34 protein-coding genes (1 of these 34 only partly in view) are annotated in these 40702 nt (G+C 69.3%); 21 read left to right on the top strand and 13 right to left on the bottom strand.

The features are described from left to right. Window positions 1-194: 194 nt before the first annotated feature. The 3 genes from FHS74_RS20890 to FHS74_RS20880 all read right to left on the bottom strand — a co-directional run bounded on the left by FHS74_RS20890 (window position 195) and on the right by FHS74_RS20880 (window position 2487). Window positions 195-791: a YcbK family protein gene (locus FHS74_RS20890; RefSeq protein WP_184804494.1), complete on the bottom strand. Its 597-nt coding sequence runs from the start codon at window positions 789-791 to the stop codon at window positions 195-197. 2 nt (window positions 792-793) lie between these two features. Beyond that, window positions 794-1444, bottom strand: coding sequence for a response regulator transcription factor (locus FHS74_RS20885; RefSeq protein WP_246463261.1), 651 nt, complete (start codon window positions 1442-1444; stop codon window positions 794-796). A 158-nt stretch (window positions 1445-1602) separates the two neighbouring features. Next, window positions 1603-2487 carry a hypothetical protein gene (locus FHS74_RS20880; protein WP_184804488.1) on the bottom strand — a complete coding sequence of 295 codons (885 nt, stop codon included), beginning with the start codon at window positions 2485-2487 and terminating at the stop codon, window positions 1603-1605. Window positions 2488-3006: 519 nt separating this feature from the next. On the opposite strand from FHS74_RS20880, the gene ribA reads away from it, so the two are divergent. The 9 genes from ribA to FHS74_RS20835 all read left to right on the top strand — a co-directional run bounded on the left by ribA (window position 3007) and on the right by FHS74_RS20835 (window position 12503). Then, a complete protein-coding gene (gene ribA / locus FHS74_RS20875; protein ID WP_184804485.1) occupies window positions 3007-4173 on the top strand; it encodes a GTP cyclohydrolase II in 1167 nt (388 codons plus the stop codon). A 163-nt stretch (window positions 4174-4336) separates the two neighbouring features. After that, window positions 4337-6049, top strand: a complete 1713-nt coding sequence (locus FHS74_RS20870) for a hypothetical protein (RefSeq protein WP_184804483.1) — start codon at window positions 4337-4339, stop codon at window positions 6047-6049. 61 nt (window positions 6050-6110) lie between these two features. Beyond that, window positions 6111-6671: a L,D-transpeptidase family protein gene (locus tag FHS74_RS20865; protein WP_184804480.1), complete on the top strand. Its 561-nt coding sequence runs from the start codon at window positions 6111-6113 to the stop codon at window positions 6669-6671. 10 nt (window positions 6672-6681) lie between these two features. Beyond that, on the top strand, window positions 6682-7446 hold the full coding sequence (gene ugpQ, locus FHS74_RS20860; protein WP_184804477.1) for a glycerophosphodiester phosphodiesterase: 765 nt from the start codon (window positions 6682-6684) through the stop codon (window positions 7444-7446). A 213-nt stretch (window positions 7447-7659) separates the two neighbouring features. Next, window positions 7660-9057, top strand: a complete 1398-nt coding sequence (locus FHS74_RS20855; protein WP_246463260.1) for an NAD(P)H-dependent flavin oxidoreductase — start codon at window positions 7660-7662, stop codon at window positions 9055-9057. A 249-nt stretch (window positions 9058-9306) separates the two neighbouring features. Further along, window positions 9307-9753, top strand: coding sequence for an iron response transcriptional regulator IrrA (gene irrA, locus FHS74_RS20850; RefSeq protein WP_184804474.1), 447 nt, complete (start codon window positions 9307-9309; stop codon window positions 9751-9753). Window positions 9754-9947: 194 nt separating this feature from the next. After that, window positions 9948-10367, top strand: coding sequence for a rubrerythrin family protein (locus FHS74_RS20845; RefSeq protein WP_184804471.1), 420 nt, complete (start codon window positions 9948-9950; stop codon window positions 10365-10367). Between the two features lie 111 nt (window positions 10368-10478). Beyond that, window positions 10479-11855 (top strand): heterodisulfide reductase-related iron-sulfur binding cluster, encoded by a 1377-nt coding sequence (locus FHS74_RS20840; RefSeq protein WP_184804468.1) that lies wholly within the window; start codon window positions 10479-10481, stop codon window positions 11853-11855. Between the two features lie 15 nt (window positions 11856-11870). Next, window positions 11871-12503: a DUF3501 family protein gene (locus FHS74_RS20835; RefSeq protein ID WP_184804465.1), complete on the top strand. Its 633-nt coding sequence runs from the start codon at window positions 11871-11873 to the stop codon at window positions 12501-12503. Between the two features lie 46 nt (window positions 12504-12549). On the opposite strand, the gene FHS74_RS20830 is transcribed toward FHS74_RS20835, so the two are convergent. Together FHS74_RS20830 and FHS74_RS20825 are read right to left on the bottom strand one after the other, a co-directional pair. Further along, window positions 12550-13077 carry a hypothetical protein gene (locus FHS74_RS20830; RefSeq protein WP_184804462.1) on the bottom strand — a complete coding sequence of 176 codons (528 nt, stop codon included), beginning with the start codon at window positions 13075-13077 and terminating at the stop codon, window positions 12550-12552. Between the two features lie 180 nt (window positions 13078-13257). Beyond that, the gene (locus tag FHS74_RS20825) at window positions 13258-13722 is read right to left on the bottom strand and encodes a hypothetical protein (protein WP_184804459.1); all 465 of its coding nucleotides are present in this window, start codon (window positions 13720-13722) and stop codon (window positions 13258-13260) included. Between the two features lie 301 nt (window positions 13723-14023). On the opposite strand from FHS74_RS20825, the gene FHS74_RS20820 reads away from it, so the two are divergent. Further along, window positions 14024-14701: an NAD(P)H-binding protein gene (locus tag FHS74_RS20820; protein WP_184804456.1), complete on the top strand. Its 678-nt coding sequence runs from the start codon at window positions 14024-14026 to the stop codon at window positions 14699-14701. Between the two features lie 4 nt (window positions 14702-14705). Here the strand turns inward: FHS74_RS20820 and FHS74_RS20815 are convergent, their stop codons facing one another. Continuing rightward, window positions 14706-15239, bottom strand: a complete 534-nt coding sequence (locus tag FHS74_RS20815; RefSeq protein WP_184804453.1) for a pyridoxamine 5'-phosphate oxidase family protein — start codon at window positions 15237-15239, stop codon at window positions 14706-14708. 206 nt (window positions 15240-15445) lie between these two features. Here FHS74_RS20815 and FHS74_RS20810 point away from each other — a divergent pair, with 206 nt between their 5' ends. The 6 genes from FHS74_RS20810 to FHS74_RS20785 all read left to right on the top strand — a co-directional run bounded on the left by FHS74_RS20810 (window position 15446) and on the right by FHS74_RS20785 (window position 22679). Then, window positions 15446-16150: a response regulator transcription factor gene (locus tag FHS74_RS20810; protein ID WP_040842565.1), complete on the top strand. Its 705-nt coding sequence runs from the start codon at window positions 15446-15448 to the stop codon at window positions 16148-16150. Between the two features lie 135 nt (window positions 16151-16285). Next, window positions 16286-18091 (top strand): stimulus-sensing domain-containing protein, encoded by a 1806-nt coding sequence (locus tag FHS74_RS20805; protein ID WP_246463259.1) that lies wholly within the window; start codon window positions 16286-16288, stop codon window positions 18089-18091. A gap of 185 nt (window positions 18092-18276) precedes the next feature. Next, a complete protein-coding gene (trpB, locus tag FHS74_RS20800; protein ID WP_184804450.1) occupies window positions 18277-19485 on the top strand; it encodes a tryptophan synthase subunit beta in 1209 nt (402 codons plus the stop codon). Continuing rightward, window positions 19482-20330, top strand: coding sequence for a tryptophan synthase subunit alpha (gene trpA / locus FHS74_RS20795; protein WP_184804447.1), 849 nt, complete (start codon window positions 19482-19484; stop codon window positions 20328-20330). Before trpB ends, trpA begins: the two co-directional genes overlap by 4 nt. Window positions 20331-20441: 111 nt before the next feature. Further along, window positions 20442-21356: an acetyl-CoA carboxylase, carboxyltransferase subunit beta gene (gene accD, locus FHS74_RS20790; RefSeq protein ID WP_184804444.1), complete on the top strand. Its 915-nt coding sequence runs from the start codon at window positions 20442-20444 to the stop codon at window positions 21354-21356. 36 nt (window positions 21357-21392) lie between these two features. After that, entirely contained in the window at window positions 21393-22679 is a 1287-nt protein-coding gene (locus FHS74_RS20785) for a Mur ligase family protein (protein WP_184804441.1), read from the top strand. Between the two features lie 49 nt (window positions 22680-22728). Here the strand turns inward: FHS74_RS20785 and FHS74_RS20780 are convergent, their stop codons facing one another. Together FHS74_RS20780 and trxA are read right to left on the bottom strand one after the other, a co-directional pair. Continuing rightward, entirely contained in the window at window positions 22729-25065 is a 2337-nt protein-coding gene (locus tag FHS74_RS20780) for a TonB-dependent receptor (protein WP_211106436.1), read from the bottom strand. Window positions 25066-25307: 242 nt separating this feature from the next. Next, the gene (trxA, locus tag FHS74_RS20775; RefSeq protein ID WP_184804437.1) at window positions 25308-25634 is read right to left on the bottom strand and encodes a thioredoxin TrxA; all 327 of its coding nucleotides are present in this window, start codon (window positions 25632-25634) and stop codon (window positions 25308-25310) included. 416 nt (window positions 25635-26050) lie between these two features. Here trxA and FHS74_RS20770 point away from each other — a divergent pair, with 416 nt between their 5' ends. Next, entirely contained in the window at window positions 26051-27163 is a 1113-nt protein-coding gene (locus FHS74_RS20770; RefSeq protein WP_184804434.1) for a hypothetical protein, read from the top strand. Beyond that, on the top strand, window positions 27160-28542 hold the full coding sequence (locus tag FHS74_RS20765; protein ID WP_184804430.1) for a hypothetical protein: 1383 nt from the start codon (window positions 27160-27162) through the stop codon (window positions 28540-28542). Before FHS74_RS20770 ends, FHS74_RS20765 begins: the two co-directional genes overlap by 4 nt. A gap of 22 nt (window positions 28543-28564) precedes the next feature. On the opposite strand, the gene addA is transcribed toward FHS74_RS20765, so the two are convergent. The 5 genes from addA to tsaE are packed head-to-tail and all read right to left on the bottom strand — an operon-like array spanning window position 28565 to window position 37456. Beyond that, on the bottom strand, window positions 28565-32095 hold the full coding sequence (gene addA / locus FHS74_RS20760; protein ID WP_184804427.1) for a double-strand break repair helicase AddA: 3531 nt from the start codon (window positions 32093-32095) through the stop codon (window positions 28565-28567). After that, window positions 32092-35124: a double-strand break repair protein AddB gene (addB, locus tag FHS74_RS20755; protein ID WP_184804424.1), complete on the bottom strand. Its 3033-nt coding sequence runs from the start codon at window positions 35122-35124 to the stop codon at window positions 32092-32094. Before addB ends, addA begins: the two co-directional genes overlap by 4 nt. A gap of 4 nt (window positions 35125-35128) precedes the next feature. Further along, window positions 35129-35923, bottom strand: coding sequence for a nucleotidyltransferase family protein (locus tag FHS74_RS20750; protein WP_211106435.1), 795 nt, complete (start codon window positions 35921-35923; stop codon window positions 35129-35131). A gap of 4 nt (window positions 35924-35927) precedes the next feature. Continuing rightward, window positions 35928-36983 carry an aminoglycoside phosphotransferase family protein gene (locus tag FHS74_RS31005; protein WP_184804421.1) on the bottom strand — a complete coding sequence of 352 codons (1056 nt, stop codon included), beginning with the start codon at window positions 36981-36983 and terminating at the stop codon, window positions 35928-35930. Next, window positions 36980-37456 carry a tRNA (adenosine(37)-N6)-threonylcarbamoyltransferase complex ATPase subunit type 1 TsaE gene (tsaE, locus tag FHS74_RS20740; protein ID WP_184804418.1) on the bottom strand — a complete coding sequence of 159 codons (477 nt, stop codon included), beginning with the start codon at window positions 37454-37456 and terminating at the stop codon, window positions 36980-36982. The genes FHS74_RS31005 and tsaE overlap by 4 nt, the downstream gene beginning before the upstream one ends. Window positions 37457-37682: 226 nt before the next feature. Between tsaE and FHS74_RS20735 the strand changes: the two genes are divergently transcribed. From FHS74_RS20735 to katG, 3 genes are all read left to right on the top strand, one after another. After that, entirely contained in the window at window positions 37683-38726 is a 1044-nt protein-coding gene (locus FHS74_RS20735) for an NAD(P)/FAD-dependent oxidoreductase (RefSeq protein WP_184804404.1), read from the top strand. A gap of 112 nt (window positions 38727-38838) precedes the next feature. Next, the gene (locus FHS74_RS20730) at window positions 38839-39726 is read left to right on the top strand and encodes a hydrogen peroxide-inducible genes activator (RefSeq protein WP_184804401.1); all 888 of its coding nucleotides are present in this window, start codon (window positions 38839-38841) and stop codon (window positions 39724-39726) included. 222 nt (window positions 39727-39948) lie between these two features. After that, on the top strand, window positions 39949-40702 hold the start of the coding sequence (gene katG, locus FHS74_RS20725; RefSeq protein WP_184804397.1) for a catalase/peroxidase HPI. 1457 nt of this gene lie beyond the right edge of the window; only the first 754 of its 2211 coding nucleotides appear in the window; the start codon lies at window positions 39949-39951; its stop codon lies off the right edge, out of view.

Genomic DNA, 40702 nt, shown 5'->3' with positions numbered 1-40702 from the left:
AAACTGTCCCAGCCGTCACATTCTCACCCAAAGCCGCCTGACCAACGGCCACCTCAAACGCGCGCCGCTTTTACACCAGCTTGACGGACGCTATCGAGGGCGGAATCGCCTTTGGGCGTGAAGCTGCTCGCGCAGAGACACAGCTATCGTTTCCAGGATGGGCCCGGGGGTGATCTCCCGGGCCCACTCTTCATCTAACGCGTCGAGTATGTCGCCCAAGTGCGTACGGGCCCCGTATCCACATGGGTATGACCGCTGCCGTCGTAGAAGGCGGCGCCGCCGCGCTGCATGGTCTTGGCGATCTCGGTGATGGCGTCGCCCTTCAGGGCCGGGATGCGGATGTCCGCGGCACGGCCCTGCATGTGGAAGCTCTCGCGGGCCGCGTTGCGGTTGACCTTGACCAGGGCGGCGTTGGTCTCCGGTGAGCGGTAGCCTGAGAGGATGTCCACCTGGGTGCTGGCGGGCAGGCTGGCGCGCAGGATGACACCGCTGATGAAGTCCATCAGCGCCGGGTCGATCTCATGGATCTCGCCCGTACGGCGATCGCGCATGATGCGGGCGACCTCGGCCATGGCGTGGGCGTCATAGGCGCCGTCATGCCAGTACGTGACGTCCACCTTCTCCTTGCTGGGCGGATGCACCAGCACGACGCGGCGGATGGCGGCGGTGTTGGCCGGGGGCAGGTCAGCCTCCGACGGGGCGGTGGGAAAGGGCTTGGGCGTACCACCGCAGGCGGCCAGCGCCAGCAGCAGGCAGGCGAAGGCCGCCCGCGCCAGCCGAACAGGGATCATTTTCATAAGACCAGCCGATATCCGCCGGGTTCGGTCACCAGCAGGACGGCGTTGGCCGGGTCCCGCTCCATCTTCTGCCGCAGGCGGTAGATGTGGGTTTCCAGGGTATGGCTGGCGACACCCTCATTGTAATTCCATACCTGGTCCAGCAGCCGTTCCCGGCTGACGACGGTGCCCTCGGCGCGATGGAGATAGGCCAGGATCTGGGCTTCCTTGTCGGTCAGCCGCGTCTCCACCCCATCGTCGGTGGATCGCAGGGTGCGGGTGAGGGCGCGGAACTCATAGGGTCCAATGCGCAGGATGGTGGCGTCGTCCCCGCCGGTTGGCCGCGCATGCTGGCGCAGCTTGGCGAGCAGGGCGCCGATGCGGAAGGGCTTGACCAGACGGTCGCTGCACCCGGCCACGTCCGCTTCCCCCTCGGCCGCCATCAGCAGGATGGGGCAGTCGGTTCCCGCCTCGCGCAAGGCGGCGCAGACGGCGCTTCCTTCCATGTCCGGCAGGCGGCTGGCCAGCAGGATGGCGTCGAACCAGTGCGACCGCGCGGCGGCCAGGGCCGCGGCGCCGTCGCCGGCGAGGTGCACGTCGAACTCTTCCAGGGCCGTCAGCTGCTCAGCCAGAAGGTGGCGCAGCGTTTCGTCATCCTCAATCAGCAAGAGCTTTTTGGCGCCTGGGGTCGTCATCGGCCTGGACTAAACGGGGGGAGGCGGAAGGGGCTTTCAGCCGCCTTCTTACCATGGGGGCGGATTGTTCGCACGGCTGTCGGTGCCCGGCCGGTCGGTATACGGCTGTCGGACGGCGTCGTCGAAGGGCCTCACCGCCGCGCCAGGATGTCGGCATGACCGACGGTCAGCTCCGCCCTGGTGACGGCGTCCCGGCGCCGTTCCCGCCAGGCGGCGATGTGGTCGCTCATGGCGGGATCGTGGGCTTCAGCCTGGGACGCCAGAAGGTCCACCAGGTCCAGGTGGGCCTGGCGCGACCGTACCCCTGACAACCGCCAGTCCGACCGGGCGCCATCCAGGCGATAGCCCGCGGCTTCCAGCTTGGCCACCAGCGCGGTGGCGGCCTGATCGCCCAGTGGGGGGCCGAAGCCGAAGTCGCGCCGGGCGGCCGCAGCGGCCAGTTCCAGCACCATGCCGTCGTCCGGATCCTCGGGACGCCACAGCATGCGCCCGTCCTGCACACAGGTGGCCAGCACTGGTGGCAGGCCGCTGGCCGTCAGTTCGATAACGAAATGATCAAGCCATTCCGCCGAGATGCGGTCGAAAAACGCGTTGCCCGCCACACCGTCATGGCGCTGGATGCCCAGATCGTGCAGGTCGGTCGACATGTCCTGCTGAACCAAGGTCAGGCGGCTGCGCATGTCGTCGCCGAACAGGACCAGTTCCCCCACCGTGCCATCCGCCGTGGTGCGGCTCATGCCCCAACCCAGTTCATGGGCCCAACGCTGCATGCGCTCCGCCACGCCGCCCAGGATGGCGGCGTCGGTGTCCATCAGCGTCCAATCCTGGATCATGCGCCCCAGGCGGGGCAGCAGATGGCGGACATTGGCGCCCAGCCCGGCGCCCAGGTCCAGGATGTGGGGCCGGGATGGCACCATGCGGGCGAATTCCCAGGCCAGTTCGATGGCCCGCGCCCGGTCGTCCAGCGGTTCGCGCAGGGCGTGCCAGTCACGGCTCATGACCTGCGGCTGGATCATGCGCGCCCCTCCCCGGCAACGCCGCACAGGGGCGGCGGACTGGCGGGCCGGGACGGGGTGACGGGGCGGGCCGGGGTTGGGGCACGGAACATCCGTGTTGGGTCCTGAAGTAACGGGGCCAGCGCGCCGGCCGGAAACGGATGAAAAGAGCGAATGGAGCAGTATTTCGTCCGGTGGTTGCCTGGTGCCGACCGCTGCGGCCCGGTCACCCATCGTCAAGAAATACAACTGGTACTGTGGTATCTTTGGTCGGCAAAAGCCATGGTGCTATGGGTCATATCCCCGGTGTGATTTGCGCGGGACGGGACGATCCCCTCCCTCCCGGGCCACCCCCGGTGGTCTAGGTCCCATGCAACGCTTGCGCTTTCCCCTCCACCCCGGGGACCGATACCGTGGCCGCCACGCGGGACGGGCCTTCAGGGCCGGCTTGCGCCGAGCGGGGGAAATGACCATCTGCTGCCCTACGCCCTTTTTTCCGCATTGCTCTCTTTCTTTTCGCGCCGCCTTGGATGTCCCCGCATGTCGCTCGCCGCTGAACCGATTTCGCCCTTGCTGCGGACCGCCAGCCGGTCCGTCCAGCGCGCGCTGTCCGAACTGCGGCGCGGCGATCTGGTGCTGCTGCGCGGGTCGGATGGGCGCGCCCTGTTGCTGCGCGCCGCCGAAATGGCGGACGCCCCCTCCCTTGCCCTGGTGCGCCAGGCCGCGGCCCAGGCGGGCGGCGCCGAACCCGCCCTGGTGGTGACGGACAAGCGCGCGCTGGCCGCCGGTGTGCTGGCCGCCGCCGTCGACCCCGCCCAGGCCGATCCCATGGGCGCCGTCGCGGTGGTCATCGCCCCGGCCCAGGGGCTGACGCCCGATCTGGTGCGCCTGCTGGCCGATCCCACCCGGCCCGGCCCGGCGGCGCTGGCGCCGGCGGCCACGGTACGGCCCTGGCCGTCGGCGGAGGGCGAGGCCTTGCAGCTGGTCAAATTGGCGCGTCTGCTGCCCGCGATCGTCGCGGCGGAGGTGCCGGCTGCCCGCGCCGCCGAGGTGGCGGAACGCCATGACGTGCTGACCGTGAAGGGCGCCGACGTCCAGGCCTACCAGGCGGCGGGCGAGGCCAGCCTGCGCCAAGTGGTGGAGGCGGCGGTGCCGCTGCTGGATGCGGAGGATACGCGGCTCATCGCCTTCCGCGCCCCCGATGGCGGGGTTGAGCATCTGGCCATCCTGATCGGCAACCCGGACCCGGCGCGGCCGGTGCTGGCCCGCCTGCATTCCGAATGCTTCACCGGCGACCTGCTGGGATCGTTGCGGTGCGATTGCGGCGCCCAACTGCGTGGCGCCATCCGGGAGATCGCCGCGCAGGGCAGCGGCGTGGTGCTGTACCTGGCCCAGGAAGGCCGCAACATCGGCCTTATGAACAAGCTGCGCGCCTACCGCCTGCAGGATGCCGGCGCCGACACGGTCGATGCCAACCTGATGGTGGGCTTCGAGGCGGACGAGCGTACCTACCTGCCGGCCGCCACCATGCTGAAGGCCCTGGGCTTCACCAGCGTCCGCCTGATGACCAACAACCCGGACAAGCTGGCGCAGCTGGCCCGGTGGGGTGTGCAGGTGGTGGACCGCGTTCCCCACATCTTCCCCGCCAACGGCCATAACATCGCCTATTTGCGCACCAAGGCGGAAAAGGCCGGTCATCTGCTGTGAGGGCAGGGGCGTGCCGCCCCCGCGAAATCCGGCAGATGCCGCCCGGTTGAATCTGCCGATGGGATGGGGGCGTTGGGTGGGGGGCACTCTAACCCTATGGAATATATAGGACCTTAGACTGGCATATCGCTTGCTTTAGGGGGTGGGTGCAGGAGAAAGCCCCATGACCCCCAGCGTCCAGTCTGCCCTGTCGTCGCCCTACCCCGATCCCGCCCTCACGGCGGGCAACGCCACGGCCGCGTCCGCCGGCCAGGGGACGGCGTCGGGCGACTTCCAGGACCAGTTGGGCCAACAGGTCGCCCAGCAGGCGACGGCGCAGGCCGGCACGCTGCCGGGGCAGGCCGGGGCGGCGTTGACCGCCGCCAAGGCGACCAAGGACAACCACATGTCCTTCTGGGACGTCGTGGATATCATCAACCCCCTGCAGCACATCCCCGTCGTCAGCACCCTCTACCGGGAGATCACGGGCGACACCATCAAGGCGCCGGCCAAGATCCTGGGCGGGCTGCTCTATGGCGGCCCCATCGGCATGGCGCTCGCCACCGGCGACGCCATCGTCGAGGAGGAGACGGGCGAGGATGTCGGCGGCCATGTCATGGACGCCCTGGGCCTGGGCCATCATCACAAGGTCGGCCAGGTCACGGCCGAGCCGGAGGACGATGACGGCGGCAAGGGCCGGTCCGGTGGCCGGCCGCAGCCGGAACCCGACAAGGCCCCCACGGCCGACCGTGCCCCGGTGCCGACCGTCGAATCCATGGTTCTGGAACCGCAGGTGCCCGGGGCCGCGCCGGTCCTGGCCGCCACCTCGGCGCCCAACCCAGGCCAATCCGCGACCGGCCAGCCAGCACCCGGGCAGATGGTGCGGACCGGTTCCGTCCCCGCCGGCTCGGTGCCGGGCTTGGCCACGCCGGCCGGCGCGCTGAGGGCCCAGGGTCAGGCCTTCCCCAACCTGGCGGCCGTCCCGGCCATGGCGGTGAACGCCCCATCGCCGGGCAACCCCACCCAGGCGCTGGCCCAGCAGGCCAGCCAGGTGACCAATGCCGCCCAGGCGATGGCGCAGGCCGCCAATGCCGCCGCCAACATCGGCGTGGGCACCCAATCCATGCCCACCGGCGCCGCGCCGCAGTTGATGCCGGCGCAGGCCGCCGCCATGGCGGCGGCGGCCAACCCCGCCTCCAGCAACTCCAACGGCGCCGGGACGCATCTGGGCCAGAAGCAGGCGGCCCACGGCCTGACGCTGTCCAACTATCGCGCCATGGCGGGGGCCGGTGCCGGCGCACCCACCAGCCGCACGCTGGTCGCGCCCAGTTATATCCAGAACATCAAGTCCACCGCTGGTGCCTCGCCGGCCCAGGCGGCCGTTCCGACCCAGTCTGTCGCGACGGCGGCCCGTCCCGTCGCATCCGCCCAGCCGTTCCAGGCCGTGGTGCCGCCGGCGACCGCCGCCACCTCCCACCCGGCCATGATCCAGCTGATGGACGGCGGCGGCGTGGCGGCCGACCAGCGCACGACCACGGTGCCCCAGGCCATCCAGGCCTACAACAACGCCATGGGCCAGGACACCGCCACCCTGCTGGCCCAGGCCACCGCCGCCTCGGCCAGCATCAACGGTTCCCCGGCCCCCATGGGGGCCAGTGCCCAGCCGCCGTCACCGCAGTGGAGCCCGTCCCAGCCCGCCGCCGGCGGCACCCTGTCGGCCAGCGCCGTGCCGCCCGCCGGCTCGCCCGGGGCCACCACCCCGCAGAACGGTGCCACCGTCATCAGCAACGCCAGTGGCGGCCCGCCGCCGTTGCCCAAGCAGTTCATCGCCGACATCATGATGGCCAACCTCGCCAAGTATCAGGCGATGAAGGACGCCCAGGCGGCGGCCCACTGATTGATCGGGGGCCTCTCGAACAGGGATCCCAGCGGGGTGCCGTCCGGGCTATAGAAGGGGGATGGACATCCATCTGATCCCCGATCCCGCTTTCCCAAGGCCCGTCCCGCCCGGTTCCGGCGTCGGCCACCGCCTGCGCTGGCGGGATGGGGACGGCCGGGTTCACGAGGCGCCCTGCGTCATCGGCCGCGGTGGCGTCATCCAGGACAAGCGGGAAGGGGACGGGGGCACGCCCGTGGGCCGCTTCGCCCTGCGCCGGGTGCTCTACCGTCCCGACCGCGAGCCGCCCCCGGCGACCGCCTTGCCGGTGGCCGTCCTCACGCCTGGGGACGGTTGGTGCGACGATCCCGCCCATGGCGACTACAATCGGCCGGTGGCCCTGCCTTTCCCCGCCGGCCATGAGGTGATGTGGCGGGACGATACCGTCTACGACATCGTCGTGGTGCTGGGACACAACGACGATCCGCCGGTGCCGGGCTGGGGCAGCGCCATCTTCATGCACCTGGTGCGCCCCGACCGCGCCGCCACCGCCGGCTGCGTCGCCCTGGACCGGGGCGATCTGCGGCTGCTGCTGTCCCACTGCCAGCCGGGGGACCGGCTGTGCGTGCCCGTTTCCGACTAAGGACCGACCCATGAGCGATTTCACGGCGGACATCCTTCCCCTGGGGCCCTTGCCCCGCCTCATCGGCCACCGGGGTGCCGCCCGTCACGCGCCGGAGAACACGTTGGCCGGCATCCGCATGGCCGCGGCGCAGGGCGCCAAATGGGTGGAGGTGGATGTCAAGCTGACGGCCGATCTGGTGCCGGTGCTGCTGCATGACGACACGCTGGACCGCACCACCGACGGCAAGGGCCCGGCCAAGGACCTGGAGCTAGGGGCGATGCGCCGCCTGGACGCCGGTTCCTGGTTCTCCCCCGCCTTCCGGGGGGAAAGGGTGCCGACGCTGGTGGAGGTCATCCAGCTGGTACTGGCCCTTGACCTCGGCATCAACCTGGAGATCAAGCCCTGCCCGGGGCGGGAGGAGGAAACGGCCGGCGTGGCGTTGACGCTGGCTTATTCCCTTTGGCCGGATGACCGGCCACCGCCCCTGGTCTCTTCCTTCGCCGACGCGTCGCTGGACATGGCGCGCCAGGTGGTGCCGCGCTGGCCGCTGGGCTATCTCATCGATCGCCGCCCGGCCAACTGGCGCCAGCGGGTGGAGCAACTGAATGTGTCCACCATCAACGTCAACGCCCGCCGGGAGGACGCCGCCAGCATTCGGGAGTATAAGACCACTGGGCGGCCCGTTCTGGCCTATACGGTCAACACGGTGCCCGTGGCGCGGGAGGTGCTGGGCTGGGGGGTGTCGTCGGTATTCACCGACACGCCCAGCGGGCTGGCGGAAATCGCGGGCTGAGCGACAGGAAAAACATCAGGTGCAGCCCGCGTTACGCGGATGAGGGCTCTTTCGCCCGGCCCGGTTTTCCTATATCCAGCCTGCGGCATGTTAGCGGCCGCCCGCCGCGACCCTATATGTATTGGGGGCCCGACCATCTCGATTGAACCCCCTCCCCGTTCGGAGGCTGGGGGTTCAGCTGTTGGCGAAGGCCCGGTTTGCAGGAGAAGCGAGTTGAAGGCGCTGCGGCCCTTGGTGATGTCCGGTAAGGAAGTGTTGCCCGTCGTCGAGGGCGGCAAAGGCATTTCCGTATCCAACGGCGAAAGCTCCGGCGCGTGGGCGTCGGCCGGCGGCGTGGGCACCTTCTCCGGCGTCAACGCCGATGCCTATGACGAGAATGGCCAGCTGATTCCCCAGCTCTATCACGGCAGGACCCGCCGCGAGCGGCATGAGGAGCTGATCGCCCATTCCATCCGGGGCGGCATCTACCAGGCCCGCGTCGCGCATGAGACGGCCGGCGGCGAAGGCCGCATCCACATGAACGTGCTGTGGGAAATGGCGGCGGCCGAGCAGATCCTGCACGGTGTGCTGGAAGGGTCCAAGGGCCTGATCCACGGCATCACCTGCGGCGCCGGCATGCCCTACCGCGTCGCCGAGATCGCGGTGAAGCACGGCGTCTATTACTACCCCATCGTCTCGTCCGCCCGCGCCTTCCGTGCCCTGTGGCTGCGCGCCTACAACAAGTTCCGGGATTTCCTGGGCGGCGTGGTCTACGAGGACCCGTGGCTGGCCGGCGGCCACAACGGCCTGTCCAACAGCGAGGACCCCTTGAAGCCGGAGGATCCCTATCCCCGCGTCAAGGCCCTGCGCGAGATGATGAACAGCTTCGGCCTGCACGACACCCCCATCCTCATGGCGGGCGGCGTGTGGTGGCTGTCGGAATGGGAGCACTGGCTGGACAACCCCGAGATCGGGCCCATCGGCTTCCAGTTCGGCACCCGCCCGCTGCTGACCCGGGAGAGCCCCATCTCGGACGCGTGGAAGCAGCGCCTGCTGACGCTGAAGCCGGGTGACGTCTACCTCAACCACTTCTCCCCCACCGGCTTCTATTCCTCGGCCGTCAGCAATCCCTTCCTGGAAGAGCTGAAGGGCCGGGCGGAACGCCAGGTGGCCTATTCGGTGGAGCCGGTGGGCGACCTGACGGCGGAATTCCAGGTGGGGCCGCGCGGCCGCCCGGTCTACCTGACCGAGCATGACCGCGAGCGCGCCCAAGGCTGGGTGGCCGCCGGCCACACCAACGCGCTGAAGACCCCCGACACCACCCTGATCTTCGTCGACCAGGCCACGTCCGACGTCATCCGCAAGGATCAGGTCGATTGCATGGGCTGCCTGTCGGCCTGCAACTTCTCCAACTGGGCGCAGAACGAGGAAGGCACGACCGGCCGCAAGGCCGACCCGCGCTCCTTCTGCATTCAGAAGACCCTGCAGAACATCAGCCATTCCGAGGATGTCGAGCATCAACTGATGTTCGCCGGCCACAACGCCTACCGCTTCGGCCAGGACCCCTGGTACCAGAACGGCTTCGTGCCGACGGTGAAGCAGTTGGTGGAGCGGATCGCCACCGGATACTGAGCGCGAAGCGCGGCCGGGGTACGGCCCGGAACGGGATGGGAAAGGGGGCCGGCGTCGGCCCCCTTTTCATGTGTGCGCAGGTCCGCCCATCGGCTGGAACGTGAACGATGCCGCGTTCCAACCTTTTCCCCAGGCGCAGTCCAGGCCAGCGCCTTTAAATCTGGATTCATTCCAACTTTCATGGCTCAATAGCGGAAATCCTGGAGGTTCGGGTCTTCCGATCCCCTGTTTCTTGCCCATATGCAGATCATGACCGTGCACCCGACCACCGCCCCCATCCCCGTTGAGGACTCCGGCGTCCAGGCGACCGATCGTCTGGCCCGCGCGGGTCTGCGCCCCACCCGTCAGCGCGTGGCCCTGGCCAAGCTGCTGTTCGACGGGCAGGACCGCCACGTGACGGCGGAACAGCTGCATGGCGAGGCGTCGACCGCCGACATGCGGGTGTCGCTGGCCACCGTCTACAACACCCTGCACCAGTTCACCGAGGCCGGTCTGCTGCGCGAGGTGGTGGTGGAGGCCGGGCGCTCCTATTTCGACACCAACATGTCGGACCATCACCACTTCTTCTTCGAAGGCAACGGCCATCTGATCGACATCCCGGGCGATTCCCTGGCCGTCAGCGGCCTGCCCGATGCGCCGCTCGGTACCCGCGTGGCCCGGGTGGATGTCATCATCCGCCTCAGCAGCGGCGCTTGATCAGACGCCTTGCGGGACACCGGGCGTCACCGTCCGGCGCTTGGGCGGGTCCCCCCCTTTCGCGCCGCAACAGTTTAGAATTTCTCTAGGCGATTTGCCCTGACGCGCCCGCCGTGGCATGATCAGGCGGGTGACAAGGCCGCCCCAGACGGCCGCCGCCGGCCGCGCACACCCTGTCATGGAGGACTTTTCCCATGTCGCTCAAGGGCACCAAGACCGAAAGCAATCTCAAGGAAGCGTTTTCGGGCGAAAGCCAGGCCAATCGCCGCTATCTCTACTTCGCCCAGAAGGCCGACGTCGAAGGGTACAATGATGTCGCCGCCGTGTTCCGCTCCACCGCCGAAGGCGAAACCGGCCATGCCCACGGCCATCTGGAATTCCTGGAAGAGGTGGGCGACCCCGCCACGGGCGAACCGATCGGGTCCACCGACCTGAACCTGAAGGCCGCCATCGCCGGTGAGACGCACGAGTACACCGACATGTACCCCGGCATGGCCCGCACCGCCCGGGAAGAGGGTTTCGACGAAATCGCCGACTGGTTCGAGACGCTGGCCAAGGCGGAGAAAAGCCACGCCGGCCGCTTCCAGAAGGCGCTGGATCAGCTGGACGCCTGACCGACGCGTTGGGCTGGTGGCCGGCCCCGGCCACCGCCCATCGACGCCGTATCATCCCCTTGCCCTATCCCGACGCGGGCCCTCAGGGCGGGCGTCGGCGGAGGTGCGTCGATGCGCGAAGGCAGCCTGGAGGCGCCGGTCCGCCATCCGGTGGACTGGCGGAATCCCGATTTCCATGACGAGGATCTGCTGGATGCGGAGATGCGGCGCGTCTTCGACGTCTGTCATGGCTGCCGCCGCTGCTTCAACCTGTGTGACAGCTTCCCCCGCCTGTTCGACCTGGTGGATCACGCCCCGTCGGAGGGGCTGGACACGGTCGACAGCAAGGATTTCGCCCGGGTGGTGGAGGCCTGCACGCTGTGCGACATGTGCTTCCTGACCAAATGCCCCTATGTGCCGCCGCATCCCTTCAACCTGGATTTCCCCCACCTGATGCTGCGCTATCGTGCGGTGCGGGCGCGGAAGGTCGGCGTGCCGCTCGCCGTCGACCAGATGACCCGCACCGACCGCAATGGCCGGCTGGCGGGCAAGGTGGCGTCGCTGGTCAACTGGGCGACCTCCACCAGCAACAAGGCGACGCGGGGCGTGATGGAGACGGTGGCCGGCATCGACGCCGCCGCCCGCCTGCCCAAGTTCCATGGCCGAACCTTCGTCATGCGGGCCCGGGACGACCCGCCGGCCCTTAACCCGGCCGGCCCCGCCGCGGGTCGCAAGGCCGTGTTCTACGCCACCTGCTTCGTCAACTATAACAACCCGGCCATCGGCCTGGCGGCGCAATCCATCCTGGCCCACAACGGGGTTGAGACGGCGGTGGCCTATCCCGGCTGCTGCGGCATGCCCCAGCTGGAGCAGGGCCGCATCGCCCAGGTGGTGGAAAAGGCCGGCCTGGTCGCCCGCCACCTGGGCGGCTGGATCGACCGCGGCTATGACGTGGTGGCCCTGGTGCCGTCCTGCGCCCTGATGCTGAAGGCGGAATGGCCGCACCTGGTGCCCGCCGACCATCCGGACCGTGCGGCCGTGGAACGCCTGTCCAGGGCGACCTTCGACATCGCCGAATATATCGTCGACATCGCCCAGAAGGAGGGGCTGGCCCCCGGCCTGCGCCCCTTGCCGGGGGGTGTCACCCTGCATGTCGCCTGCCATGCGCGGGCGCAGAACATGGGTCGGAAGGCGGCGGAGATGCTGCGTCTGATCCCCAAGGACGCCGAGGGCGGGAAGATGGGCCCCGCCGACCTGAAGGTGGTGGAACGCTGTTCCGGACACGGCGGCAGTTGGGGCATCATGAAGGGCAACTTCGATACCGCGCTGAAGATCGGTAAGCCGGTCGCGGCCCAGGCGGTCAAGAACGCCACGCATTTCGTGGCGTCGGAATGCCCGCTGGCGGGCGACCACATCCGTCAGGGGATGGAGCGGCTGGATCCGGCGCGGGCGGCGGCGGTGGAACAGCTGCATCCCGTTGAAATCTTCGCCCGGGCCTATGGGCTGTAGGGAGTCTGGACACAGATGTCACAAGAGAATGTCGCCCTGACCCCGGACACCCAGACCAGGCCGCGACGGCACGCCATCGGCCGGGATGACATCATGCCGATGGCGGAGTACGGCCGCGTGCGCGTCGATCGCCGGCGGGCCCTGGTGGCGGTGAAGCGCAATCGCCGCCTGTCGGTCGGACCTTACGCCACCTTCCACTTCGAGAATTACGAGACCATGTGGTCCCAGGTGCATGAGATGCTGTTCATCGAACGTGGCGGCGAGGCCCAGATCGACGATGAACTCCGCGCCTACAACCCGTTGATCCCCAAGGGGCGGGAACTGGTGGCCACCGTCATGTTCGAGATCGACGATCCCCTGCGGCGCAAGGCGTTGCTGGGGCGGTTGGGTGGGGTGGAGAACACCCTGTGGCTGGAGTTCGAGGGGCAACGGGTGCAAGGCGTGCCCGAGGCCGATCTCGACCGCACGACGGCGGCGGGCAAGGCATCCAGCGTCCAGTTCGTCCACTTTCCCTTCACCGACGCCCAGGCGGCAGTGTTCGCCCGGCCGGGTGTCCGGGTGGTGGTGGGCATCGATCATGAGCAGTATCCGCATATGACGGTGATGCCCGATGTCGTGCGCGCGGCGTTGGTGGGGGATTTCGATTAGGGCGGATCGCCCAAAGGCGGGATCCGGATGGTCATCTGGGCGGCTTTCAGCCGGGATGACGGGCGGGCTGGCCTGACGGCGCCTGGAAGGCCGGGGGAGGGGGAACCGATGCCGCCCGCGCCGGGACTGGACCGGTCTTGGGACCGTTGGCGTGGGGGGGCATTCCACCTGGGGCCGTCGTCAACGGCACCGCCGTCCGCGGGGCGATCGCGGAAACCGTTTCCGCCCCCTGCGGCGCCAGCCGCAGACGCAGCACGATGTAGAGCGCCAGCAAGCCCAGCAACGGGCCCATCAGGACCAGGCTGACCCCCCAGGCCAGCAGGAAAGCCCCAGCCTTCAGGTCCAGTAGGGGCATCGCCAGGGTGGTGGCGCCGTAGACCGCCAGTTCCGATCCGCAAAAGACCATCACCAGACTGACCCAGCCGAAGACCGGCACATCGTCCGCCCCCTGCTCCGCCCCCTGATCCGCCGACGATCCGGCGGGCGGAGCGCCCCGGGGGGAGATGCCCATGGGGGAACCCGCCGGGGCATCCACCGGGGCCATACCCGCCGCCATCCGCACGCTATCGTTCATCGGCACCTCCACATTGGATAATTAATACAGTGGATCGCGCTAAAAAACGACTATTAAGGAGTCTCCTTGCAACCAGTTGGCGTGTCAAAAGGGTGGTGACGGCTCCCAAATGGGAGAAGGCGGAATCAAAAAGGCCAGCCCCACCAGGGGCCGGCCTTATACTGTCCCAGTTTCCCGGTGTCAGACGGTTTCCAACGGCCTGCCGGTTCCCGGCCTGGCCGTCCGGACCTTCTCCCGCTGGGGTTTCGCTGGGGCGTCCACCCGGGGGTAGGGGCTTTCCGTATCGAACATCCCGATGCTGCCGGGATCGTAGGGGAACCAGTTGAAGGGGGACCCGTCCGGCTTGTCGTTCGATCCCGGACTGCCCGGGGGCACCGGTGCCAGGCCGAACCCGGAGGGCTTGCCCGGCCGACCTTTGGCCACCGCCTGGTGCAGACCGTAGATCGCCACCAAGCCCAAGGTGGGCCCCAGCACCATCAGGCTGGCCCCCCATGCCAGGATGGCGATATCCATTTTAAGGCCAAGGCCAGGCAGCAAGACCTGGGCGCCGGCGTATACGGCCAGTTCGGACATGCCGAAAACCAGGCCAAGGCCGATCGCGTTGAAAGCAGGCACATCCTGAAGGATCTGAGCGTCCTTTTTCATCGTCGCCTCCCTACTTTATTACAGGAATGATGCGCTCACTTTTCCAATTCCGCCACTACCCATTTGGACGTCTGGAATAGACTCTTGAAGTCTTTCGCAGGTGCGAAATAAACCCTGGGCAGGGCGCCGCCTCTTTCCTTAACGCCCGCATCCCGTGCGAAAGGCGGCCGCGATAAATCGGAACCACAGCCGGCTCTCGCTGAGTCCGTCCGCGAGTAGCTTCACGTGCGAAGGCGATTCCGCCTTCGCGTGATCTCCTCTAAGGTCCCCGCGAATGTGCGTTTCCGGAGATGGCAGGGTTATGGATCAGGCGGCGGGTTTGCGGGTTTTGCTGGCGGGCGGAACGGGTCTGGTGGGCGCGCACGCCCTGACGATGCTGCTGGCGTCGCCCAAGGTTGCGCAGGTGGTCAGCCTGGTGCGCCGACCGACCGGGCAACAGCATCCCAAGCTGCTGGAACTGGTGGTGGACTTCGCCACCTTGGTCGCCCTGCCGCCGGATGTGCGCGTGGACGCCGTGCTATGCGCCCTGGGCACCACCCGCAAGGACGCCGGCAGCGACACCGCCTTCCAGGACGTGGACCTGAAATACGTGGTGGCGGTGGCCAAGGCGGCCCGCAAGGCCGGGGCGACCTTTTTCGGCGGCGTCTCCTCCGTCGGCGCCGACTCGACCTCCCGTCGCCTGTATCTGAAGACCAAGGGCATGATGGAGGATTACGTGACCACGCTGGACTTCACCTCCCGCCACTTCCTGCGCCCTTCGCTGCTGCTGGGCGCGCGCACCCAGGACCGGCCGCTGGAACGCTTCTTCCAGGCGCTGGCCCCCGTGATCGGCCCCTTCCTGGGTGGCCGGTTGGAAAAGTACCGCCCCATCCCGGCCAAGGTGGTGGCCGCCGCCTTGGTCACGACGGCCAGCCAGCCCGCCATCGGCGGCGTGCGCACGCATGAGTACAGCGCCATCCGCTCGCTGGCGGGGTTGTAAAGGCCTACGGAGCCAAGTCACCGCTCGCCAGCCAGTGGATGCGGCCGAAGCCCGCCACCAGATGGGCCTGGGCGACGTCCAGCCGCCAGAAGCGGAAGTCGGGGAAGTCGGCATAGAGCGCGGCGGAGGGATGGCGTTCCAGATACAGGGCGCGCGCCGCTTCCGCCTCGGCGCCCGCCAGGGGCGATGCCTGGCCCATGACCGACAGGCGGGGGCCGGTCAGCGGGTTTTCCAGGTTGGCCGTATCCTCGAACAGCAGGGCGGCCCGCCCGTCCTGGCGCAGGTTGCGGGTGTGCAAGGCCAGTTCCGACAGCAGCAGCAGGGGCCGCCCGGCCCCATCCAGCGCCACCAGCACCAGGGACGGATAGGGCCAGCCGGTCGTCGCCGCCGCGTTGTCGTCGGCGGGCGCCACCAGGGTCGCCAGGGTCGCCTGGGCCCGGCCCGTCAGCAGGGCCAGGGCGGCTTGCCGCACCTCCGCCGGGAGGCGGGTGCTGGCGTCTTCGGGCGCCGTCTTGGCGGCGGGGGGTTCGGGGGGCATTGTCACCGGCGTCACTCCACCCATTTCTTTAGGACCCGCTTCTTTGGTACAGGGCCGGCCCCTTGCGGACTATTCCCCAGGGGGCAGGCACGGCTGCATACTTCGCCGTAATCATGCCATAGTGCGGGCCATTCTGGTGAACTGGGGCTGTCCTCCGGCGTTTGGCCGGATGGTGGCCGGGGCAAGTGGGAAGAGGGGAAAACTCCGTGGTTCAGACCATCGCGCTGGTTGACGACGACCGTAACATCCTGACCTCCGTCTCCATCGCGTTGGAGGCGGAAGGGTACGAGGTGCGCACCTATACCGATGGGGACGAGGCCCACCGCGCCTTGAGTTCGCGCCCGGTGGATCTGGCGGTGCTGGACATCAAGATGCCGCGCATGGACGGGATGGAACTGCTGCAGCGCATCCGCCAGAACTCCGCCATGCCGGTGATCTTCCTGACATCCAAGGATGACGAGATCGATGAGTTGCAGGGCCTGCGCATGGGCGCCGACGACTACATCAAGAAGCCCTTCTCCCAGCGGCTGCTGATCGAACGCATCAAGGCCTTGCTGCGGCGTGAGGTGCTGAACGCCGGCGGCGGCAAGGGCACGGCGGAGCCGGGCTCCGTCATGGTGCGGGGCGAACTGGTGCTGGACAACGCCCGCCATTCCTGCACGTGGAAGGGGCAGGAGATCGACCTGACGGTGACGGAATTCCTGCTGGTGAAGGCGCTGGCCCAGCGCCCCGGGCACGTCAAGAGCCGCGACCAGCTGATGGACGCCGCCTATGGCGAGCACATCTATGTGGACGACCGCACCATCGACAGCCATGTGAAGCGCCTGCGCAAGAAGTTCAAGGTGGCCGACGAGGACTTCGCCCAGATCGAAACCCTCTACGGCGTCGGCTACAAATACCGCGACGCCTGAGACCGGCGGACTTCCGCGCCCTGAACCGCCCGGCGGCCGCCGGCGGAAGGGCTGGGCGACAAGGCGGACGGGGAACCGGGGACAAGCCGGGGGGCGGACGCCCCCCGGCGCCTGAGGGAACACTAAGGGTAACCGATGCTGAAGGACATGCTGGCACGGCGCGCGGCCCCCGCCGGGGGGGCCGCGGTGGCGCAAGATGCCGCCGCGGTGGCCCCCGCCGACGCGCGGCGCCCGACCAAGGCCGATGCGGATGCCAATGGCAAGCCCGTGGTGCGCGCCCGCCGCCGCCGCTCCTACGGCGTCATCTCGCCCCTGACGCGGCACATCCTAACGGTCAACCTGCTGGCGTTGGCCCTGCTGCTGTCCGGCCTGCTGTATCTGGAGCGCTATCAGGACTGGCTGGTCCAGCGCCAGCTGGACATCCTGACGACCGAGGCGCGCATCGTCGCCGGCACCTTGGGCGAAAACGCCATGGAGCCCAGCACCGACGAGTTCAACGAGCCCGCCAGCACCTTGTCCTGGACGCTGGCGGCGCAGACCGTGCGTCGTCTGGGCGACACCATCGACACCCGTTTCCGTCTGTACGACACCAAGGGCAAGCTGCAGGCCGACAGCCGGGTGCTGAGCCTGGCCAAGGGCACCCGCGTGCAGATCGAGGAGCTGCCGCCGCTGCCCGACGGCAACCAGCTGACCCAGCTGGGTATCGACCTCTACAACGCCATCGTCCGCGCCCTGCCCACCCGCGACCATCTGCCCGTCTACCAGGAGGGCCGGGCGGCTGACGGCAGCCATTTCCCTGATGTGCAGAAGGCCCTGAACGGCGAGACCGCCAACCATGTCTGGCGCGTCGCCGGCGACGCCGGGAAGCAGGACATGGTGCTGACCGTGGCGGTGCCCATCCAGCGCTACAAGCAGGTGCTGGGCGCGGTGCTGATCAGCCGCAGCGGCTCGGAGATCGACACCGAGGTGCGCGAGTTCCGGGTCAACATCCTGAAGATCTTCGGCGGCGTCTTCATCCTGACCATCCTGATGTCGATCTACCTGGCCAGCACCATCGTGCGCCCCATCCGCCGGCTGGCGGCGGCGGCCGATGACGTGCGCTATGGCCACGGGCGCCAGGCGGTACTGCCCGACTTCTCTAGCCGGCATGACGAGATCGGCGACCTGTCCCAGTCGCTGCGTGCCATGACGTCGGCCCTGTGGGACCGCATGGACGCCATCGAGCGCTTCGCCGCCGACGTGGCGCATGAGATCAAGAACCCGCTGACCTCCATGCGCAGCGCCGTGGAGACGGTGCAGCTGGTGAAGGATGAGACGCGGCTGCGCAAGCTGCTGGGCATCATCGCCGACGATGTCGGCCGTCTGGACCGCCTGATCAGCGACATCTCCAACGCCAGCCGCCTGGACGCGGAGCTGAGCCGGGCGGAGGCCAACTCCGTCGACCTGCGGCGCATGCTGACCATGTTCCAGGACATCCACGAGAACACGCTGGGCGCCAATCCGGAAAAAGGGGAGGAGGATGGGGCGCCGCCGCCGGTGGCGGTGGAGGTGCAGCTGCCCCCCGCCAACCGCAGCCTGGTGGTGCCCGGCATCGAGGGCCGCCTGACCCAGGTGTTCCAGAACCTGCTCTCCAACGCCCTGTCCTTCTCCCCGCCGGGGGGTAAGGTGGTGCTGGCGGCCAAGGTGGCGGGCGACAGGGTGGAGATCACCTGCACCGATGACGGCCCCGGCATTCCCGCCGGCAAGACCGAGGCCATCTTCGACCGCTTCTATACCGAGCGGCCGGCGGGCGAGAAGTTCGGCACCCATTCGGGCCTGGGCCTCTCCATCTCCAAGCAGATCGTCGAGGCCCACAGCGGCCGCATCTTCGCCACCAACCGCACCGACGCGTCAGGCCGGGTGCTGGGTGCCGTGTTCACGGTGCAGTTGCCGCGGGGCTGAGGTCGCTACGCGCAATTAAATTGCCGGATCACGGGCCGCCGCGCATGGCGGGCATTTAGGCATGGGGGCGCCGGCACCCTTGAATTCGCCGCCAGCGCCGGTATCGTCGGCGGCCTGCCTGTACCGCTTGAGACTAACCGGGGGTCCAACCGGTATGGGCCCAGCTGACATGAGAGCGCCGCCCCATGAGCTTGAACACCTACCGCGCCGGTCCAGACGAGCACGGCCATTTCGGCATCTTTGGGGGGCGCTACGTCGCCGAAACCCTGATGCCCCTGATCCTGGATCTGGAAAAGGCATACACGGCCGCCAAGGACGACCCGGCCTTCAAGGCGGAGATGTCCTATTATCTCAGCCAGTATGTCGGCCGGCCCAGCAAGCTGTACTTCGCTGAGCGCCTGACCAAGGAGTTGGGCGGCGCCAAGATCTACCTGAAGCGCGAAGAGCTGAACCACACCGGCGCGCACAAGATCAACAATTGCGTCGGCCAGATCCTGCTGGCCAAGCGCATGGGCAAGACCCGCATCATCGCCGAGACCGGCGCCGGCCAGCACGGTGTCGCCACCGCCACCGTCTGCGCCCTGTTCGGCCTGCCCTGCACCATCTACATGGGCGAGGTCGACATCGCCCGCCAGCAGCCCAACGTCTTCCGCATGAAGCTGCTGGGGGCGGAGGTGAAGCCCGTCACCTCCGGCTCGCGCACGCTGAAGGACGCGATGAACGAGGCGCTGCGCGACTGGGTGACCAACGTCGGCGACACCTTCTACATCATCGGCACGGCGGCGGGCCCGCATCCCTATCCGGCGCTGGTGCGCGACTTCCAGTCCATCATCGGCGAGGAGACGCGCGAGCAGATGCTGGCGGCGGAGGGCCGGCTGCCCGACACGCTGGTCGCCTGCATCGGCGGCGGCTCCAACGCGCTGGGCCTGTTCCACCCCTTCCTGGACGACCCGTCGGTCGCCATGGTGGCGGTGGAGGCGGCGGGCCACGGCATCGCGACGGGCGCGCACGCCGCCTCGCTGACCGGCGGCCGCCCTGGCGTGCTGCACGGCAACCGCACCTACCTGCTGCAGGACGAGGACGGTCAGATCGTCGAGGGCCATTCCATCTCCGCCGGCCTGGACTATCCCGGCATCGGGCCGGAGCATTCCTGGCTGCACGATGTCGGCCGTGTCACCTATGTCAGCGCCACCGATCAGGAGGCGCTGGAGGCGTTCAAGTTCCTGTCGCGGACCGAGGGCATCCTGCCGGCGCTGGAGCCGTCGCACGCCATCGCCGACGTCATCCGCCGCGCGCCCACCCTGCCCAAGGATCACCTGATGGTCGTCAATCTCAGCGGCCGGGGCGACAAGGACATCTTCACCGTCGCCCGCGAACTGGGGGTCAGCCTGTGAGCACCGTCAGCACCACCGAAACCGGTCGCATCCATCGTCGTTTCGCCGCCCTGAAGGCCGAGGGCCGGGCCGGCCTGGTCACCTTCATCACCGCCGGCGATCCCGACCATGACACCTGCCTGGACCTGTTGAAGGGCCTGCCCGGCGCCGGCGCCGACCTGATCGAATTGGGCATGCCCTTCACCGATCCCATGGCCGACGGCCCGGCCATCCAGGCCTCCACCCTGCGGGCGCTGGCCACCGGCGCCCGCATGACGCGGACCCTGGAGCTGGTGCGCGCCTTCCGGGAGGGCGATGCCGACACGCCCATCATCCTCATGGGGTATTACAACCCCATCTACGCCTATGGCGTTGACCGCTTCCTGGCCGACGCCAAGGCGGCCGGCGTCGATGGCCTGATCGTCGTCGACCTGCCGCCGGAAGAGGATGGCGAGCTGTGCCTGCCGGCCCGGGCCGCGGGCGTCAACTTCATCCGCCTGGCGACGCCGACGACGGACAAGGCGCGCCTGCCGGCGGTGTTGGCCAACACCTCGGGCTTCATCTACTACGTCTCCATCGCCGGCATCACCGGCGCGGGGTCGGCCACCAGCGACGCCATCGCCGCCGCCGTGGCCCATCTGCGCACCGGCACCGACCTGCCGGTGGCGGTGGGTTTCGGCATCACCACGCCCGAGGGGGCGGCCGATGTGGCCCGGGTGGCGGACGCCGCGGTGGTGGGCAGCGCCATCGTCCGCCGGCTGGAGGCCAACCTGGACGCGGAAGGCAAGGCCAAGCCCGGCCTGGTGCCCGACGTGCTGGGTTTCGTGGCCGAGTTGGCGGCCGGGGTGCGCGAGGCGCGGAAATAGGCTACAAGATCGGCTTTCGCCTGTGCGGGGGGGCGCCTAGAGGGTGCCGCCCCCGTTGGTGTTTGTCAGCGCCGGCCCTGGTCCGGCCGGTGTTCTTCCAAGGTTAAGCTCATGAACTGGCTAACTAATTTCGTTCGCCCCAAGATCCGCGCCCTGGTGTCCAAGAAAGAGGTGCCGGACAATCTGTGGCACAAGTGCCCGTCCTGCGGCGCCATGATCTTCCACCGCGACCTGGAAGATAACCTGCACGTCTGCCAGCACTGCGGTTTCCACATGCGCCTGGACCCGCTGCAGCGCCTGAAGATGACGCTGGATCCGGGCTTCCAGACCATCGAGCTGCCCAAGCCGGTGGTGGACCCGCTGAAGTTCCGCGACCAGAAGCGCTACACCGACCGTCTGAAGGACGCGCAATCCAAGACCGGCCGGCCCGACGCCATCGTCGTCGCCCACGGCCGCATCGACGGCCGCGCCGCCGTGGTCGCCGCCTTCGACTTCACCTTCATGGGCGGTTCCATGGGCATGGCGGTGGGCGAGGGCCTGCTGGCCGCGGCCAAGCTGGCCGTGCTGCAGCAGGCGCCGCTGATCGTCGTCCCGGCCTCGGGCGGGGCGCGCATGCAGGAAGGTATTCTGTCGCTGATGCAGATGCCGCGCACCATCATCGCGGCGGAGATGGTGAAGGAGGCGGGCCTGCCCTACCTGGTGGTCCTGACCGATCCCACCACCGGCGGCGTCACCGCCAGTTTCGCCATGCTGGGTGACATCCACATCGCCGAGCCCGGCGCGCAGATCGGCTTCGCCGGCGCCCGCGTCATCGAAAGCACCATCCGCGAGACCCTGCCGGAAGGCTTCCAGCGCTCCGAATACCTGCTGGAACATGGCATGGTCGACATGGTGGTGCACCGTCGTGAGCTGCGGAGCATGCTGTCCCGCCTGATCGACCTGCTGCGCACCCCCGGCCCCGGCGCCGAGGTGGTGCGCATCCCGACGGAGCCGCGGCCGCGCCCCGTGCCGGTGGCCGGTCGCTAAGCCTGCGGCAACGCTGACTGAAACGAGGGGGCGCCCGTGGCGGATCTGAACCCGGTGCTGGACCGGTTGGGCCAGCTGCATCCCAAGGTCATCGACCTGTCGCTGGACCGGGTGAAGCGGCTTCTGGACCGGCTGGGCCGGCCCCAGGATCGCTTGCCCCCCGTGGTCCATGTCGCCGGCACCAATGGCAAGGGCAGCACCATCGCCTTCCTGCGCGCCATGCTGGAGGCGGCGGGGCATAAGGTCCATGTCTACACCAGCCCCCATCTGGTGCGCTTCAACGAGCGCATCCGCCTGGCGGGCAGCCTGGTGGATGATGCCGGCCTGGTGACCCTGCTGGAACGGTGCGAGGCCGCCAACCAGGGCGACCCCATCACCATTTTCGAGATCATCACCTGCGCCGCCTTCCTGGCCTATTCCGAGGTCGCGGCCGACGTGCTGCTGCTGGAAACCGGCCTGGGCGGGCGGCTGGACGCCACCAACGTGGTGGATCGGCCCGCGGTCTCCGTCGTCACCCGCATTTCCTTCGACCACACCCAGTTCCTGGGCGACACCCTGGCGGCCATCGCCGGCGAGAAGGCCGGCATCTTCAAGGCCGGCCGGCCCGCAATCGTGGGCCCGCAGGCGGCCGACGTGCCCCTGTCCGTCTTCCGAGAGCGGGCGGCGGCGCTGCACGCCCCGCTGGCCATCGCCGGGGCCGACTGGTCCGCCCTGCCGACGGACATCGGTTTTCGGTTTGAGGGGTATGGCCGCACGCTGGACCTGCCCATGCCGGGGCTGCTGGGCGCCCACCAGATCGGCAATGCCGGCACCGCCATCGCCGCCTTGCAGCACCTGCCCCTGACGGTGCGGGACGCCGATATCGTGAAAGGCCTGGCCACGGTGGAATGGCCGGGCCGGCTGCAGCGCCTGAGCTGGGGTCCGCTGGCCGACTTGCTGCCGGACACCCAGCTGTGGCTGGACGGTGGCCACAACGACTCGGCCGGCGAGGTGCTGGGCATCCAGGCCCGGGGCTGGACCGCCGACGGCAGCGCCCTGGACCTGGTGGTGGGCATGATCACCAGCAAGGAACCGGCGGACTTCCTGCGGCCCATCGCCCCCCATGTCCGCCGCCTGGTGGCCATCTCCATCCCAGGGGAGGAGGCGACCCGGCCCGCCGCCGATATCGCCGATGCCGCCCGCCGCGTTGGCATCGCCCAGGTGGTGGAAGCCGACAGCCCGGCCGACGCCGTGGCCTGGCTGGACCATCAGGGCCCCGCCCCCCGTACCCTGATCTGTGGCTCCCTCTACCTCGCCGGCGCGATCCTGGCGGAAAATGGTTAGCCAGCGGGGCTAGCCGGCGGGGGTGGCGAGGGGGCAGGGGGGGGGCTCCCTACCAGTGCACCTCCACCGTGCCGCCGATGGTGCGCGGCGCGCCCAGGATGGCGCGGTTCTGCGCCGCGTAGACGTACTGCCGGTACTTCTCGTCCAGCAGGTTGCTCACGAACAGATAGGCGCCCCAGGACCCGGCGCCGGCCATGTCCGCCTCATACCCCACCCGGGTGTTTACCAGGGTGCGGTCGCCCACCCGGTACTGCGCCTGGTTGCTGCCGACGGAGGTGTAGACGGCGTCGCGCCAGTTGGCGTTCAGGTTGGCGCTGTAGCCGCCGCCGAAATGGAGGTTCACGCCGGCCGCCGCCGTCCAGCGCGGGGCGTAGGGGAATTCCTCTCCCGCCAGGTTGAAGGCGGTGGAGGTGCCGGTGGGCAGGGTCAACTCATCGAACTTGGTGCGCTCGTACCCGACGGAGGCGTACCAGTCCACCACCGGGCTGATCTTGTGGGTCGCCTCCAGCTCAAAACCGTAAAGGTGGGACTTGCCGGCGTTGATGGTGTTGTAGTCGTAGGTGTTGTCGCTGAGGAACACGGTGACCTGCTGGTCGCTCCAGTCGGTGTAGAAGGCGTTGGCGTTGACGCCCAGCGTGCCGTTCAGCCACGTGGACCGCACCGATCCCTCATAGTTCCAGCTGTACTCCGGATCATAGGGCACCAGGGTGGCGTGCGCCGGGTTCTGGCTGGATCCGCCGGAGCGGTAGCCGCGCTGCACCGTGACGGCGGTGATCAGGTCCGGCGTCCAATCCATGGAGACGCCCACCTTGGGCAGGAAGGCGTCGAAGGTCCGCCCGGTGGATGAGGCGGCGGAGGCCGCCTGCGCCACGATACCGGCCACGCCCTTGTTGATGGCGGTGATGGCGCTGTACAGCGGCGTGCCCACCGCGCCGAAGGACGCGGGGTCGGGGTAGGTCCCGGTGAAGCGGGTGGTGGTGCCGGCGCCATAGCGGTTCTGCTCATGGTCATAGCGGAAGCCCCCCAGCAGCCACAGCCGGTCGGTGAGGCGATAGCGGCCGTCGCCGAACAGGGCGGCCGTCTCCACATGCTCCGGCTGCTGGGACTGGTAGGCCACGGGGATGACCGGCAGCGCCCGGCCGTAGGCGGCGCTGATGGCGCTGGCCGTGGCGGTGGGGAATCCGGCAGACCGCAACAGGTTGGTGATGGTGGTCAGCGGCGTGGTGACGTTCACCTGGCTGTTGGCGTCCAGCGTCAGGTCACGGTTGTAGTACCAGCCGCCGATCAATCCGCTCAGCCGCTCCCCCTGGTAGTTCAGGCGCAGTTCCTCGGTGTAGGTGTCGGCCTTGGTCCGGTTGTCGACGACCTGCGAATCGACGGCGGTGCCGTCGCCGTCCTGGCTGGCGTGCTGCTTCAGCCGGTTCCAGGAGGCGACGTTGGTCAGGGTCAGCGTGTCGCTCAGCCGGTAGGACAGGTTCAGCGTGGCGATGTCGCTGTCCACCTCACCGATGTTGGGGCGGTTGGAGAAGGAGGTGCGGTTGTCGTAATAGTCCGGCACGTCGGTGCGGACATACTGGTAGAGATAGCCGCCGTCGCGCCGGGTGCGGTCATAGCTCAGCACCGCGGTCAGGTCGGGGATGGCCTTGGGCGTCCATTTCAGCTTGCCGCGCAGGTTGGTGGAGCGCAGCGCGTCCTCATGGTCGTCCAGCGTGACGTTCTTGATGATGCCGTCGTTCACCCGCCGTTCGGCCGCCAGGCGGAAGCCCAGTTCATCCTGGATCAACGGGCCGCCGACGGCGGCGGAGAAGGTGCGCTCCTGCTGGTCGGTCCACATCACCCGGGCGTCGCCGGTCCAGTGGTCGGTGGGGTCGCGGGTGGTGATGACCACCGATCCCGCCAGCGCGTTCAACCCCTGGATGGTGGACTGCGGCCCGCGCAGGATTTCCACCTGGGCGACATCCCACATGTCGGTGGGGCCGCCGAACAGGGCGGCGCTGGGGATGGGGGCGCCATCGACATAGACGGTGGCGGCGTCGGCCTTGCCGCTGCCCGACACGCCGGTGTTGGCGATGCTGCGGATGGTGAAGCCGGCGGCGCCGTAGGTCTGCGAGACGTTGGCCGTGCGGTCGTAGATGTCCTGGATGCTCAGGATGTTCTCCTGCTCGATCCGGGCGGGCGTGGTGACGGCGACGCTGGTCGTCGTCTCCTTCAGGGTGCGGCCGGCCTTTTCACCGGTGATGACGATGTCTTCCAGCGTGTCGGACGGCCCGCTGGTAGCACCGGCCACCTCCGCCGCCCCCGCGACGCCTGGCGCCAGTTCCAGGGTGGGCCAGGACAGCGCGGTCATGGCCAGAAACAGGCAGGACGGTTTTGTTTTGGTTCGCATTTTGACCCCCTCTTTTGAGGGGGACCGTAGCCATGATGAAATTAAGAATCAATATCATTCCTAACGGTCGTTTACACTCCGGCGGGGATCGCTCCTCTCGTGTGTCCCGGACGGTGGCGGGGCCGGGGAGCGGAAAAGAGAAAGGCGGGCGCCAGGGGGCGTCCGCCTTTTTCCTACCCGATAAGGATAAGCCCTGAAGGGCCCGGCAGATCCTGCCGGTTACCGATCCGCCGGTCGATGTCTTACAGGTTGGCCTTGATCCAATCGGCCAGCGCGCTCTTGGGCAGGGCGCCGACCTTGGTGGCCGCCACCTGGCCGTCCTTGAACAGCATCAGGGTCGGCACGCCGCGCACGCCATAGCGGCCGGGGGTGTTGGGGTTGTCGTCGATGTCCAGCTTGGCGACGGTCAGCTGCCCGTTCAGTTCGCTGGCGATGTCCTCCAGCGACGGGGCGATCATCTTGCAGGGGCCGCACCACGTCGCCCAGAAATCCACCAGCACGGGACCCGGGGCCTTCAGCACGTCGGCCTCGAAGCTGCTGTCCGTCACCTTCACCGTATTCTCGCTCATAACGCTATCCTTGGCTGCTAGGGTCCCAGGGCTTGGGGGTTCCTATGGTGGACCTACCTATTACGGGTAGGTGGCGCGAATCCCGCGTCCAAATGTCACCGCTAAATGTAGGTGCCGGGGACCGTGATGGTCAAGGCGGCCCCACACGAGGGGCAGGGCGGTGGTGGGGCCCCCTTGAAATCCGTCGGAACGCCTCCCGCAACCGGCGCAACGCACCCCCTCCCTCCCGGCGTGCGGCAGGGGCCTTGGACTACTGGCCCAGGAATTGCTTATATGTTTAGGGTGTTTACGGCCTGCGGCCGCGTCACATCTCATCATTTGTCTGGCATATTTCCTATGGATAGGAGAGGCTAAGCCATCTTCCTGGATTTGGGAGTGGGGCAGCCTTAGGGACAGCGGGGGCGGCGGTTTCGGGGATGAGCCAAGCGAAAACTCTGGATACGTCGCCGGGGACCTTTGGCGAACGGGGGATTTCCGTCCCTTTCACCACCCCCATGCTCAGTCAGGCCCGCATGCGGCCCACCCGCCAGGGGGAACTGGAATTCCTGCTGCCCAGCTTCAATGGCGGCAAGGGCGTCTACATCATGCCCTGGCGCTCCCTGCCCACGATGATGACCGTCACCCTGCATGACCGTCTGCTGCATGAAGCCCTGCTGGACCTGAAAGACTATACGCCCGACACGGTGCGCCAGGCCGCGCTGACCATCCAGGCCACGGGCGTGGCGGGGGGCGACGCGTCGCTGGCGGCGGAAAAGACCCTGGCGTTGGACGTGGGCTATCGGGCGCTCACCCATTTCACCCTGGTGACGGAACTGATGAGGCTGGCGCGCCTGGACGCGGGCGAGCTGCTGGCCACCGGCATGACGGGGTCGGAAAGCCGCCGCCTGATCCGCGCCTCCCTGGCCCAGCTGGCGCAACGCGCCAACCTGCCGGCGGAGGAGATGGTGACGCGGGTGGAGACGCTGGCCAACCTGATGGCGCCGGTCGGCCTGCCGCAATGCCAGCAGCTGGGCCGCCTGCGCATCCTGGTGGGGGAGATGGAGCGGATGCGCGCCAGCGTGCAGCGCTGGTCCGCCACCGACTTCTCCGAAGTGTCGCAGTTGGCGACCTTCGTGGCCGACACGGCCAAGGCGGCGTTGGACATGGCGCGCGACCGCCTGGCGCGGCTGGACGCCCGCTGCCGCGACCTGGGCGCCATGGTCGGGGATTTCCGCGCCTTTCGCGCCGTCCTGGCGGAGGACGCGACGCGGCTGGCTTGGTTGCTGGATGGCTGGCCCTTCCTCATCCGTCTCTGGGACAGCGTGGCCGATCGCCCGCTGGAGTCGCAGCAGTCCACCATGGGTGAGCTGTTCCGCCTGGCCCCCTTGATCCCGACCGGTGAAGGGGGCAAGGAACCGTCGGCCTTCGAGCTTGAGAACCTGGGCAAGATACAGACGCGCTGGCTGCGCATGGGCGAGGATTGGCGCACGGGCGCGCTCGATATGCCGGCGGTGATGCGGATCGAAGCGCTCAAGGCGACGTCATCATGACCGATCCGGCCATCGCCCAGTGGCAGGCTTTGGCGCGTGACGCCACCCGGCTCAGCGACGCCAAGTTCCTGCAAATCTACACCCTGCTGGAACAGTTGGGGGACAAGCCCGGCATCGCCGGCGCCTTTGATGCCATGCGGCCGCGCCTGGCCCAATTGCGCCCGCCCCGCCGTCCGACAGTGTCGCGCCTGTTCTTCCGCCCGGCGGAGGATCTGTTCGATGACCCCAGCGTCTACACCCGCCGTCTGCAGCGGGTGTCCCGCGGGACACTGCCCACCTGCTGGAAGCTGGTGCGCGCCCGGCTGGACAGCGGCCTGGTGGACGGCGTCGCCCAAGGCATCCTGAAGGCTGACCCCCGCGATCCCCGGGCGTTGGTCAAGATCGCGGCCCCCTTGTGGGAGGAGGGCGCCCAAGTCTTGGTGAAGATCGCCGACGAGGCGGAGAACAACCTGCGCTTCATGGTCGACAATTTCGGCCGCGACGATGACGTGTTGCGCCAGATCCAGACGCTGCGCGACGTGTTGCTGCTGGGCGGCATCATCGAGGACCTGAAGCAGCGCCTGCCGGAACGGCCCATCGGTGACCTGGCGGAAAGCCATGCCGATGCGATCAAGACCGTCATGGCCCAGCTGGGTGGGGCCGAAAACCCCCAGGCCGCCGGCCCGCTATTACTGGTGCTGACCGCCCGGATGCTCCGCCCCGGCGTGGTCTTGAAGATGCTGACCGACATGCGGGTGGTCGGCAGCAGCCAGGGGGAACGCGACGCGCTCACCCGTGACCTGTCGGGCGTGGTGGTGGGCAACCTGCTGCGCCAGACCGCCAGCATGGCCAAGGCGGCGGTGGCGGGGCCGGGAACCACCGGCGCGCCGGTGGACCCCGTGCAAAAGCTGGCCTCCCTGGCCGCCGTGGCTGAGCGCCTGACGGATGGCCTCACCTCCGTCAACGACAGCGTGGCCTCCCTGCGGGACAAGAAGATCGTTGATCGGGTGACCACCGCCCGCGGCGAGATCGGCGAGTTCGTGCTGACCACGGTGCTGGGCGATGTGGAAAGAACGCTGGCCAGCCTGATGTTCGCCGACAACGGCGGCATCGCCACCCCGCCCGATGAGATGAAGCGGGCGGAGGCCACGGCCCTGGCGCTGAAGCGGTCGGCTAAGCTGGCCAGCCATCTGGGCATCCAGCGCGAGGTGAACGCCAAGATCCTGGAGATCCGGCGGGAGATCGATCGCCAGACCGACCGCATGATCGCCGCCCCGGGCGCCCGGGGTAACCCCGAGGTCCGCCGCCAGATGTTCAACAACCTGCGCCTGGTCGAAATCCTGGCGGGGTCGGACGAGGCGGAACGCGCCTACCGGGAGTGGAGCCGGAGGCTGGGTTAGCCCCCCCCCCGTGCCCCGTCCGTCAGCTCAGGACCACGGCATCCATGCGGGCGGGGTCGACCTCGGTGATGAAGGGGCCGTCGGTCCATAGCAGCAGGCAGCGGATCGTCCGGTCCGGATAGATTTGGCGCAACGCCGACCGGTACGCGGCCATTTGCGCCACATACAGGTGGGGGATGTCCTCCGCCGTCTGGGGCGGCGGCCGGTTGGTCTTGAAATCCACGATCTGCACGTCCGTGTCCGTCACCACCAGCCGGTCGATCTGGGCGGCCAGGGGGCGGGTCCCCACCGTGCCCACCAGGGGCACTTCCGGCCGGCTGCCGGGTCCGAACAGGGGCGCGAACTCCGGATGGGTCAGCACGCGCAGGGTTTCGGCCCAGATCTCCTCCCGCGCCGCCTCATCCAGGCCATGGGCCGGGCGGTCCAGCCAGCGGCGGGCGGCGGCGGCGCGGCCGGGCGGCGGCATCTCGGGCAGCAGCTGCAATAATTTATGGATCAGGGTGCCGCGCTTGAAGCGCCGGGCCTCCAGGCTCTTTCCGTCACCAAGGGGCCCCTGGCCCAGCGGCGAGCGTACCGCCGGCTCCTCCCCATCGGGGCGGGAGGGCGCCAGGGGGCGGGACGGGGCGGGCTCGGCCGGCGGCGGGGACAGCAGCCAGGCGGGCGCGGGGGGGAGGGTCTCGGCGCGATCCCGCGTGGCCCGCTGGCCCGGCGGTTCGCGAGTCTGCGGTTCGGCCAGCACCCGGCCCTCGCCGCTCCACCCCTGGCGCGACACGGTCGTCAGGTCGAAGGCGCGGGTCGGCGCCACGGTGGCCAGCGCCCGCTCCGTCAGGCGGAACCAGGTGTCGTCGCTGGTGGCGGTCTTGCCCTCGTAGCCGCAGACGTGCAGGCGGTCCTCCGCCCGGGTCAGGGCCACGTACAGCAGGCGGCGGTATTCCTGGTCGCGCCGCCGGTCGGCCGCGGCGCGGGCCGCACGGGCCTTCACGTCCTCCTGCTCCCGCCGCGGGGCGTACAGGGGCACGGCCGGTCCAACGCCGCTGTCGTCGTCGACATGCGGCCACAGGATGCGCGGGCTGGTGACCGGCTTGCGCGTGGTGTCGGGCAGGATGACCACCGGCGCCTGCAAGCCCTTGGAGCCGTGGACCGTCATGATGCGCACCTGGCCGCCCGCCGGCCCCCGGTCCTTGGAGCCCGTGTCCAGTTCGCGCTTCACCTCCGTCCGCCCGGCCGCCAGCCAGTGCAGGAAGGTCTGCAGGGACGGCGGGTGGGCGCGGTCGAAGCCCAGGCACAGGCTCAGGAACTCATCCACCGGGTCGATGGCCTCCGCCCCCAGCCGGCCCAGCAGGGCGCGCCGGCCGCTGATGGGATCGGCGGGGCAGGGGCGGGTCAACAGGCCGGCGAACAGTTCATAGGGGGCGGTGTAGTCGACCTCGCCCAGCAGACGCCGCAGCCAGGCATGGGCCGGCTGGAAGCGGGGGTCGGTTTCCGCCCGTTTCACCAATGCCGGCCAGAGAAAGCCGCCCCGGCGGTGGGCCAGGGTGAACAGCGCGTCCTCATCCAGGCCGACGAAGGGACTTTTCAGCACGGTTGCCAGGGTCAAATCATCTTCGGGCATCAGCAGGAACTGGCCCACCGCCATCAGGTCCATGACCGCCAGCTGTTCGGTCAGCACCATGCGGTCCACGCCGGCCACCGGCACCCGCCGTTCCTTCAAGGCCCGCACCAGCTGCTGGACGAAGGCGTTGCGGCGGCGGACCAGCACCAGGATGTCGCCGGCGGTCAGGGGCCGGCCGCGCGCCTCCAGCACCTCCCCCTTTGCGATCCAATGCGCGATCTGGTCGGCGATGACGGTGGCCAGGCGCGCCTGCGGCCTGTCCTCCGCCTCATGGTGCAGGGGCGGGGACCAGGCCGGCGCTTCCACGCTGTCGCTGGGCCGCACCAGTGGCCACAGTTCCACCCGGCCCGCCATGCCCTGGCGGAAGGGGCGATGGCGGATGGCCGCGCTGGAGACGCCGTCGCGCGCGTCCGCTTGGCCGAACACGGTGTCCACCGCCTGCAGCACGGCACCAACGGAACGGAAGCTGGTCTCCAGGTCGACGATGGCCCAGGGCCGCTCCGCCGCCTCCACCCGCCCCTGGAAGGTGCGGCGCATGCGGGCGAATTCCGCCGGGTCCGCACCCTGGAAGCTGAAGATGGATTGCTTCTCGTCACCCACCACGAACAGGGTGCGGCGCGCCTCCGACTGGCCCTCGCCGGCGAAGAACTCCTCCGCCAGCGCGCTGACCACCCGCCATTGCTCCGGGTTGGTGTCCTGCGCCTCGTCGATCAGGATGTGATCCAGGCCGCCGTCCAGCTTGTACAGCACCCAGGCGCAGGCCTGGGCGTCGCCGGTCAGCAGGGCGCTGGCGGCCAGGATCAGATCGTCGAAATCCAGCAGCGCCCGGCCGTCCTTCCAGCGCTGATACCCCTCCAGCATGCTGCCGGCCAGGGTCAGCAGGCTGGCCGTGGAGTGGGCCACGGTCACGGCGCGCAGCCGTTCCTGCAGGGCGACCAGGCGTTCGCCTTCCCGGGCCAGGATCTCGGGCGCCCGCGGGTTGGCGGCCGTCGCGTCCTTGCCGGCCAGCTTGGCGCGCACCGTGCCCTCCGCCGTCAGGAACTGGCGGCGCCAGGTGTCGAACTCCGCCAGGCGCCGGTCCGCCTGGTCCAGCCAGAGCTGGACGGCCAGGCCGCGTTCCACGTCCGTCTTGGTGCCCACGGCCAGCGCCACGCAGGCGGCGCGCAGGCCGGAAACGTCCAACGCCTCGTCCCGGCAGCCGGCGGCCAGCACGCCGATCTCGGTTTCGTCGGCCCCCACGCCCAGGTGGCGGAACAGGGCGGACACCGTCCCGTCCAGTCCGCCGTGCGCCTCCAGGATGCGGCGGATGCGGCCGCGCTGGGCCACCAGGTCGCCCAGCAGCTCCGCGAAGCTTTCCTCGTTCAAGGCGCCGGCCAGGCGTTTCAGCGCCCGGCCCAGGGGCGTGTCGGGATGCTCCTGCGCCGACGCCAGCATATGGGCCTGCGCCTCCGCCAAGGCCTCAGCCGCCGTGCGGTCGTCCATGACCTCGAAGTTGGGCGGCAGCCGCGCCTCCAGCGGGAAGCGGCGCAGCAGCGACTGGCAAAACGCATGAATGGTCTGGATCTTCATGCCGCCGGCCGTGTCCAGCACCCGGGCGAACAGGCGGCGGGCGGTCAGCACCTCGTCACGCGTCGGCGGGCGGCCATTCAGATCGGCCAGCGCCTGGGTCAGGTCGCCGTCCGCCATGACCGCCCACCCGGCCAGGCGTTCCGCAATGCGGTTCGCCATTTCGGCCGCCGCCGCCTTGGTGAAGGTCAGGCACAGGATGCGGCCGGGCGCGGTGCCGGCCAGCATCAGCCGCACCACCCGGTCGGTCAGCACCTTGGTCTTGCCCGTCCCGGCCGACGCCCCCACCCAGACGGAGGTTTCGGGGTCCGACGCCTGGCGCTGCTTCACCGTGGGGTCGATGGGGCGCATCTCGGGCTTGGGGGTGTCGGTCATACCTCACCCCCGTCGCCCACCGACCATTCCGCCACCCGCGCCAGATGCAGATAGTCGGAATAGCGGGGCGCCATGCCCGGCCGGGGCTGGGACCGGTAGGGCGTCGACTCGGTGTCGAACAGGTCGATCAGCTGGCGCAGACCCTCCACCGCCTCGGCGGCCAGGCGGGCGGGGTCCAGCTTCAGCGCCACCACCTGGCCGGCGGGCTCCCCGCCCGTCAGGCGCCAGAAGGCCAGCTGCTCCACCACCGGCGCCCGCACGCCGAAGCCGCCCGCCAGCGCGATGGCGGCCTCCAGCGGCAGCTGCGGGGCGAAGCCCAACTCCACCTCGCGCGCCCGGGGCGGGGTGCCGGTCTTGTAGTCGATCAGGGCGATGGAGCCGTCGGCGTGGCGGTCGATACGGTCGGCCTTGGCCACGATCTCGAACGGCTTGTAAGCCGTCTCCAGCGTCAGGCTGCCCCGCGCCTCGGTCAGCAGGGGCTGGATGCCGCCGGCCCGGCGGTCGCGTTCCAGCGCCACGAACCAGTGGGCGATGCGCTCGAACCGGGGCCACCAGAAGGTTTCCAGGCTGGGCTGGCCGCGATAGGGGGCGAAGGCCTGACGGCCGAAGCGCAGCAGCTGGTCCACCGCGTCCACGGGTAGCAGGGTGCCGGGATTGGCCTTGATGAAGGCGTCCAACGCGTCGTGGATCATGGTGCCCCGGTCGGCGGCGCCGGGGTCGGCATCCAGGGGATCCAACGCCTCCAGGCGCAGCACATGGCGGGCGTAGAGCGCGTAGGGGTCGCGCATCCAGGTTTCGACCTGGGTGACCGACAGGCGGCGGGGTCGGGCGGCGACGGGCGGCTGGGGTTCCGGCGGGGGGCAGGGCCGCACGGCGGTTGGCGCGTCCATCGCCTCCCCCCACACGGCCCAGCGGCCCATGCCGGTGCTGAAGGCGTGGGGCCGGCCCAGCGCCTTCAGCACCGTGTCCAGCCGCAACAGCCAGCGTGACGGCACGGTGGGCGTGCCTTCCACCCGTTCCGACCGGGTCAGCACCACGGTGGCGGCCCCACAGGCCTGGGCGAAGTCGTGCGCCGTCTGGCCCAGATGGCGTTCCGGTGTCGGCAGGCCGAAGCGCTGGCGCATGGGACGCGACAGCCAGGGGTCGGCCTTGGGCTGCGGCGGCCAGGTGCCCTCGTTCAGGCCGCCCAGGATCATGACGTCGAACTGCTGCAGCCGGGCCTCCAGCAGGCCCAGGATGTAGAGGCGCGGGTGCAGGCCATAGCGCGGGCGCACCGCGCGGCCCACCATCAGGGCGCTGATGACGGCGGCATAGTCGGGGCCGCCCAACTCAGGAAAATCGTGGCCGGCGTCCTGCAAGTCGTCGACGAACTTGGCCGCGGCCTCGCCGTCGTCCAGCCGCCACAGGCGCTCCGCCCCCGGCTGCCCGTCGCTGGTGGCCAGGGCCTCGGCCGTGCGGGCGTGCAGGTCCAGCCAGGCGGCCAGCGTCTTGCCCGTGCCGCCCATCGCCGCCAGCAGGGCGCGCAGGATTTCCTCCAGCCCGTCAACGAAGGCGATCAAGCGGGCGCGGTGGGCGTCCGGGTCGCCGTGGGCGTCGAAACGGCGGGGCTCGGCCCCCATCAGCGCCAGGCGCAGCCCGTCGAAGCCGTCGGCCGGCCGGGGCCCGCGCAGCACCGCCCGCTCCAGGTCGCGCACGTGGGCGCGGAAAAACGCCGGGCTCTGCCCACCGGCCGCCAGCGGGTGCTTCAGCAGGGCCAGCAGGGCCAGGGGCGATGGCTCCGCCGCCCAGTCGGCCAGCAGGCGCAGATAGCTGCCCACGGCGCTCTGCGTCAGCGGCTGCCCGGCGCTGTCGTTGACGGCGATGTCCCAGCGCTTCAGTGCCAGGGCCACGCGCCGGGCCAGGTCGCGGTCGGGCGTCACCAGGGCGGCGGTGCGGCCCGGCGTCTCCAGCACCTCGCGCATCATCAGGGCGATGGCGCCCGCCTCCTCCTGCGGGGTGGCGGCGTCCAGGCGGGACAGGCCGGCCAGGCCCGCGTCGGCCTCGGCCGCCAGGGGGCTGGCGTGCAAATCCTGCCAGGCCTCCGTCGTGCCGGCGGGGCGCAGGGCCTCCGCGATCAGGCGGGCGCGGGCGGGTGGGCTGCGCCGGGTCGCCAGGCTGTCGGGCAACGCGGCGGGCAGGGGCCAGGGATGTACGTCCGCCCGCGCGACCGCCAGCCGTTCCAGTAGGCGCTTCAGGCCGTATTGCGGGTGGGCCTCGTCCAGGTCCTGCCAGGTGGCCTCGTCGCAGCCGAGGTCCAGGCCGGGCAGGACGACGGCGCCCTGGGGCAGGGCCGCCACCACGGCCAGCAGGTCGGCGGTGGCCGGGATGCTGCCGGTGGAGCCGGCGGCGATGACGGGGCCGGGCGGTGGATTGGCCCGCCAGGTGTCGGCCAGGGCCTTCAGGCGCAGCTCCCGCTCCCGCGCCGGGTCGACGCCGCCTTCGTCTTCCAGCAAGGCCGGCCAGTGCTGGGTGATGATCTCCAGGAAGCGCAGCGTCACCTGCCAGTGCCGGGCGTAGTCGTCCGGCACCAGGCGGGCCAGATCCTCGAACCGGCAGCCCTCCGTCTGCACCTCGTCCAGCAGGCCGGCCAGTTCGCCGCCCAGGCGCACGGCCTGGGCCGGGGTGGCGGCCAGGTCCGGCGCCCGCATGACCAGGCGGGCCAGCAGCAGTTGGCGGCGCAGGGCCGGCACGGCCTCGGGCAGGTCGGTGCCCCCTTGGGTGAACACCACCTCGTCCGTGTCGACGTCGCCCAGGGGGGACAGCCGGGGCAGCAGGATGGGCTTGCCGTTCGACAGGCGCAGGAACGCCTCGCGCAGGGACCGCACGGCGCGCACCGTCGGCAGCAGCACCGTCACCTGCGACAGGGCCAGGGGGTCGCTGCCCACCCGGTCCAGGATGCCGGCCGCCAGCGCGTCCACGAAGGGCAGGCCGGGGGCGATGGTGAACAGGCGCGCGCCGGCCCCCTCCGAAGGTGCGGGACCCCAGATCATGGCCTCAGGGCTCGGCCTTGCGCGGCTGGCTCAGCCTGGCGACATGCGGGATGGGGTGGCCCAGCAGCGTGTTGACCTCGTCCACCGCCTCCGGCGTGCCGACATGGAACCACACGCCGTCATGGCGCATGCCGTAGAGGCGGCCCGCCTCTTCCGCCCGATGCCAGAGCGCCAGGTTGGAAAACCGGGTCTCGGTGATGGCCTGGTACAGTTCCGGCTTCACGATGTGCACGCCGGCGAAGACGAAGGGCGCCAGCTCATCCTCCGCGCGGTGGCGCAGCAGGCCATCGGAGTCCATGTGGTAATCGCCGGGGCCGTCATAGCCGACGGCGGCGACCGTGGGCATCAGCAGCAGCAGCGCGTCCATGATCGCGGGATCCCAGGTGGCGGCCAGGCGCTTCAGGGCCGGTATCGGCCCGTCCAGCCACAGGATGTCGGCGTTGACGACGAAGATGGGGTCGGTGCCCAGGTGGGGCAGGGCATGGCGCACACCACCGCCCGTTTCCAGCAGGTCCGCTTCCGGCGACAGGGTGATGGCGGGGCTCTGGCGGCCGGCCAGGTGGCTCTCGATCATGCCGCCCAGATGGTGGGTGTTGACCACGGCGCGGGCGACACCGCTTTCCGCCAGCCGGTCCAGCGCATGGTCCAGCAGGGGGGCGCCCCCCACCTCCACCAGCGGCTTGGGCCGCGTCAGGGTCAGCGGGCGCATGCGCAGGCCCAGGCCGGCGGCCAGCACCATGGCGGTATGGGGAACGGGGGTGGTGGGGGTGAAGGAAAGCGGTCGGGCAACGGCGGGCATCGCGTCAGAAACTCCGGACGATGGTATCGGCATCGAGATTAGCGGGCAGATGGCGTTCCACCCAATGGGCAATGGGGGACAGGGCGGGGTGGCGGATGGCGCCGGTGAACTGGCCCCACACCCGGGGCAGGAAGGACAGCTGCGGCGCGCCGGTTGTGGCCTCCGCCAGCTGCGCCACCCGGCCCAGGATACGGGCGTGGCGCACGGCGCCCAGGATGGCGGTGGACGCCGCGAAGGCGGTCTCGTCGATGCCGGGGAAGGCCGCCAGATAGCGACGCGTCATGGCCTGGCGCAGATCCGCCGGCACGTCGCGGCGCGCGTCCTCCAGCAGGGACACCAGATCATAGGCGCGTGGGCCGATGCCGCCGTCCTGGAAATCCAGCAGGCCGCAGGCGGCCACGCCGGACCGGCCCGCCAGGCGCATCAGGTTGCCGGGGTGGTAGTCGCGCAGCAGCAGGCTGGGGGGCAGCGTCAAGGCGGCGGGCAACACCCCTTCCCACGCCTCGGCCAGCGCGTCCCAGGCGCCGGCGGGCAGGGTGCCGCCGCGCACAGCCGGGGCGAAGGCGTCGGCGAACAGCATGACCTGGTCGCGGAACAGGCCCATGTCGTAGCGCGGCAGGTCCGGCGCCGTCGCCGGGATGAAGCGCTGGTGCAGGGCGACCAGCACGTCGGTCGCCACCTCGTACAGCGGGCCCCACGGCACGTCCCCGCCATCCAGCAAGCGGGCGTAGTCGTCGTCGCCGAAATCCTCGATCAGCAGCAGGCCCTGCGGTTCGTCGCCCGCCAGGATGACCGGGGATGACAGGGCGCAGTCGCGCAAGAGACCGGCGATCTGGACGAAGGGCGGCACCTGGCTGGCGGCCACCATGTCGCGGCAGTCCATCAGGATGGCGGTGGCGCCGCCGCCGCCGTTGCCATCGCCTTTTCCGGGCAGGGCCAGGCGTTCATACCGCCGGGCCGACCAGTCGGCGCCCATGGGCCGCCGCCGGGCGGTGCCCCAGCCGGATCGCTCCAGGAACTGGCGGATGACGGTCTCGCGCGGGGGCGTGTCGCGTCTCATGGCTTAAAACCTTCCCAAGCGGTGGCCAGGCGGGCGGTCCAGGCGCCGTGGCCCGTCAGGGTGGCGCGGCGGCTTTCGGGTCCGGTGATGGCGAGGTCGAGGTCAAGCCGGTCGGCGGGCAGCAGCGCCCCCAGGCGGGCGGGCCATTCCACCAGGGCCACGCCCTCATGCCGCACCTCCTCCCACCCCAGTTCCAGCACCTCGTCCGGCGCCGTCAGGCGGTACAGGTCGAAGTGCCAAAGGGGGAAACCCGGCAGGTCATAGGTCTGCACCAGGGTGAAGGTGGGGCTGGGCACCTCTTCGTCGGCATCGCCCAGGCTGCGGATCAGATGGCGGGCGAAGGCGGACTTGCCGGCGCCCAGGTCGCCCGACAGGGCGACCACGTCGCCGGTGGTCAGCAGCCGGCCCAGCGTGGCGGCCAGCCGTGCCGTCGCCGCCTCATCGGCCAGGTCTAGGGTCAGGACGTGGGGCATGGGCTTTCTGGGCGGTGGCCGGGATGGGAAGCGGAGTCTGCGGCGGCGCATGTTACCGGAGCAAGCGCCGTCAAGCCGCCTGCGCGAATTGGTCCCGCAAACTGGACAGTTGATTAGCGCATCAAATCGCGTGATGAAAGGCACCCGAACCGCCGACCGGCCCTGCGCGCCCGCAGCACCTGGCGCCGCCGGTCACCGCGTGCCGTGCCAGGAGCCCGTCCAGACCATGTCCAGCCATCCGCAGTCCCTCATCCCCGGCGACACCCACCGCACCGACGTCTGCATCATCGGCGCCGGCCCGGTGGGTCTGTTCGCCATCTTCGAATGCGGCATGCTGAAGCTGGACTGCCACGTGGTGGACGCCCTGGACATGGTGGGCGGTCAATGCACAGCGCTGTACCCGGAAAAGCCCATCTACGACATTCCGGGTTATCCCCAGGTGGAAGCGGCCACCCTGATCGACCGCCTGGCCGAACAGGCCGCCCCCTTCAAGCCCACCTATCATCTGGGCCAGCAGGTCACCACCCTGACCCCGGGTGAGGGTGGCCGTTGGCTGGTGGGCACCGACAAGGGCACCATCATCGACGCCCGCGCCGTGGTGGTCGCCGCTGGCTGCGGCGCCTTCGGCCCCAACAAGCCGCCGCTGGATGGCCTGGCCGACTATGAGGGCAAGTCGGTGCATTATCTGGTGCGCCGCCGCCAGGATTTCGCCGGCAAGCGCGTGGTCATCGCCGGCGGTGGCGACAGCGCCGTGGACTGGGCCCTGTCGCTGTCGGAGGTGGCGGAGCGCGTGATGGTGGTGCACCGCCGCGCCAAGTTCCGCGCGGCCCCCGAAAGTGCCGCCCGCCTGGACCAGCTGGCCAAGGACGGCGTCATCGACATGGTGGTGCCCTACCAGCTGGCCGGGCTGGAAGGCGCCTCGGGCCAGCTGACCGGCGTGCGGGTGGCGACGCTGGACGGCGTGGAAAAGACCTTGCCCGCCGACGCGCTGCTGGCCTTCTTCGGCCTGGCCATGGATTTGGGGCCCATCGCCAGCTGGGGCCTGAACGTGGAACACCACCACGTGGCCGTGAACCCGGCCACCATGGCCACCAACGTGCCCGGCATCTTCGCCATCGGCGACATCGCCACATACCCCGGTAAGGTGAAGCTGATCCTCTGCGGCTTCGCCGAGGCCGCCATGGCCGTGCATGCGATCCACCCCCTGGTCCACCCGGGCGAGGCGCTGCACTTCGAATACTCCACCAGCCGTGGCGTGCCAGGGGCGTGAGGTTCCGTCCGCCGCGATGATGCCAGTGGTGTGATTTTTAATTAGAATAATTCCAATTTTAGTCGTTTGCGTATAGGATGGCGCGTTCCCGGCCCCACCCAAGACGCCAGCGATGACCCTGCCTAGCCTCAAGCAACTGCGTTACCTGGTGCATCTCCACGAGCACCGGAATTTCAGCCGGGCGGCGGAGTCGTGCAACGTCACCCAGGCCGCGCTGTCCTCCAGCATCCAGGAACTGGAGACAGTGCTGCGGCTGCGGCTGGTGGAGCGGACGCGTCGCATGGTGGCCTTCACCGCCGTCGGCGAACAGGTGGTGGAGAAGGCCAGGGAACTGCTGCGGGTGGCGCAGGACCTGGGCAACATCGGCCATGGCGACGGGGCCCTGGCCGGCGTCCTCCGCCTGGGCATCATTCCCACCGTGGGGCCCTTCCTGCTGCCTTGCCTGTTGCCCAAATTCGCCAGCAGCTATCCCCTGCTGGAGCTTCATGTCCGGGAAGAGTTCAGCGCCTCGCTGTGCACCGCGCTGGGGCGGGGCGAACTGGATTGCGCCATCCTGGCGCTGCCCTATCCGTGTGCCGCCCTGGACTACGATGTCCTGTTCGACGATCCGCTGATGCTGGCCTTCCATGTGGAGGACCCGGTGGGCGGCCTGGCCACGCCGACGGAGGCCGACTGGACGGAGCGCCTGCTGCTGCTGCCCGATGGCCATTGCCTGCGCGACCACGCCCTGTCGCTGTGCGGCCGCGCCGACCTGCAACGCCAGGCCATGTCGGCCTCGACCTTGCAGACCCTGGTCCATCTGGTCGACAACCGCCTGGGCGTCACCCTGCTGCCGGAAATGGCGGTGCAGGCCGGTTTGCTGAACGGCCTGCATGTGACCACCCGGATCTTGTCGGACCCGAATGCCAAGCGCCAGATCGTCCTGGCCTGGCGCAGCGGCGCCGCGCTCAGCGCCACGTATCGCCATCTGGCCCAGGCGATGCGAGAGGCGCGACGATAAATCCACAGCCCACGCCATTTCGCGCCGCACAAATTATTGTCGCCGCGATGTGAGCGTATGTTAATTGTTGCGTCGCAATTCTATTGCGATCCGCACCAAATTTACTTCTGTTATAGATTTTCCCTATGAGAATTATAGAGTTAATTAGTTTGTTGCACGTTTTTTAATATGATAGCTGCTGTCGCATCCCCGTTGTGACTTTCCCCATTAGGGAGACCTTCGATGCGCACGCGCGCCCTATCCTTCGTCATGCTGCTCTCAGCGACCCTTTCGCCGGTGGCCCTGTCCGTCGCCGCCCGTGCGGAGGACAAGCCGATGTCCAACCAGGATTGGTGGCCGGAGCGGCTGGACCTCAGCCCCTTGCGGCAGAACGCCGTCGAGTCCAATCCTTACGGCGGGTTCAACTACGCCGAGGAATTCAAGACCCTGGACCTTCAGGCGGTGAAGAAGGACATCGACAAGGTCCTGACCACGCCCCAGGCCTGGTGGCCGGCCGACTACGGCAATTACGGCCCCTTTTTCATCCGCATGGCCTGGCACAGCGCCGGCAGCTATCGCGTGGCGGATGGGCGTGGCGGCGCCAACGGCGGCGACCTGCGGTTCGAGCCGCGCAACAGCTGGCCGGACAATGTGAACCTGGACAAGGCCCGGCGCCTGCTGTGGCCCATCAAGCAGAAGTATGGGCGCAAGCTGTCCTGGGGCGACCTGATGGTGCTGACCGGCAACGTCGCCTTGGAAAACATGGGCTTCAAGACCCTGGGCTTCGCCGGCGGCCGTGTCGACACGTGGGAGCCCGACCTGGTGTTCTGGGGCATCGAAAAGAAGTGGCTGGGGTCCGAGCGCTTCGATGACAAGCACCAGCTCAAGGGGCCCCTGGCCGCCACCCAGATGGGCCTGATCTACGTGAATCCGGAAGGACCCAACGGCAACCCCGATCCGCTGGCCGCCGCCAAGGACATCCGCCAGGCCTTCGGCC

The sequence above is a fragment of the Nitrospirillum iridis genome, assembly GCF_014205765.1.
GTDB classification, from domain to species: Bacteria; Pseudomonadota; Alphaproteobacteria; order Azospirillales; family Azospirillaceae; genus Nitrospirillum; species Nitrospirillum iridis.
Note: the sequence above shows the minus strand (reverse complement) of the source record. Positions and strands in the feature narration are given on the sequence as shown.

Excerpts from the sequence above, each read along its gene's own strand:
- FHS74_RS20890 (WP_184804494.1), bottom strand. The coding sequence starts at position 791 with ATGATCCCTGTTCGGCTGGCGCGGGCGGCCTTCGCCTGCCTGCTGCTG.
- FHS74_RS20880 (WP_184804488.1), bottom strand. The coding sequence starts at position 2,487 with ATGATCCAGCCGCAGGTCATGAGCCGTGACTGGCACGCCCTGCGCGAA.
- ribA (WP_184804485.1), top strand. The coding sequence starts at position 3,007 with ATGTCGCTCGCCGCTGAACCGATTTCGCCCTTGCTGCGGACCGCCAGC.
- FHS74_RS20870 (WP_184804483.1), top strand. The coding sequence starts at position 4,337 with ATGACCCCCAGCGTCCAGTCTGCCCTGTCGTCGCCCTACCCCGATCCC.
- FHS74_RS20865 (WP_184804480.1), top strand. The coding sequence starts at position 6,111 with ATGGACATCCATCTGATCCCCGATCCCGCTTTCCCAAGGCCCGTCCCG.
- ugpQ (WP_184804477.1), top strand. The coding sequence starts at position 6,682 with ATGAGCGATTTCACGGCGGACATCCTTCCCCTGGGGCCCTTGCCCCGC.
- irrA (WP_184804474.1), top strand. The coding sequence starts at position 9,307 with ATGACCGTGCACCCGACCACCGCCCCCATCCCCGTTGAGGACTCCGGC.
- FHS74_RS20845 (WP_184804471.1), top strand. The coding sequence starts at position 9,948 with ATGTCGCTCAAGGGCACCAAGACCGAAAGCAATCTCAAGGAAGCGTTT.
- FHS74_RS20840 (WP_184804468.1), top strand. The coding sequence starts at position 10,479 with ATGCGCGAAGGCAGCCTGGAGGCGCCGGTCCGCCATCCGGTGGACTGG.
- FHS74_RS20835 (WP_184804465.1), top strand. The coding sequence starts at position 11,871 with ATGTCACAAGAGAATGTCGCCCTGACCCCGGACACCCAGACCAGGCCG.
- FHS74_RS20830 (WP_184804462.1), bottom strand. The coding sequence starts at position 13,077 with ATGAACGATAGCGTGCGGATGGCGGCGGGTATGGCCCCGGTGGATGCC.
- FHS74_RS20825 (WP_184804459.1), bottom strand. The coding sequence starts at position 13,722 with ATGAAAAAGGACGCTCAGATCCTTCAGGATGTGCCTGCTTTCAACGCG.
- FHS74_RS20820 (WP_184804456.1), top strand. The coding sequence starts at position 14,024 with ATGGATCAGGCGGCGGGTTTGCGGGTTTTGCTGGCGGGCGGAACGGGT.
- FHS74_RS20815 (WP_184804453.1), bottom strand. The coding sequence starts at position 15,239 with ATGCCCCCCGAACCCCCCGCCGCCAAGACGGCGCCCGAAGACGCCAGC.
- FHS74_RS20805 (WP_246463259.1), top strand. The coding sequence starts at position 16,286 with ATGCTGAAGGACATGCTGGCACGGCGCGCGGCCCCCGCCGGGGGGGCC.
- trpB (WP_184804450.1), top strand. The coding sequence starts at position 18,277 with ATGAGCTTGAACACCTACCGCGCCGGTCCAGACGAGCACGGCCATTTC.
- accD (WP_184804444.1), top strand. The coding sequence starts at position 20,442 with ATGAACTGGCTAACTAATTTCGTTCGCCCCAAGATCCGCGCCCTGGTG.
- FHS74_RS20780 (WP_211106436.1), bottom strand. The coding sequence starts at position 25,065 with ATGCGAACCAAAACAAAACCGTCCTGCCTGTTTCTGGCCATGACCGCG.
- trxA (WP_184804437.1), bottom strand. The coding sequence starts at position 25,634 with ATGAGCGAGAATACGGTGAAGGTGACGGACAGCAGCTTCGAGGCCGAC.
- FHS74_RS20770 (WP_184804434.1), top strand. The coding sequence starts at position 26,051 with ATGAGCCAAGCGAAAACTCTGGATACGTCGCCGGGGACCTTTGGCGAA.
- FHS74_RS20765 (WP_184804430.1), top strand. The coding sequence starts at position 27,160 with ATGACCGATCCGGCCATCGCCCAGTGGCAGGCTTTGGCGCGTGACGCC.
- addA (WP_184804427.1), bottom strand. The coding sequence starts at position 32,095 with ATGACCGACACCCCCAAGCCCGAGATGCGCCCCATCGACCCCACGGTG.
- addB (WP_184804424.1), bottom strand. The coding sequence starts at position 35,124 with ATGATCTGGGGTCCCGCACCTTCGGAGGGGGCCGGCGCGCGCCTGTTC.
- FHS74_RS20750 (WP_211106435.1), bottom strand. The coding sequence starts at position 35,923 with ATGCCCGCCGTTGCCCGACCGCTTTCCTTCACCCCCACCACCCCCGTT.
- FHS74_RS31005 (WP_184804421.1), bottom strand. The coding sequence starts at position 36,983 with ATGAGACGCGACACGCCCCCGCGCGAGACCGTCATCCGCCAGTTCCTG.
- tsaE (WP_184804418.1), bottom strand. The coding sequence starts at position 37,456 with ATGCCCCACGTCCTGACCCTAGACCTGGCCGATGAGGCGGCGACGGCA.
- FHS74_RS20735 (WP_184804404.1), top strand. The coding sequence starts at position 37,683 with ATGTCCAGCCATCCGCAGTCCCTCATCCCCGGCGACACCCACCGCACC.
- FHS74_RS20730 (WP_184804401.1), top strand. The coding sequence starts at position 38,839 with ATGACCCTGCCTAGCCTCAAGCAACTGCGTTACCTGGTGCATCTCCAC.